Consider the following 57,671-nt stretch of genomic DNA (forward strand, 5'->3'; position numbering starts at 1 on the left):
GCGGCAGCGTCACCCGACAAAACCATAACCGTAGGTCGGATAAGCGCAGCGTCACCCGACAAAACCATAACCGTAGGTCGGATAAGCGCAGCGTCACCCTACAAAATCTTAACCGTAGGTCGGATAAGCGAAGCGTCACCCGACAAAACCATAACCGTAGGTCGGATAAGCGCAGCGTCACCCGACAAAACCATAACCGTAGGTCGGATAAGCACAGCGTCACCCGACAAAACCATAACCGTAGGTCGGATAAGCGCAGCGTCATCCGACAAAACCATAACCGTAGGTCGGATAAGCGCAGCGTCACCCGACAAAACCATAACCGTAGGTCGGATAAGCGCAGCGTCATCCGACAGCCCCGACAAACCCAAGTATCATTCTCAGGAAGCTGGTAATCAGTGGCTAAAAGTTTTATCTCGCTCAAAGGCGTAAAAGGTTGGCACCATTCCATTGCCGGGAAAATTACCCAGTTTTTGCTGGCGGGTATCCTTATTGCCTTTGGGGCGGGAGCCTGTGCAGGCTGGGGGCTGATTGACAGCTTCTCTTACCAGCAATGGGTACACCAGGCTGAAGCGAATGCCCAGATAATGACCTACATCGTGCGTAACGTGTATACCAATGTCGCGGTGGGGACCAGCTCTACGGGGCAAATAACCCGCATTGTTTCTGAACACAAATTGGGTGACCCCGACTCGGTAATCCAAACCGGCTACAACCCTGTCGATGTGCTGGCTCTGGCATCAGTGCAAACCCGTAACCCGACCTGGCTGTTCCTTTACACGCCTGAAAAAGGCTTCCAGGGCATCAGCAACAACTCAGAATCGCAAGACGCCAGTATCCGCTTCAAGGGACACCGCGCCACTGATGTGCTGGTTAACTACTATATTGGTTTTGCCACCATCAACGGCAAAGAGTGCTTTATCAGTGCCGTCCCTATTCTTGCGCCTTCAGGCGAAATCCTTGGCAGTTTGATCAGCAGCATTGGCAACAAAAGCCAGCTGTACGCGGCTTATGACGCGATGCTCAAAAAAACGCTGGTGATTCTGGCGCTGATTTTGCTCGGCACGCTGGCCCTGGTGACGCTGTTTATGCGCCGTCTGTTCCGCCCGGTACCGCTGTTGATTAACTCTTTGACGCGCATTGCTCATGAGCAAACCGACCACATAACCCCTTACTTAGATCAGGATGACGAAATCGGCCGGTTAGCAGCAGCGATTGAAAAACTCCGTATTGCGATGGTGGAGCGTGATTACCTGCAACGCATGCAGGATATGTCGCAAAAAATGGAGTACATGGCGCACCATGATTCACTGACCGGTTTCCCGAACCGCGCTTCCTTTAGCCAGGCGCTGGATAAATGTATCCGTGAAATGAATCAGAACGGGCAGCTATTCAACCTGTTGCTGATTGATCTGGATAACTTCAAACCGGTGAACGATACCTTCGGCCACTCGGCGGGTGATGAAGTGCTGATCGGCGTGGCACAGCGTCTTTCTTTGCTGTTAGGCCCAATGGATTTTGCCGCACGCTTAGGCGGTGACGAATTTGCGATTTTGCAGAGCGTGAAAGCAGACAATTGCCAGGAAGCGGGCGCGCTATCGCAAAAAATTGTCCGCGCGTTGAGTATTCCATTCACCTACGGCACCAACACATTCGCCATTAGCTGTAGCGTCGGCATTGTTACCGCCCCCGATCAGGGCAACAGCGCGACCACGCTGATGATTAACGCCGACCTCGCCTTGTATGCCTCAAAGCATAGTGGCCGTGGCTGCTACCACTTCTTTGAAGATGGCATGATGATGAAGCACACCAATAGCGTGTTTGTGAATCAGGAAATCATCAACGGCATTGATAACAATGAGTTTGTGCTGCACTACCAGCCGATTATCGATCTGGAAAATGAAACCGTTTGTGGCTACGAATCACTGATCCGCTGGAACCATCCGACCAAGGGGATGATTTACCCGGACTACTTTATTAATATCGCCGAAGAGTCCGGTTTAATTATCCGTCTTGGCGAATGGATTATTCGCCAGTCCTGTATGGCGGCGGCTAAGTGGCCAGAATCCACCAAAGTGGCGGTTAACATTTCGGCGTATCAATTACATGGCCCAGGCTTAATCGATATTATTATTGATGCCCTAAAACAGAGCGGCCTGGCGGCTAATCGCCTGGAAATTGAAGTCACTGAATCAGAAAAACTCGATCAGTCGATTGCCCTGCCGGTATTTAAGAAAATCCGTGAGATGGGTATTTCCATTGCAATGGATGATTTAGGCACCGGATATGCGGCGCTGGATTACCTGCTTATTTATCCGTTTACGCGTATTAAAATTGCCCGCACGCTGATTATGAAACTCGAGAAAGAGAGTGCCAGCCAATATCTGGTGGTGATGCTGATTCAGTTTGCGCAAAAATATGGCATGAGCGTGACGGCAGAAGGGGTGGAAACCGAGCAACAACGGACTATTTTGCGGCGTATTTCTTGCCAGAATGTGCAGGGCTACTATTACAGCCGACCGTTACCAGAAAAAGATCTGCAACCGACTTTTGGTAACCGAGTCATCGATGGGGAAATTTGCAATGCAGTCTAAGTCTTTGCTTTGCCATTTCTTTCTCGGGCTGCTGCTGCTGAGTAGCCCGTTGTGTCGGGCGCACAACCTGCATAGCAAGAAAACGCTCGAAAAAATAACCGAAACCAACACCATCTCGCTCGGCTACCAGGATGACGCCTTCCCCTTTTCCTATGTCGAAAACAAACAGCCAGCAGGCTATTCCATCGAGATTTGTAATAAAGTCGTTGAGGCGATTAAAACTAAACTGAAATTAAAAGATCTGAAAGTTCGCTGGATAAAAAGCAGCACCGCCTCACAGTTTGTGTTAATCAAAAACCATGCCACCGATATTATGTGTATTCCGGCTTTTTACTCTGAGGTGCGCCACCAGAAAGCTGAGTTTTCCATCCCTTACTTCTTCTCCAGCACCCGCTTTATTACACGTAAAAATAACCACACCGACACCATCGAAGATTTAGCCGGGCATAGCATTCTGGTCAAAAGTGGCACTATCTATGTTGAGCAATTGCATAATATAAACAGAACCAACGATCTCAACTTAAATATTGAACTGGATAACAATAACCGCGCCGCCTTTGAAGAAGTGCAAAGCGGTGAATTACCGGCGCTGGTTTCCAGTTCAGCGATCCTGAAAGGCATGCTGGCACTTTCCCCGGAGCCGGACTCATTAGAAATATCTGATGAAACGTTAAGCCCGCCGATCCCCGCAGGTTTATTACTGCCGCTCGATGACAATGAATTCAAAAGTTTCCTCGATGAAACGTTGCTGTCATTGATTACCAGTAAGGATTTTACCGCACTCTATCAGCGCTGGTTCCTGTCACCGATCCCGCCGAAAGCCATAAATCTTAATATTCCGATGTCGGCCGATCTCAAAGCACTGACCACAACAACGGCTAAGTATGTGTACTAATATGAAAAAGACATTTTCCAGCAGGCTTAAATTGTTGTTCCGAACGGTTTCGTGGTTGCCATTAATGTGTGTTCCCCATTATCTGGCAGCCGCCCCCACTTCCGTCACTCTTGAACATATCAAAGCAAGCCACATCATTAATATCGGCTATCGCCAGCTGGAGCCTTTTTCGTTTCGGGATAATAGCGGCGAAGTATCCGGCTACACCATTTCACTGTGTAATAAAGTCGCTGATGAAATAAAACATTCTCTGGGGCTGAAAAAGCTCGACATTCATTATATTCCCACATTGTTTACCGAGCGTGTTTCAGCACTTAACTCCAGTAAAATAGATTTTGATTGCAGTGTGAATACCGATGCACCTGAAAGACAAAAGAGTGTGTCGTTTTCCATTGATTATTACACGGCCAATATGCGTATTGTTTCGCTACGCCAAAACAATATTCAGACGCTTAATGACTTAAAAGGCCATACCGTTAGCGTGCCACGGGGCTCTAAAGATCTGTTAGAGTTGAATCGGGTAAATCGTGAGAAACATCTTAGTCTGTCGATTATTACCTCAGATACGGTGGCCGATGCTTTCGATATGGTGGCGCAGAAGCGCACGGCAGCAGTCGTGCTGGATGATATCCTGGCTTATCCATTCATCAACCAAAGCGAGAAGCCTGAAGCATTCACGGTTTCGCATGAGATTGTCGGTGAAAAGATGAAATACGCCATCATGATGCGCAAAGAAGATCCGCTGTTTGTGGCGTTTGTCGACAAAACGCTGGAGCACATTTTCGATTCACCACTGAATACTCAGTTGACCAATAAGTGGTTGACGCAAAAAGTGGTGTTAAAAAATTAAGCCTGGGAAATGGTGGATGTCGCTTACGCTAATCCACCCTACGAAAATATTCATCGCGGTGTTGTTGATATTTGCGGGCAGCACGTTACGTGCCGCCTGGGATTTCACCACCATTCAACAGCGCGCGGATAACCTCTATGGCCCTGCCAGCCCTGAGGGTGGTAAACGTATTGATGCCTGGCAGCAATTGCTTATGCAGCAACGCAATAAAAGTGAGTCTGAACAATTAACCGCGGTGAATCTCTTTTTTAACCAAAAGCTGCATTACCGCGAAGATAGCGATATCTGGAATAATATTGATTATTGGGCCACGCCGATAGAATCGCTGCGTAAAGGGGAAGCAGATTGCGAAGATTATGCAATCGCTAAATATTTCACATTACGCCAGTTAGGTGTTTCAGGCGAAAAACTACGGATTACTTACGTTAAAGCCATCCGTCTTAATCGCGCGCATATGGTATTAACCTGGTATGAAACACCTAATGCGATCCCTGTGGTTTTAGACAGTTTGACGAATAATATTTTACCCGCAACACAACGTGCAGATTTATTACCGGTTTACTCTTTTAATGATAGCGGACTGTGGTTACCTGGCAGTCAAAATAATAAACGTGTCGGGGATAGTAAGCACCTTTCTCGCTGGCAAGATGTATTGAAAAAAATGCGCGAAGAAGGATTCCCGATTGATGAATAGGATAAGCCTGTGTCACTTTTCAAACAGCTTCTGATAGCTATCTTTGTTTTTATGCTGATTATTTTCAGCGGCAGTTTTGTGGTTAATCTCGAAAGTTCGCGGGATCAATATACTAATCAGCTGCTGTCTCATGCTCAGGATGCCGCCACCGCATTAGGCCTGTCGCTGACCCCGCATGTTGACGATCCGGCGATGATTGAGCTGATGGTCAGTTCGATTTTTGATAGCGGCTACTACAATACGATTCGCATTGTTGACCAGAGCAACGGCAAAACCATTCTGGAGCGCAGCACTTCTACGTCTATCCCGGATGTGCCGCACTGGTTTGTCGGCCTGGTCGATGTGAAACCACAAGCGGGTGAAGCGACGATTATGCGCGGCTGGCAACAGGCGGCGCGCGTCGAAGTGGTCAGCAATCCGGTGTTTGCCATCAAACGTTTATGGGACAGCACGCTGGCAAATTTGCTGTGGATGCTGGCGTGTTGCGCCGTGTGTATTCTGGCAGGTGCCATGCTGTTGCGCCGCCAGTTACGCCCACTCAATTATATGGTGGAGCAATCACAAGCGATTACCCGCCGCGAATATCTGACGCAGCTCGATTTGCCGAAAACCCCAGAGCTGCGCCGTGTCGTCGAAGCGATGAACCTGATGGTCACCAAGCTTAAATCGCTGTTTGAGGATCAAGCTGAACACAGCGAACGTCTGCACAATGAAGCCTATCTCGACAGCCAAACCGGTGTTGCCAACCGCCGGGCGTTCGACCTGCAAATGCAGTCGCGTTTGAGCGATGAAGAAACCGCGCCGGGTTATTTGTTGCTGCTGCGTATTCAGGATCTCAGTGGCCTGAACCAGCGTTTTGGCGGCCCGCATACTGATAATTTGCTGAAGCATGTCGCCGATATGATGAGCGTGGTGAAAAGCCAGCACGCCAAGGCGGATAGTATTCTGGCGCGTATCCGTGGCGGTGAATTCGCGCTGCTGTGCCCGGGCGTGACGCACGCCGAGATGCTGAATTTGCAGCATGCCCTCACCCAGCAGCTTTCGGCATTTTATGCCACCGGCATGTCGGACATTAACCCGGTGGCGCATACCGGAATGGTGCCTTTTAATTCCGGCGATACGCCGCAGTCGCTGTTCGTGCAGGCTGACCGCGTATTAATCGAAGCCGAAACGCGCACCACACACCAGACAAACGATGTGCCCGCCATCGACAATGCCGCGACAGAAGATCAGCATTTGTGGTTTACCCGTCTTGATAATGCGCTGAGCCAACGGCAGTTCCAGTTATTCTTCCAGCCGGTAGTGGACTGTAAAAATCCGAAGAAAGTGATTCATTACAAAGTGTTGTCACGTATGGTGGATGAAGACGGCAATAGCATTACTGCCGGGCGTTTCCTGCCGTGGGTGCATCGTTTTGGCTGGAGCCATCGTCTTGATCAGGTGATGCTGGCGCTGACGTTGAAGCAGCTGAAAAGTTACCCGGGTTCGCTGGCGCTGAGTTTGTCGGGGCATTCGCTGGCCAATGAAGCCACGATTAAGCAGTTGCTGAACCCGTTGAAGGTCAATTCCGCATTAGCCAACCGGTTAATTCTGGAACTCGACGAAAACCAGTTGCCGGAGCCTGCGCAGATGGAAGTGTTTGTGAAGTCGCTGAATCAGTTTGGTTGTGGGCTGGGTTTGCAACACTTCGGTAGCCGCTTCGATATGATTGGCCATTTCTCGCAGTGGGGGCTGGCGTATCTGAAAATCGATTCCAGCTATATTCGCCATATTGATATTGAGAGCGATAAGCGCTTGTTTATTGATGTGTTGCACAGTGCCACCAACAATATCGATTTGCCGTTAATTGCCGAGCGTGTAGAAACCGCAGGCGAGTTGCGCGTGTTGCAAGAGGTGGGGATTTACGGCGCGATGGGCCAGTTGTTGGGGGAGCCTGCGCCGTTTTAATTTGGGTAAATGCCCTCACCCCGGCCCTCTCCCACAGGAGAGGGAGAAGACCGTCTTATCTCCTGGCTAGCAGGCTGTCTCTTAGTCATATCTCGCTCTGGCAATCTTGTCAGGGCGAGATCTGTTAGCCTCGCAGGTTTTCCGTTCACCCGTGCGTTCAGTTATCTCTTTAATTCCTGCAAACGGTGAACGTATCAAGGGGTTAACGCCAACCCCTTGATAATCCAGGCGCCCGGCAAATCAATCGCCGCTAAAGCGGTAAACACCGTTTTTCACCCAACATTCGGGGTCGTTCGCGATTCGTTCCAGACGATCGCTCTCTCACGTGGTTCCCGACCACGTGACCCCAACTGAAGGGTGAAAAACGGTGCGATGGAAGCCGGGAACAAGGTCAAAACCGGCCTGGTTTTTGACTTTGACCTTGAATTTCTGGTCCGGCTTAAATCGCCTGGTGAACGGAACCTTCTCCGAATTGGCAGGAACTGTTCTTCAAAGTTGTGACTAAGAGACAGCGCCCGCACCGTTCAATCCCCTCTCCCTCAGGGAGAGGGTTAGGGTGAGGGTGGTTTAATCACTAGAAAATTCCGTTATCGTCGCTATTCAATAAATCTTCCAGCCCACCTAATCCCTGGCGCGCCTGCGCACGGTTCATCAACTTCACCTGCGCCATCTCTGGCAAATCGGTAATGGTGATCACCCCTTTCTGAATCAACAGAAAAATCAGGTCATCCAGAACACGTACCATTTCCAGGTCGCTTTTTTGCAGTAGTTCACGATGCTGAACGTCATTCATTTTTAATACCTTAAATTGCCGGTGATTTCACCGCCCGGTGAAGGGCGGTGACTATCAATTAGTGAGTAATATGCTCAGGTTTTGCGATGAGGTGATCCAGCGAGTAGTGCGATGAGCCATGTGAATCCTGCCCCATATCCCCCGCGCTGTGCACCGAATGCGTTGGGTTTGCCGCATCGCCTTTGCCACCATGAGGTTCAGCGCCGCCTTTAATCAGCTGCGCAATGTCGCTCACTTCGTGCAGTTCATGAGCCAGCGAGCTGAGATCGTGTTTACTGTCGTGGCGGTCATCTTTTCCGGTAAAGACTTTAGGATCTTGCCCGCCTTGCAGGCCTTTACCGTCTGGATGCAGCGCAAAGGTAAGCGGTTCGTGGCTGTCATCAAACAGGTTGCTTAAACCATGATCATGCGCCGCCGCGTGATGGGCTTTGTCTGCAACGTCCGTTCGCTGGTCGCCGGAGTGGCGCGGTGGCTCTACCGTGACATCCACCGTCTGGTAGATTGGGGTTTGGTTGCCGCTGGCATCGTGCGCCGTCACCACGACCGTCACGTTGTTATGCCCGGCCGCAAACTCCGAGGTATGCACCGGAAGGTCATACTTCATTTCACCGTTTTCTAAGTAAATGTTGGTGTGGTGCGGCTTGCCGTTGATCATTGCCGTCACCTGGTCGCCATCCTGCACTTCACCGGTGATGTGGCCGGTAATATGGGTGAAGGTGTGACGGGCTTCGCGATCGCCATCAATGTGGTTATCACCGGTGACTTTATCTAGGGCGATCACCGCGTCGGCGTGGGTGTCGAGCTCAATATGGTGAGTATCAGTCGAGGTCGCCACGTTACCAGGCTTATCTTGCCCGGTGAGCGTGACATCAATCTTGTTATCCCCCTCTTTTAAGAGGTGGTTATCCACCGGAATTTCAAAGGTTTTCAGGCCATCATGCAGGGTATACACGCCTGGCAGTTGTGTGCCATTAAGCGTTAACGTCACGGTGTCGCCGTTCTGCGCATCGCCCGTGATTGTGCCTGTGACCAGGGTGGTAGGGTTGCTATGCTCCGCAGCATTCACCTTGTCGTCACCGGCAAGAGTGTCGATATGGATGCTGTTGGCCGCTTGCTGGTCGATGGTGATGTCGTTGGTTTTGACGACCGTTAAGGTATTGCCGACGTCATCTTCACCAGTCACTCGGTAGGTAATCGTCTGATCGGCAAGCAACTCTGAGGTAGCCACATCCAGTTTGAAGATGAACCCACCATGCCCATCACTGTGCAGCGCCGCAGGCAGTTCGTGGCCATTAACGGTAAGAATAACTTTGTCATTCTCTTTCACATCACCAGTGACTTTGCCGCTAATTTCCGTGGTGGCTTTGCCACTTTCGACAAGGTTAAGGATGTTATCTTGCGTGACGTTATCGAAGGTCAGCGTCACCACGGCGTGGTCGTCAATGCTGACCGCTTTGCTTGCACTCTGGCTAAAGTCATTACCGGCGTCGTCTTTGCCGGATACCGTCACCGTGATATCCGGGTGGTTTTGTAACTCCACTTTTAAATCGTCAGTTTTGACATCCAGCGAGTAGCCCAACTGCCCGTTCATATTCGGCAGTTCGATCACTTTAGTGTCATACGGGATGCCATTAAGTATCACCGTCACTTTGTCATCCACTGCGGCATCCCCACCGACAGTGCCGCTGATCCCGGTAAATTCTGCGCCCAGATCTTTGGCGCTGAGGATATTGTCACCAGAAACGGTATTAATGGTGAGGGTCGCGGCAGCAGCGAGGTCGGTTGAATAATGCTGTGTGGCGTGACCGACAGTGATGTTGTGAGCATCATCATGGCCGGTCACTTGCGCTGTGATGGTGTCGCCTTTCTTCAAATCATCAGTTAAGACATCAAGCGAATATTTCAGGTTGTCATCAATCTCAACGTCTTTATATTCCACGCCATTCACGTTCAACGTGACATGCTCATGCGGCTTCACATCGCCGGAAACATAGCCGCTGATGGTGGTTTTTGGCTGCTGGGTTTCAGCCAGGTTGAGGATGTTATCGTCAGTGACCTTGTCGATAAAGATATTGGCTGAAACGTCCGTATCCACGGTGATGGTTTTATCGTCGCTCACCGTCAAAGTGTTGCCCTGGTGATCATGCGCGGTGACGCTAACGGAGACCTGCGGGTCCTGGCGCAGATCGGCAATGCTGACTTTCTGGTTGAATCTCAACTCCCCGTTACTGTCGGTATGCACCTGGGTGGTCACCTGGTGACCGTTAATCATCAGCGTCACATTGCTGCCGTCATGGATGCCATCACCTTTGACGGTACCGGTGACGGTAGTCACCCCATTTTGGGCTTCGACAATGTTGATAATGTCGTCGCCCGCAATGGTATCGAGGTGAATTTCGGCCGTCACATCGGTATCAACCTGCACAGTTTTATGTGCATCCACTTTCATCGTCTTACCGTCTTCATTGTGCGCGTTGACGCTAACCGAAATATCCGGGTGATCCATCAAATATTGGGTATCGACTGCAATCTCATAGCCCAATTCACCAGGCAAATTAGGGCGTTCTTTAATCTCAACCTCAATATTTTGCGTGCCAATATGCAGCATGACGTGATCGCCAGGCTGCACATCGCCACTGACGGTGCCACGGATCACCGTTTTACCTGCCTCAGATTCGATTTGGTTGACAACATCGTTACCAGCAATCGGGCTGATGGTGATTTCCGCATGAGGTTTATCGTGATGCTCCGGCGTGTTATCCGGCGGCGTGGTATTGCCATTATTGTTAACGAAAGCAGGAAGATGCGCCTGGATATGATCAACTGCCGTCGTCGTGTTGCCGAACTTATCGGTGCTGGTGACTTCGATCTGGATATCTGGATGAGCGTAGACAATGGATGGAGAAACCGCATAGTTAAACCCTAAACCACCGCCCTTGAGTTTAATCACTTCGGTGTCAAAGGTCTTATCACCAATGGTTATCAGAACATGGTCATGCTCCTGCACATCCAGGCCTGTGACACGCCCCGTCACGTAATAATGGTCAGGTCCGTTTTCGTTATCACCATCGGCTCTATCGTCCGTAATGTGGACATCGGCACGCGTATCAACCACCACATCGTGGTCGGCTTCAGCCAGCACGGTGTTACCCACCTCATCGTAGCCGGTGACTGAGGCATGTATTGTCGGGTTCTCTTTAGAAATCAGATCATCGGTGCTGACTTCAATGCTGTAACCGAGGCCCTTAGTCCCGAGATCGATAACATCGCCGTAGTAGTGCACCCCGTTAACATCAAGAGTGACCTGATCCCCCAGATGAACGTCACCCGTCACCTGACCGGTGATGGTGGTGTGCGGCTGGTGCGCTTCGGCATTATTAATCACATCGTCGTCAGTCACCTTGTCAATGGTGATGGTGGCAACTGCCTGGTCATCGTGTTTGACGTCGTGATCGGCATGTACCGTGATGGTGTTTCCGGCGTTGTCCACAGTGCTGACGAAGGCTTCGATATGCCCGTCGGCCACCAAACCGGAGGTTTTCACCTCAACGGAATAACCGAGGCCGCCATTGAGATACTTCTGCGGTTCAACTTTGACGGTGTATTCATGGCCATTGACGAAAACATGTACCACATCGCCTTGATGGACTTCGCCACCCACGCTGCCGTAAACGGTGGTGGTCGGGTATTTTTGATCCAGTTGGTTAAGAGTATCGTCGCCAGAAACCGTGTTGATGGTCAGCGAAGCATCGGCATGATCGTCGATATTTATTGGCCGATATGCGGTGGCAGTAGCAACGTTGTGTGCATCATCTTCCACCGTGATGCTGGCGTGAATATTCGGGTCCTGATGAAGATCGGTGGTTTCTACCAGGATGTTGTAAACCATGTCGCCATTAGCATCCTGCTCAACTTTTCCTGGGTAATCATGGCCGTTGATCTTCAATACCACTTCGTCGCCCGGCTTCATTTCACCGCTCAGCGTGCCGCTCACCAGCGTGTAGTGATGGTTGAGCTCTTCACCATTTAAGGTGTCATCTCCCGAAACCTTATCAATGGTGATCACCGCTTCAACTTTGGTATCAACCTCCACTGTCCTGTCCGCCTGCGCGGTAGCCACGTTATTGGCGTTATCAGTGGCGGTGACAGAAGCGGTAAAGTGCGGATCAACCATCAGGTCGTGGGTGCTGACCTCTTTGGTCCACACCAGGTTGCCATTGCCGTCTTTGGTCACTTTCGCCGTCAGCTCATTGCCGTTAATCACCAGGTGGACATAATCCCCTTCTTTAACATCGCCGCCGACAGTGCCGGATACCGTGGTGAATTCGTGAGTTGATTCATCAGCGTTGATCTTATCGTCGCCGGCTACCGGATCGATGTTAATCGTCGCTTCCGCTTGCAGATCAATATCGACCTGGTAGGTCACGTCGATGTGATTTTCGTTACCGGCAGCATCGTGCGCCACTACATGAACCGTTGGGTAAGGGTCGGCCAGCAGATCTTTGGTGACCACATCCAGGCTGTAGCCCAACGCCCCGTTTTGATGGGGCAGCTGGATGACCGTGGTTTCATAGCTGATGTTATTGACGGTGATGAAGACTTTATCGCCAACATTAATTTCGCCGGTAATGGTGCCCGTGATGTGTGTGTGCTGCTGTTTTGATTCGAGGTGGTTAATAACGTTATCGCCGGTCACCAGATCAATGGTCGCATTGCCTACGGCGTGGTTATCAATATGGACGGTGTGAGTGGTGGTTTTGGTGACTTCGTTATCCAAAATGTCGTGGGAGGTGATCGTGGCTTTAAAGGTCACATCGGTATCAATCTTGCCGTAATTATCACTGAACGAGCCGCTATCAACCTCAATTTTGAAGCCAATTTTTCCGTTATCCAGAGCAATGACTTTGCCTGGATAGGGAATGCCATGAACCTCGATAACAATCTTATCACCGACTGCGGCATCGCCATCCACCCAACCCGTGATCATCACTTTGGGCTGCGCCAGTTCGTCGTGATTAAGCACGTTATCAACCGTCACTTTATCAATATGAATGCTGGCTGCCGCTTTAGTGTCGACCGCAATATCGTGCGTGTGCGTGGTAGTGACATAGTTGTCGAGCGCATCGTGGCTGGTGACAGACACTTCTACATTGACGAGCCCATCATGAAGCGTGCCCGCAGGCAGCGGAACTTCGTAATACAGATGGCCGCCAGCGTCGGTTTTCACCTCACCTGAATATTCCACACCTGCTACCCGCACCACGACCGGATCGCCATCTTTGGCATCCACGCCGGTGACGTCGCCGCGAATAATGACAGGCTGTTGAGATTCCGCTTTGCTAACCCAGTCTTCGCCCGCCACGGTATCGATGGTGAAATCGTTTACCGCAAAGTTATCAATATGCAGTGTGTGCGTGGTGGTAACGACAATTTCGTTATGCGCAAGATCATGGGAAGTAATTGTCGCTTTGAACGTGAGGTTTTCATCGATCTTGCCGTTATTATCAGCGAACTGCGCCGACGGTACGGCAATATGGTAGCTCAGGTCATTTTCGAGGTAGCCGGTGAATTTCATACCGTTAACTTCAATGACCACTTCATCTCCCGGCTTCGCATCACCACCGCCAACGCCACTGATGATGTGCTCTTTCTCATCCAGTTCAGCGTGGTTGAGGATATTGTCTGCGGTGACATCGTCAATGGTCAGCGTGGCGCTGGCGTGGTTATCAATATAAACCGTGTGATCGGTGGTCTGAATGGTCACGTTGCCCGCGGCATCGTGGGAGGTCACTTTGGCGTGCACATTGACGCTGTCGTCCACTTCACCTTTGTTATTGCTGAAAATTCGCGAATCAACCGGAATGCGGTAACCCAATGTACCATTGCCGATATCAAACACTTCCCCGGTAAAATGATTGCCATTAATGTCAATATCAACGCGATCGTTAACCGCCGCATCACCATCCACCACACCGTGCACCCACCACTTCGGCGCGCTCAGTTCATTGTGGTTGAGGATGTTATCGTCAGTCAGATCCTCAATGGTGATGGTGGCATTGGCGTGGTTGTCGATCTGAACTTTATATTCCGTGGTTTCCACCACTTCGTTACCCGCCGCGTCGTGTGCTTTGACGCTGGCAATCACTTTGACAAAGCCGTCCACTTCACCTTTGTTATCGCTGAATACGCGCGGGTTGACCGGGATGTTATAGCCCAGTTGATCATTGCCGATGGCAATCACTTCGCCACGGAAATGCGTGCCGTTAATCACCAGATCAACCACATCACCTTCACGGGCATCACCGCCGACCACGCCATGAATAAACTGGGTTTTCGCTGCCAGCTCATCATGATTGAGGATGTTATCTTTAGTGACCGCGTCAATGGTGATGGTGGCGTTAGCGTGGTTATCAATATAAACCGTGTGTTCGGTGGTCTGAATGGTCACGTTACCCACATCATCGTGGGATTTAATGGTGGCATGGACTTTAACTTTGCTGTCGATTTCCCCCTGATTACGGCTAAACGCCGCAGAGTCGACTTGAATGTTATAGCCTAATTCCCCATTACCGAAATCCACCACGGTACCGGTGAAATGGTTGCCGCGAATATCAAGGTCGACCACATCTCCCACTCGCGCATCGCCGCCGACATTGCCGTGAACAAACTGTTTCGCCGCATTCAGTTCATCGTGATTAAGCACGTTGTCTTTAGTGACATCATCAATGGTGATCGTGGCGTTAGCGTGGTTGTCGATTTGAACTTTATGTTGTGTTTTTTCAATCACTTCGTTATCAACGGCATCGTGCGAAATAACGCTAACGCTGACTTTCACAAAGCCGTCCACTTCACCCTTGTTATTGCTAAAGTCGTGTGGCTCGACCGCTATCTGGTAACCGAGTTGATTCGGGCTGATGTAGATGACTTTTCCGCTGTAATGCTTACCGTTAATTTCCAGATCAATGGCATCACCTTCGCGGGCATCGCCCCCGACGGTGCCGTGAACCCACTGCTTTGCGGCGTCCAGTTCACTGTGATTAAGAACGTTGTCTTTGGTGACGCTATCAATGGTGACGGTGGCTTCAGCCTGGGTGTCGAGCACCAGGTTCTTGTGTTCGATTGCCGTGGCTTCGTTACCCGCCGCATCATGGCTGGTTACCTGAACCTGAATGTCGTTATTGCCTTCTTGTAGCAGATTGCTCGGTACCGGGATTTCATAGCGCAACTGGCCGTTATCGTTGACCACCACGCCGTGGAAATCACGGTCACCGACGGTCACCGTTACCGGGTCGCCTGCTTGCGCATCACCGCCCACAACACCGGTCACCATCGTCGGCATACGCGATTCGTTGCGGTTGACGATGTCATCGTTGGCAATGGTTTCGATAGTAATCGAATTATGAATATCGAAATCGAGATCAACATGGTGATCGCTCGACGCCTGAGTGGTGTTTCCGGCTTCATCAGTTGAGGTGACGGTGGCGTGAATATTTGGGTCAGTCAGCAAGTCTGGGGTTAATACGTCGATGCGATAACCCAGTGCGCCATTCCCGAGGTCGATAACCACGTCGCTATATTCGTGGCCATTCACCAACAGGGTAATTTTATCGCCTGGTTTGGCATCCCCGCCGACGGTGCCGTGAACGGAGGTTTTCGCTTCATGGGATTCAGCGATATTAATCACGTTATCAGCGGTAACATCATCAATGGTGATGGTGTCGTGCAGGTCGACGATATCAATCAGCGCATCGGTAGTGCTTTGCGCGGTGCGACCGGAGATATCCGTAGCCGTGGCGATAACGTTAATTTCGCCTTCCGCAAGAGCGGTTAAATCGGGGTCCGCCGTCCAGTGCCCGTCTTTAACATCCACCTCAAACGTCAATGTGTTTTTTTGGCTATCAGTGAAAGTCAGCGTGACATGTTTCTGGTTACTGGTGCCGCTAATGTGGGCGTGGTTTATTTCATTTTTGTTAACGTAACCGTCGTTGCCCGCGAATTCGTCGATGTGAACCTGCGGAGGTAGAACCGGAGGTGAGCCAGCGTTTAAGCCGCCTTCAGGTAAGTTATGTTCCCAGGTCGGCGCGCCCAGCCCCTGAGTATTAAAACCGGCTGTTGGATCAACAACCTGCGCGGTTAAATCTAATTGCACCAGAGTATGGCCGCCACCACCGCCTTCAATTTGCACGGGCGCTTGGTTACCCGCGGCGGTCGCTTCTAATGATTGTGTTGGGTCAGCACCGTCGGCAATAGCTTTTTGCAAGGCGGCGACATCTTGCGTGTCATGTGCGGCGCTGCTTACCGCATTCAGGCCATGCTCTGTCCAGTGGCTATTACGCCCAAGATCCAGCGTTTTACCATCCGGTAAAGCGACGCTAACCGCTCCGCTGGCACCCGTGACAATTTCCTCACCACTGTAGATTCTGTCACCTTCTTTCAAGAGACGCTGTGAGCCATCGGCTTCGATGACATAAACCTGACCAATGACTGCTTTGATTACACCGAGTAAATTGCTCACCGTACCCTCTCGAATTATTTTGGATTTTATTAGTATTGTTTTTCGATAATTTAAATAATTAATAACATTATTCTTTCATTCACTAAATATCGCCAAATATAGCCATAAATGCCCATTAATGGACATTGCTCATTTGGCGCTAATTTATAAATGTAGAAAAAAACACAGTTATTAGAATTCTATTATCGTGCGCTTGACTGAGTTCTAAATATAATCAAAAATGACACAAAGTGAAACATCACATTACAGAACATTAAATTTCATTTCGAATGAAAGTCTGTTTAATTCCTGACAGATAAACACCGCGTGTTAATTGATATGATGTTTCGTGTTAAAAACAGAAATGGAATTCCCCAAAATAATTCGAGTTGCATGAAGGCGGCAAGCGAGGGAATCCCGATGAGCTTACTAAGGTAAGTGATTCGGGTGAGTGAACGCAGCCAACGCATATGCAGCTCGAAGAATGAAGGGGATATAAAGCGTGATATAGGGATATCGTTAACGCATGTAATAAGGCTTCATAAAATGAAGAAGTTTTTTGTTTTTATCCTGGGTTGTTTATCTGTACATTCTGTTAATGCAGAAAGCTTACCGAATACCGTCAAGCAAGCGTTATCCACTCATCCAGAAGTGAACGCTTCGGTAAATAGCCGCTATTCGGCGGAACAAGATTTACGTGCGGCACGCGGCGGTTATCTCCCTTCTTTAAATTTAAATGCCGAAGCGGGTCAAAAGAACCTCGATGACGCGACGACGCGTGCCGGTGGTGATAATAACGGGATGAATCTTTCCCCGAATGATGCCACCGTCAGTCTTGACCAGAATGTCTTCGACGGCTTTGCCACCACCAGTGAAGTGGGCCGCCAGAAAGCCACCGTTGATTCGCGCGCCTTTAGCGTGATGAATATTAGCGAAACCACGGCATTAGAAGTGGTTCAGGCTTATCTCGATGTGTTGCAACGCGAAGAATATGTTCATTTGGCGCAAGACGATTTAGCCAACCATGAACGTATCTACGACCAGATTCGTTTGCGCACCGATCAAGGCGTGGGGCGTTCTGGCGACTTAATGCAGGCAGAGGCTCGTCTGGCACAGGCTCAAAACAATTTACTGACTGAGCAGACCAACCTTGAAGATGCCAAAACATCGTTTACCAGCGTGACTGGCAGAGAGCCAGAAAACCTGAGCTTGCCTGAGAATATTGCGGCTGAGCTGCCGAAATCCCTGAAGGACGCTAAACAGGTGATGGAAGCCAACAACCCGCTGTTGAAATCGGCTAACGCCGATATTGAAGCCGCCCATCAGCAATATGAAGCTTCAAAATCAACGTTTTATCCGCGTGTTGATGTTTCCCTTGCCCATAGCGTGAGTAACGATACCGATACCACGCGTGCCCATGCCGAAGAGTGGCAAGCGATGGTGAAACTGCATTACAACCTGTACCAGGGCGGTAGCGATAAAGCCACGATGGATTCCCGAGCTTATTTGCAAAAACAAGCACAGGACGTGAGAAATAACACGCTGCGCCAAATGAATCAGGAAATTGGCCTGGCATGGACGGCATTAAAAAATGCCCGCGACCAATTACCGGCAGCGGCAGAATATGCCGACCGCAGTGTAAAAGTACGTACCGCTTATCAGGATCAATTCAGCCTCGGCGAACGAACACTGCTGGATTTATTAGACAGTGAAAACGAAGTGTTCTCATCTAAACGCCGCCTGGTTGAATTACGTTATCTGGAAATATCGTCCGGCTACCGTATTTCCGCGCGCATGGGTGAATTATTAAAAGACCTGAAAGTTAATCCAACGCCAGCAGCTCAGCCAATTGATTCGGCGAGTAATAATACGTTGCCAGAACTTAATTAATTTCGCGTTCAATGGTGGATGACGCTGCGCTTATCCACCCTACAAAGGCAATTTCGCCGTATTTGTAGGTCGGATAAGCGCAGCGTCATCCGACAAAAATTATTTCGTTCATCCGACAAAACTCATCAATGAATTTACAAGTTGAACCCATGAATACAATGACAGAGGCTCCTCCACTGGAGGAGTCGCATTATCATGATCCGCGCAGCCGCCATGACGATCCCCTACTCGATTGCCTGCTGGTGCTTTGCACTTTGCATGGTAAATCGGCAAGCCGTTCAACTTTAAGCAGTGGCTTGCCGCTGGAGAACGACCGCCTGACGCTGACCATTTTGCCGCGTGCTGCGGCACGTGCCGGGTTAAAAGCGCGCATCATTAAACGCGCGCTTAATAAAATCCCGGCCATGTCGTTACCGGCGATTCTGATGCTGCGCGAGGGTGGAGCTGCGGTATTGCTCGGCTGGAACGCCGACGGTTCCGCGCGTGTGATGCCAAGCGAAAGCGAAGGTGGTGAAATTCGCGTTGATGCGTCAATCCTTGAAGAAAGCTACACCGGACAGGTGATTTTTGCCCATCCGCGCCATGAGTTTGATTTGCAGTCTGAATCCTTCTTGCCGCGCACCAAATCCTGGTTCAAAGATACGCTGATGCTGTCGCGTTACCTGTATATGGATGCGGTGCTCGCCAGTTTGCTGATCAACCTGATCGCGTTGGGCACGCCGCTGTTCACCATGAACGTGTATGACCGCGTGGTGCCGAACCATGCCACGGTGACGTTATGGGTGTTGGCGGTCGGTATTTGCCTGGCGTTCGTGTTTGATTTGATCTTAAAAATGCTGCGCGGTATTTGCCTCGATATTGCCGGGAAAAAGAGCGACCTGATTATCTCTGCCACGCTTTTTGAGCGCATTACCGGCATGGAGATGAAAGCCCGCCCGGCGCGTGTCGGTAGCTTTGCACAGAATATTCATGAATTTCAGTCGCTGCGCGATTTCCTCTCTTCGCTGACGCTGACCACGCTTATCGACTTGCCGTTTACGCTGGTGCTGTTGCTGGTGATCGCGATTATCGGCGGCTCGCTGGCGTGGATCCCGCTGCTCACCTTCCCTATCGCGCTGCTGATCAGTTGGGCGTTGCAGAAACCGGTGAATGCCGCCGTTGCCAAAACCATGAGCCTGGCCAGCGAACGCCAGGCATTGCTGATTGAAACACTCAGCGGCCTTGATGCGATTAAAGTGAACAACGCCCAGAGCGAGCGCCAGTACCAGTGGGAACAGACGCTTGGCAGCTTAAGCCGCCTGGAATTGCGCGTCAAAACGCTGTCGAGTTTTGCCAGTAACCTGACCGGTTGGTTCCAGCAAATGTCCGGCGTGCTGATGATTATTGTTGGCGTGTATATGATTATTGGCGGCAAGTTGAGTATGGGTGGCCTGATTGCCTGCTACATGCTGAATGGCCGCGCGCTGATGCCAATGGGGCAACTCACCGGTTTAATTGCCCGTTATCAGCAGGCGCGACTGACCATCAACAGCACAGAAAAAATGATGTCGATGCCGCAAGAACGCCGCGAGCATGAGCATCCGCTGAAACGCGAAAACTTCCGTGGCAGCATTGAGTTTAAAGACGTCGATTTCAGTTATCCCGAGCAGAAAAACCCGTCGCTGCACAAGATAAACCTGACCATTCAACCGGGCGAACGCGTCGGTATTATTGGCCGTAGCGGTTCCGGCAAAAGCTCCATCAGCAAGCTCATCATCAACCTTTACCAGCCTTCCAGCGGCAATATTTTGATTGATGATGTCGACGCCCGCCAACTGGACGTTAACGACCTGCGCCATAGCATTGGCTACGTTCCTCAAGATATTCAGCTATTTAATGGCACGCTGCGCGATAACCTGGTCACTGGTGCGCGTTATGTCGATGACGAAACCATGCTGCGCGCCGCTGAGATTGCGGGCGTGAGCGAGTTCGCACGCATTCACCCTGATGGCTACAACCTGCAAGTGGGTGAGCGCGGGATGCAGTTATCCGGCGGGCAGCGCCAGGCGGTGGCGCTGGCACGAGCATTGTTACTCGAGCCGCCAGTTTTGTTGCTCGATGAGCCGACCAGTTCAATGGACAACACCAGTGAAGACAAGATTAAACAGGCGCTGGTGCCGTTTGTTGCCGATAAAACCTTGTTACTGGTGACTCACCGGGCGTCGATGCTGACGCTGGTTGATCGCCTGATAATTGTAGATAAAGGACGCATTATTGCCGATGGCCCGAAAGCCATTGTGATGGATGCGCTGAAGAAGGGGCAAATCAATGCGTCTCGCTGAGTTAATTTCCCGTTATCGTGAGCCGCTGCGCCGCTATTTTCAGGGGCGCGATGAAAATCAGGCTGATAACATTAATGAGGTAAGTCATGCACTTATTGATGATTCCCCGCGTGTTATCCGCTTGACGCTATGGACGATTCTGGCATTAGTGGTGCTGGCATTCATTTGGGCGGGTTTCGCCAGGCTGGACGAAGTGACGCGTGGCGAAGGCAAGGCCATCCCTTCTTCTCGTCTGCAAAAAATCCAAAACTTAGAAGGCGGTATTGTTACGGAACTGTTTGTTCATGAAGGGCAAATCGTTGAAGCCGGAACACCGCTGCTGCACCTGGATGATACGCGATTTGCGTCAAACGTCGGCGAAACCGAAGCGGACAAGCTCGGCTTACAGGCGAAGATTGACCGTCTGACCGCAGAAGCGGAGGACAAAGACTTTGTGATTTCAGATGACATCGTCAAGCTCGCCCCGCAAGTGGCGCGTGGCGAAGTTGATTTGTTTAACAGCCGTCACCGTCAGTTCCAGAATGAGATTGAAGGTCTGCAAGAGCAACTAGTGCAGAAACAACAGGAACTGCGCGACCTCAAGTCGAAACAGGATCAGTACAAACACAGTCTCGGTTTGCTGCAACAAGAGATCAAAATGTCTGAGCCGTTGCTGGCGTCTGGCGCGATTTCTAAAGTCGAGATCCTGCGTTTACGCCGCACCGAAGTAGAAACTAAAGGGATGCTGGACTCTATTACGCTTTCCCTGCCGAAGTCTGCGTCGGAAGCGAAAGAGATTGAGAACAAGATTGGTGAAAGCCGTAACCGCTTCCAGAGCGATGCGTTATCGCAACTCAATGAAGCGCGCACCAACCTGAGTAAAGCCGAAGCAACGGGCAAAGCACTGGAAGACCGGGTGAACCGCACCATGGTGGTTTCACCGGTGCGCGGTATTGTGCAGCAGGTGATGGTGAATACCATTGGCGGGGTTATCCAGCCAGGCAGTGATTTGGTTGAGATTGTTCCGCTTGATGACAAGTTGCTGATTGAAGTGAAAATTCAGCCGCGCGATATCGCGTTCCTGCACCCAGGACAGCATGCGGTGGTGAAATTCACCGCTTACGATTACACCACGTATGGCGGCCTGAACGGTGAGCTGGTGCAAATTAGCCCGGATACCGTCACTGATAAGCAAGGCCACAGTTACTACGTTGCGCGCCTGCGAACCGATAAGAATTACCTTGGGAGCAAAGAGCACCCGATGTTGATTATTCCGGGGATGGTGGCGACGGTTGATATTCTGACGGGTAAGAAGTCGATTCTGAGTTATCTGCTGAAGCCGATTATTCGGGCAAAGGCTGAGGCATTACGGGAAAGATAATAAAAAAACCGCAACGGGTAACGTTGCGGTTTTTTACCAGAATCGTAGGTCGGGAAGGTGTTGCGCCCCCGACATTACGAATTAAAATTACAAGACGCCAACTTCCCACGATTCAAAGACAATTTCTCCTCGTTCACTAACTCCTGCAAAACCTTATGAATCGCGCTGCGCGAGATATGGTTGCGGCTCAGGATAAAGGTATATACCGAGGTTTTTTCGCGGATCTCAGGTTCAAGAGACCAAATATGCTTCACATGTTCCGTCACAATTTCGCGGATAGTTTTATGAGAACGCATATTTTCACGCTGGAAGTAGCGCTGAAGATGGCTGGTTAAAATATCAAACGCGTGAATCCATAAGCTCTTTTTCGTCAGCAGCTCATTGGCATTCGCGGTGCTCATGACCCACATTTCACAGTCAGAATCACATCGTAAATAATGCGACGCCACTTCACTACGCATCTGCGCCAGACCAAGTATTGCTGGAGCTGCGAGGCTTATCGTGACGAGATCATTTTCGACTCGGTATACGGAGACTGTTCCTTTCTCCAGGAAAAATAAATTGCCGTCCTTTCTTAGCTCAATGCGCTGACGTTTTTTTCGCAACGAAAAATACGCATTTTCCGATCTTTTTAATTCATCGCCAATGAGCATGACCGATTCATCTACGTTAAGGCTGGACATCAATTTCTCTTACTTAGATTGTGGATATAGATTATCTCCATTCACTGAGTGAAGGAGACTGCCCTTAAGCAATTTGATAACTCATTACTCTTCACTTATATCAATATAGGATATAAGGGCAAACCTGCACTTAATAAGCCAACGTTTTTAAGGCCGCTGCCAGGCGACTTTAAATGATCAAACTTATAGTTTACCTGGTAAAATAATACGCAATAACTCACCCATTGTTATAAACAGAGGTATTTAGCGGTGAGTAAAGGCGAGTAAAACACTCAGGTATTATATTCTAGCGGCACAATCGAGTGCATTGACCGTGAAGAACATCTTCCAGGTGTCAACTTTTATGCCGTTATGTGTCTGAGTATATTTATCTGCGGGTTTAACGTAATGTTTTTCATCTTTGCGGCGGGATCTTTCTCTTTGCAATTAAAAAAGAAAACCTAAAAATATGTAACATATTGATTTAAAGCTAGTTTTAATGTTCGTTATGTGTGTGTTATTTGTTAGTAGTATTGTGAATAGCTGAAATAAAGCGCAACACGGTGCAGGTCAGATGAAACATAAGGTTATTCCCTGCACCAATATGCTTATAATGACACGTGTAAATACCAGCCTGAGTTAACGAGCATGCCCGAAGCAGATAATCTGTTTTATCTCATTGAAAATAAAATACTATTCATCCCTGCAAAGCAGTCTCTGGTGCATATGGATAGCCACGAACAGATAAAACTCAAGCCAACTGCTGCGTTATGCCTTTTGTTGCTGCTCAGAAACCATGGTGCCATTGTCACGCAGAATGAGTTGCTCGCGTTCGCATGGGGAGAAAGCCACAGGCAGGTGAGTTTTAACGCGTTTTATCAAAGCATTCTTTCTTTGCGAAAAACTTTTGCGCAAATGAATGTTGAGAAACAAATAATCACCACTGTTCCACGTAAGGGTCTTATCATCCAGCGAGAAATAAGCGTGGAAGAACAGCAGGACCCAGTGCCAGAAGCACAACCGGAACCATCACCCTCAGAAACCATTACTGAATCGCTACCTTATAAAGCGACAAATGATAAGCGTTCTATTTTAAATCTGACGGAATGGTGGATGATTATCGCCACCGTGATAATCATCGGCATCATTATCTATCCCCGCGTATTCAACGAACAATATTTTTCCGGCTATGTTTCGCCAATGAAATATGATGGACAATGCCATTACTTTTTCAATGGAGATTCCAGTAATCATCTCCGCCATAAGGAATTCATCCAGGAACATCCTGATATGTGCCAGGACGATAACTACCTCTATATCACTGCGTATCCAGAAACAAAAAATATTTCAGTCATTCTATGCACCACCAGTATGGAGTTATCACGCGGTAATTCCTGCCAATCCGTCTATTATCCTCGGTACGATAGTCAATGAAGATATTCACCGCGATCTCCTCACTCCGAACCCAGACGCGCGTCATTTTTTTAGTCTGCGTCGCGATTGTAACCGGCCTGGCGGTGTATCTTTATCAACCGCCCAATGACGCACGACACAATCTCGTCTGCCGTGCGACGTTACAGATAAACAGAGATAAGGCTTCTTTCCGTGGGATTATCGATTTTAAATCCGGCGACGGCAAAGGCATTGCCCACATTAACGGCATCATTAATGTAAGTGCCCAGGAGGAGTATACCGTCCAGCGAACCATCCTCTTTACCCATGCGGATTATGGGCTCAGCCCTGTCTGGGTATCTCGCCAGATAATCGTATCAAACCGCGAAACCGCGCCTTCAGGGGTACTCCAGCAATTCCTCCCTGACTTTTATCTCAAAAGTGCTGGCGTGACAGATATCGATATCTTTACCCTGAACAAAGATGCCGATCTCATCACCCGCGAAGGTATTCCCTATTTATACTGCCAGAAGTACATGTTGCCTGAGGACGAGTAAGATTTGCCCAGGATAATATTGCCCCCTGGTGCCAAGGTGATATTTATCCTACCTAAGTACAAAGCTATTACATAACGCTATTACGCTGCGGGATAATTCAGTTTATAATAAATAAGCATGCCTCCTGAGAGTGAATTTTAAGTTAAATATGTTATTTAATTATGATATTTCATTAGTTTTACTCGCTATAATTATTTCGGGCATAGCTTTTTATGTCTCTTTTTGGCTATGTAAAGCAGGCGCGCGTAAAAAACATTATTGCTGGCCTTTATTTAGTGGCCCAACAATGGGCTGCGGGATATGGGTTTTGCACTATATGGTGATACAGGCACATCATCATAGCCACGTTATTAATTATAACATTCAAAAAACACTGGCCTCATTGCTGATCGCTATAGTCGGTTGCTCGCTGGGGTTTGTGTGTTTTTTATTCAAAAGACTGCGTGGGCAACACTATCTTCTGCCTGCTTTAATCTTTTCTGCGACAGCCGCTTCTATGCACTATTTGGGGATGGCCGCTATCATCAATGCAGCCGATTGGTACGTCAGCAATACTAAAATCATCCTGTCATTGATTGCGATTTTTATCACATCGTTAGTCATGTTGCGCCTGACCCATCTCATGTTGGTCATTACCAACAAAAATGATATTTATGCCAACTTCTATCGACTAAGTGCCACTCTTACGTTGTGTTGTGGTGTCGCCATCATGCACTTTTTAGGGTCATGTGACATCAACATGGGCTCTATTCCAATGTCATCAATGCCTAAAGATGACTATGTCGAAAATACCATCGCCATGACATTGATCGTACTTGTCGCGCTGGTATTTCTGCTGGCAATATTTATTTGGTTTGTTAATTTTAAAGAACATTTAAGTAATGAACTACTCAAGCGCGAGTTAATTAAAAAGAACTTGCAGCTTAAACAAATGACACAGCATGATTCATTAACGCAATTGCCCAATCGGTTGTATCTGCAAAAACACTTGAATACCCTTTTCACCAACCAGACAGACCTGTTGTTTATCATGTTTATCGACCTGGATGGGTTTAAACGCGTCAACGACGTCTGGGGTCATGCGGTGGGGGATGAACTGCTGGTGAAAATTTCACAAACCCTCAAAGAAAATATCAGTCGCGAAGGCTTTGTCGCCAGAATTGGCGGTGACGAATTTATTGTCGTCGTTTGTCAAAAAGATAAACAAGTGGTTATTCAACTGGCGAAGAAGTTGCTTGCGCGGATTGCTGATAACTATGAGCTTTCAGCCACTAGCGTAGATTTTATCTCTGCCAGCATTGGCATCTCCATTTACCCGGAGCATGGTAATGATGTCGCCACTTTGCTTAAAAAAGCGGATGTCGCGATGTATTACATCAAAAATCGAGGAAAAAATAGCATCACATTTTATGATGAAATAGAGATGACATTGCCGAGTTAATCGGCGCTTAAAAACGAAGAGCAGTAAAGAATTAGCACAACCGAGTAGCAAAATACTCATTCTTAAGCAATGGATGCTTGTGAATCACTCCAAAACCTGGATTTAGTGAAGAAAAGCTAACATTGATGATGAAACTTTCTACAGCATATAACAGATATAAAGATAAATGGTGGGCGTTGCCCCTGGTGCTACCGTTTATGCTCTACCCCATCACCCAGTATTTGAGCACCTATGGCACGGTGGATGGCTTTGAAATCCCGTTCTTTTATCTGAACATGGCTCTCACCACCATCCTGACGGTGATTTATGGTTTTAAGGCACTGCCCGGGATCATTCTGTGTATCTTTTACCGCGTTTACCCGGACCGTGGTTTAGAGCCCGCGTTAATGTCGATACTGCACTATTTTACCTCAGTAGCGATCTGCTGCGCGGGGTACTATTACTTTACTGGCAAAAGAGGCCGCGCAAGTTTTGGGCGATATAACCTGACGTGGCAACGCATTTTTTGGCTGGTAGTGGTTAACGCTACGCTATTTCTTAATTATTTTCATGCCGAGCTCTATTTAGGGTTATTCGGGATGAATCCGTCCATGGTGTATGTCAGCCCTTTCACGACCCGAACATTAATCAACTATCAGGGAATGTTAGTGGGGAATATCATTGGTTTGCCGATGCTATATCTGGTCATTCGGTCGATTAGAACCCCTGCCTACACATTGAAATATCTGAAAAAAATTCGTCATCAGGTGGCCAACGATTTGCGGTTGCCGGAACTGACATGCTTAGTCGGTTCATTGGCGGTACTCACGATACTGATGATTGCCCCACTCAGCCATTCATTGCCGCTGATGAATTCTATTTATACGCTGACATTATTACTGCCGCTGATGATATGGGGTACGTTGCGTCTGGGCCATGCGGCTATCTCGATTGTGTGGTGGGTGCTGCTGATTGTGTTATGCAGCCATATTCAAAGATTCATCCCACATGATGCTTACTACACATTACATCTTGCGGTTGCCACGTCCTGTTTCTCTGCCTTTTCAATAACCATTACCCTGATGGCAATCAATATTTCTCGTCAGCGAGTCTTGAATTTAAAGACTCAGCGCTTGATGTATATTGACCCAGTTGTGCATTTACCCAATTTGCTGGCACTGGAAGCGGATTTAAAACAAAACACGGTCTCAGTCTTATGCCAATTGTATATGCCTGACCTTGAGTTGTTAGGGCGAAATTATGGTTTGCTCATGCAGGTGCAATATAAACAACAGTTAGCACGCTACTTAGAACCCGTTCTGGATAAGGATGAGCTTATTTATATGAGTTCAGGCCATGATTTAGTGATGCGAATTTGCCCTCTACATGCTGAGAAACGCATTGCGGAAATCTATAGCAAAGCCAAAGATTTTCGTTTTATCCGCGATGGCGTAAAACTGTATCCGCAAATCGGTTGTAGCTACTGCATAATTAATTACCCCGTGGGACACCTGTATTTATTAATCGGTGAACTACGAACACTGGCCGAAATTTCACTTACCACTAATCTGCCTGTCGACCTGAGAAAGCAAAGTAGCCGCCAGGTGCAAAACCAGGTGAAAACCAAAGTCGACATGATGAACCAGTTGCAGCGGGCGCTGGAGTTGGACCGTTTTGTATTAATGGTGCAACCGATTGAAAGTAAAAAGGGAGATTGCTATCACGAAGTCCTGTTGAGGATGCGTGGCAATAACGACGAGCTAATTTTCCCCAATACCTTCCTGCCACTGGCGAATGAGTTTGGCATGTCATCGAGTATTGATTTATGGGTTTTACATAACACCATGAAATTTATGGATGAGACTCGTCACTCACGGCCAAACCATCGCTACGCCATTAACCTGACACCGGCATCAATTTGCCGCACTGATATGGCAAACCATATTGAGAGGTTGATGATTAAGCATGGTATTTCACCCGCGCAACTGGTGCTGGAAGTCACCGAGGCCGATGAGTTAACCAATAATTTGCAGGCAGAGAAAACACTGGATGCTTTACAACGCCTGGGTTGTAAAATTGCAATTGACGATTTTGGAACCGGTTATGCCAGCTACGCTCGGTTAAAAACCATGCGCGCGGATATTCTCAAAATAGACGGGAGCTTTATTCACAATATTAATTCCAGTGAAATGGACTACAAAATTGTGCAGTCAATTTGCGAGCTAGCCCGCATTAAGAACATGACTCTGGTGGCCGAATTTGTTGAAACAGAAGACATTCGCACAACGCTTTATCGCATGGGCATTGATTATGTCCAGGGCTACTTAATTGGCAAACCTGCGCCAATAGAAAGCTTGCCCGCAACGGCGATACCCGGCTTACCAGATACCGCAGTGGGATAACGAATTATTTTCCCGCGTCGACCCACTCACGCAAAAAATCGATAAACACACGCACTTTCTCGGGGACGTGGCGGGTATTGGGGTAAAGGGCATAGATACTCTGGCGCGGAAACTGGTGGTCCGGCAACAAGGCCATCAGTTCACCGAGCTTAAGAGACGAGCGCACCAACCATTCTGGTAACAGCGCAACTCCCGAGCCTTGCGTGGCGAAGGCAAGCAGCGCGCCTGCGCTGTCTGCGACAATCGCAGGAGGGTTCTCGACCTTAAATAAAACCGCCTGCTGCTCCGGGGTCACCACCTGCCAACTCAGCGGTGAGCTAAGCCTGCTGTGGGCAAGCCAGGACGCATGCGCTAACTGTGCCAAATTTGCTATCGGGTGTTCGGCGAGATAAACAGGTGAGGCAACAGGATAAATAGCAAAACTGTCGATGGGAGCCGCCCGGAGGCTGGAATCCGCAAGCTGCCCCAGGCGAATGGCGACGTCAAAACGTTCGGCAATTAAATCAGCGTGATAAGAAGAGGATACGTGTTGAATACGCAACTGTGGATGCAGGCGAGAGAAAGCAGCAAGTGCAGGAACCACTACCTTAGCACCGTATTCCGGCGTGCTGGTGATCCGCAGTACACCGCTTAACCCGCCATGATCCTGCTGGACGTTATCAAGCAGGTTTTCCGCCTCCTCCAACAAACGCTGACAACGCAGGAAAAAGCGCTCTCCGACGTCGGTCAATGACAGCCGGCGGGTGCTGCGAGCCAGCAAAGACACACCGAGCTCAGCTTCTAACTGTTTGATATTAAAACTCACTGCTGCCTTGGTTTGCCCAAGCGCCGTGGCTGCAGCAGTAAAACTCCCCGCCTCTACCACCGCCACAAATATCGTTAGCCTTTGCAGATTAAGCATCTCGAACTCTGTCACTGTCAAAATAATTTTGACAGTGTAATCCTCTGGCGGTGATTTATCCTCCCTTTGTGCGTCGCTACACTCCTCCCCTCTAATCGGAGGTGGTATGCCCTATCGCACTAAAGTCGCCGTTGTCTACCTGCTCGGTTTTTTCGTCGATTTAATCAATATGTTTATCGCAAACGTCGCGTATCCCGCCATCGGCCACGGGTTGGGGGCATCGGTCAGCGAGCTGACCTGGGTGAGCAACGCCTATATTCTCGTGCTGACGCTGGTGATTCCTCTCAGTGCCTGGCTGGCAGAAAAAGTGGGCGGGCATCGGGTGTTTCTGCTTTCGCTTGGAATATTTCTGGTTGCGACGCTGGGCGCGGGCTGTGCACAAAGTATAGGGCAGCTAATCGGCTGGCGGCTGTTACAGGGCATGGGTGGTGGCCTGCTCATCCCCGTGGGGCAGACTCTCGCCTACCAGCTTTACCGCCCCCACGAAAGAGCAGGTCTGTCGGCGGCAATTATGCTCGTTGGCCTGCTTGCTCCGGCGATTTCTCCCGCACTCGGTGGGCTGATTGTCGATACGCTTTCCTGGCGCTGGGTCTTTTTTGCCAACCTGCCGCTGGCGTTGCTTGCTCTACTGCTTGCCGCACTCTGGCTGCGCAGAGAATCCAGCACACAGACGCGGACGCCGCTTGATGCCATCGGCCTGCTCAGCGGTTGTAGCGCCCTGCTGCTAATTCTGCTCGGGTTAACCCGGCTTGCCGAGAGCGACGGGCTGGCTTCCGGTTTGGTTATGCTTGCCGGTGGCCTGGTGATGCTGGCAGGTTATGTGCGCCACAGCCTGCGGCATTCCCATCCATTGCTTAATCTGCGGCTGGTACTGAACCCGCTTTTGCGCAACGCCATGATGATTTACCAGGCCATTCCTGGCATCTTTATTGGCGTAAATCTGGTCGCAATGCTGTATTTGCAGAACCAGCTTGGCATGAATGCCGCGCATGTCGGCAGCCTGATGATCCCCTGGTCGCTGGCGTCGTTTATGGCGATAACGTTTACCGGAAAACAGTTCAACCGCTTTGGCCCGCGCCCTCTGCTGATTACCGGCTGCATTATGCAAGGATTAGGGATTCTGGTGCTGTCCCAAGTGGGGAGCGCACAACAGTATCCATTGCTGCTGTTGGCGTTTGCGATGATGGGATTTGGTGGGAGCCTATGCAGCAGCACTGCGCAAAGCTGCGCCTTCCTGCAAGTGAACGATGCGCAGCTTGCCCAGGCCAGCGCCTTGTGGAATATCAATCGCCAGCTCAGCTTCTGCCTGGGTATAGCACTATTAAGCTTGCTGCTTAATAAGTTGCAGGAAAATATGCCTGCAACGTTAGCCTGGCATTGGTGCTTTTACCTGGCAGCCGCCAGTGCGCTGATCCCTGCGGTGCTCTGTCTGCGTATCCCCAACCGCGCCATCGTGCGCCAACTTAACGCTCAAAAGGAATAAAGATGAACCCGTATATCAGAGAAGTCATTGATGCCCACGTCGCAATCGAAAACTGGCTGGGCAAAGGTGAAGGTGACGTGGAAGCGCTGCTGGCACGCTTCGCCCCGTCGTTTTCCATGATCACCACTAGCGGTGTAAAGCTGGATTTTGCGATGCTGAGTGCCTTTTTCCGCGGGCAAAGTGCGGCGAAACCGGGGCTAAAAATTGTCGTCGAAGAAATTAAGATCGTTGAAGACTGGCTGACTGGGGCGCTGGTTAGCTACAGCGAAAGGCAAACCCTGCCAGGGCAAGAGCCCACGCTGCGCTACTCTACCGTCGTCTTTACCGATATGAAGTGGAAATTGTTGCATGAGACTGCGGTTGTTTAGGTAATACATAGTGACAGAACTGGAGGTTTTCGAACGGTGACGCAAGGGGAGATTCTGGAGCGGGTGAAGGGAATCGAACCCTCGTATGCAGCTTGGGAAGCTGCCGTTCTACCATTGAACTACACCCGCTTTGAAGTGCGTAGGCATTATAGACGCTCAGCTTGTACTGGCAAGCGCATTTTTAGTTTATGTGATGGATTATTAAGCGATTGTTTTTATTTTCGGCACCAGGAACAGCAATGCTCAAGGCTTACCTCCCCTGCTTTTTATTGAATATTGAATGCCCTCTCCTGCGTTATACGGGAATGGCTGAAATTTTTAGCAGCAGAAACGCCATTGCCGTCAGGAAGAACAAACAAGAAACAACACCAAGGATTAAAGAGTAGTTTTTCATATAAATCAGTCCTGTATTGGTGAAAGGGAGCAAAGTCCACCGCTTAATTTTTAATCAGGCTGAATATAATAAATAGCGCTAACTTGTTTAATTTTGACAAAACCGGAATCGGCTATGAAACCCTCTGAAAAATATTGGATTAATTCCAGCCGAAGAAATTATTGGTGATGACGCATGGTGACATTGCGTTGAATAATCAACGCAATTCACCATTAGCAGGGTTTACTGCCTGGCGGCGGCAGATAGCGCTGCGGATCAATTGCGGTCGCGCGATAGCGAATCTGGAAGTGTAAATTTACCGAGTCTGAACCACTACTACCCATGGTGGCTATTTTCTGCCCGGCAGTGACTTTTTGGCTAGTGTTGACCAACGTTGTTTCGTTGTGAGCATAAGCAGTGATGTACTCTTCGTTATGTTTAATCATCACTAAGTTGCCGTAGCCACGAAGTTGGTTGCCCACGTAGACCACCGTTCCGGCGGCTGATGCGTAAATCGGTTGCCCACGCTTCCCGGCAATATCGATACCTTTATTACCGCCATCGCTATTAGAGAACGGCACCGTCACCTTGCCGCTGGTGGGCCAGCGCCAGCATTTTGAGCCAACAGGAGGTGGTGCAACTTTCGCAACACTGCTTGTCGAAGTGGAGCTTGGCTTAGAGGTTTTCGCAACGACGGTTTTTTTCGAGGAAGAAGAACCAGAGCTGCTTTTAATGCGGATTTTTTGCCCAACTTCCAGCGTATAAGGGGCTGAAATACCGTTGAGACGCGCCAGTTCGCCGACACTTGAGCCGGTCATGCGCGAGATTCGATAGAGTGTGTCACCGCGTTTGACGGTGTAAACAGGGCCGTTGTAGCTTCCTGCGGATGCTTTAGTGGTGCCCGCTTTATCTGATGAGCAAGCGACGAGAAACAGGCTGATTAGCAGGACGATGGCATTCGGTGCCCACTTTCTGACTGTGCTTTCCTTGCGCAAACTAATCCTCTTAAAATCATAGCAAAACAAAAAAGTGCCTGAGAGTGGCGTATTTTTATCCCCTCACCCCGGCCCTCTCCCCCAAGGGGCGAGGGAGACGACCATAGTCTGGTCATCTCCCTTGAACGACTTACTTAACCGGACGCAGAGCCGGGAACAGGATAACGTCGCGGATGGTGTGGCTGTTGGTGAACAGCATAACCATACGGTCGATACCAATGCCCAGACCTGCTGTTGGTGGCAAGCCGTGCTCCAGAGCCGTCACGTAGTCTTCGTCGAAGAACATCGCTTCGTCGTCGCCTGCGTCTTTTGCAGAAACCTGGTCTGCAAAGCGCTGAGCCTGGTCTTCTGCATCATTGAGCTCAGAGAAGCCATTACCGATTTCACGGCCGCCGATGAAGAACTCGAAGCGGTCGGTGATTTCTGGGTTCTCGTCGTTACGACGCGCCAGCGGAGAAACTTCTGCCGGGTATTCAGTGATAAAGGTCGGCTGAATCAGATGGCTTTCTGCCACTTCTTCAAAGATCTCAGTCACTACGCGGCCCAGACCCCAGCTCTTCTCGACTTTAATGCCAATGGAAGCGGCGATTTCCAGTGCTTTAGCCATATCGTCCAGATCCGCAATATCGGTTTCCGGACGGTATTTTTTGATAGCTTCGCGCATAGTCAGTTTTGCGAACGGCTGGTCGAAGTCAAACAGCTCTTCGCCATACTTCACCTGTGCAGTACCCAGCACTTCATGCGCCAGTGTACGGAACAGAGATTCAGTCAGTTCGATCAAATCTTTGTAATCCGCGTACGCCATATAGAGTTCCATCATGGTGAACTCTGGGTTATGACGCGGAGAAATACCTTCGTTACGGAAGTTACGGTTGATTTCGAATACGCGCTCGAAGCCACCGACAACCAGACGTTTCAGGTACAGCTCCGGTGCAATACGCAGGTACATGTCGATGTCCAGCGCATTGTGATGAGTGATGAACGGACGCGCAGAAGCCCCGCCTGGGATAACCTGCATCATTGGCGTTTCAACTTCCATAAAGCCACGGTTAACCATGAAGTTACGGACGCCAGCCATGATCTGAGAACGAATTTTAAAGGTCTTGCGGGATTCATCGTTGGAGATCAAATCCAAATAACGCTGACGATAACGCGCTTCTTGATCCTGCAAACCGTGGAACTTATCTGGCAGCGGACGCAATGCTTTGGTCAGCAAACGCAGCTCAGTACAGTGAATTGAGAGCTCACCGGTTTTGGTTTTGAACAGTTTGCCACGAGCGCCGAGGATATCACCGAGGTCCCATTTTTTGAACTGCTCGTTGTAAACGCCTTCTGGCAGATCGTCACGCGCAACGTAAAGCTGGATGCGGCCACCGACGTCCTGCAAAGTGACGAAGGAAGCTTTACCCATGATACGGCGAGTCATCATACGGCCAGCAACGGACACTTCGATGCCCAGGTCTTCCAGCTCTTCGTTTTCTTTAGCGCCGAATTCTGCGTGCAATTGGTCTGAGGTATGATTGCGACGGAAGTCATTTGGGAAAGCAATGCCCTGCTCACGCAGGCCAGCCAGCTTCTCGCGACGGGCTTTCAGTTCATTATTTAAATCGACCGCTTCGGTACCCTGTACTTGTTGTTCAGACATGTTGGTTCCTCATAACCCTGCTTTCAAACTTGCTTCGATAAATTTGTCCAGATCGCCATCCAGTACCGCCTGCGTGTTACGGGTTTCTACACCGGTACGCAAGTCTTTGATACGGGAGTCGTCCAGTACGTAAGAACGAATCTGGCTGCCCCAGCCGATATCCGATTTGTTATCTTCCAGCGACTGCTTCTCAGCATTCTTTTTCTGCATTTCCAGCTCGTATAACTTCGCCTTCATCTGCTTCATTGCCTGATCTTTGTTCTTATGCTGCGAACGGTCGTTCTGGCACTGGGTTACGGTGTTGGTCGGAAGGTGGGTAATACGCACCGCAGATTCTGTACGGTTAACGTGCTGACCACCGGCTCCCGATGCACGGTAAACGTCGATACGCAGATCCGCTGGATTGATTTCGATATCAATATCGTCATCCACTTCTGGATACACGAAAGCGGAACTAAAGGAGGTATGGCGACGGCCACCGGAATCGAACGGGCTTTTACGCACCAGGCGATGCACGCCAGTTTCGGTACGCAACCAGCCAAAGGCATATTCACCCTGAATGCGAATGGTCACCGATTTAATCCCAGCAACTTCACCTTCGGATTCTTCAATGATTTCAGTTTTGAAGCCACGCGCTTCTGCCCAACGCAGATACATTCGCATCAACATGCTGGCCCAGTCTTGCGCTTCGGTGCCACCAGAACCTGCCTGAATGTCGATATAGCAATCAGCACTGTCGTACTCGCCGGAGAACATACGACGGAATTCTAGCTGTGCCAGTTTGGCTTCGAGCTGGTCTATTTCAACAATGGTTTCATTGAAGGTATCTTCGTCGTCGGCTTCGATAGCCAATTCCAGCAGGCCGTTAACATCTTCCAGACCCTGAGTCATTTGATCTAAGGTATCGACAATGGCTTCCAGCGCAGAACGCTCTTTACCTAACGCTTGTGCACGTTCAGGTTCGTTCCACACATCAGGCTGTTCCAGCTCTGCGTTTACTTCTTCCAGGCGCTCTTTCTTGGCATCGTAGTCAAAGATACCCCCTAAGAACGTCGCTGCGCTCTGTGAGGTCCTGGATGCGGTTTTTTACCGGGTTAATTTCAAACATGGTCTGTATTATCTTATGTTGATGACAGAAGACGAAAATGCGGTCGTAGACCGGAAAGTTTACCGGATTTACGGTGCTTTTTATAGTCGCTTATAGCCAGGTCAGCAGGCTAGATTGGCCAAATATGGTCGATTAATAACTGGACACTGCGATTTCCGCGAAACTCGTTTACGTCGAGCTTAAAGGCCAGCTCAACTTCGCGCACACCGTTATCCGGCCAGCACGCGGTATCAACGTTAAAGGCGATGCCGTCGATTAATGGCCCACCGCCGACCGGTTCAACCATCACTTTAAGATGGCGATCGCCCACCAGCCGTTGCTGTAATAGACGGAATTTACCGTCAAACAAAGGTTCCGGGAACATCTGCCCCCACGGCCCGGCATCGCGTAGCATCTCGGCGGTTTCGAGCGTCATTTCTTGCGCGCTGATTGCTCCGTCTGACCAAACCACGCCTTGCAACAACGCAGGATCAAGCCATTCCCCAACCAAATCGCCAAAGCGTTGACGGAATTCTTCGAATTTCGCTTCTTCAAGAGATAACCCAGCCGCCATCGCGTGACCGCCAAATTTCAGCATCATGCCAGGATACAAGGTATCAAGCCGCTCAAGGGCATCGCGCATATGCAGACCTTGCACCGAACGGCCTGAGCCTTTCAAAGTGCCGTCGCCTGCGGGCGCAAACGCGATAACCGGGCGGTTAAACCGTTCCTTAATGCGCGAGGCGAGAATACCGACAACACCCTGATGCCATTCGGGATGGTACATCGCCAGGCCATACGGTAACTCATCATGGCTGTGTTCAAGCTGTTGGCAGAGCGTCAGCGCTTCAACCTGCATGCCCTGCTCAATCTCTTTACGCGTCTGGTTTAACGCGTCCAGTTCATTAGCCAGCATGCGGGCTTCGCCAATGTTTTCACTAAGCAATAACGCCACACCGACGGACATATCGTCCAGACGACCAGCGGCATTCAGGCGTGGCCCAAGGGCAAAGCCCAAATCACTAGCCGCCAGCTTTTGCGGCTCGCGGTTAGCCACTTCCAGCAGAGCTTTAATGCCTGGGCGGCATTTGCCAGCACGAATACGGCTCAGCCCCTGCCAGGTCAGAATACGGTTATTGGTATCAAGCGGCACAACGTCTGCCACGGTACCTAGCGCTACCAGATCCAGCAGTTCTGCTATGTTGGGAATCACCAGGCCTTGTTGTTCAAACCAGCCGCAATCGCGTAAATGCGCACGCAGCGCCAGCATCAGATAAAAGGCAACGCCCACACCGGCGAGGGATTTTGACGGGAACTCGCAATCAACCAGATTCGGGTTGATGATGGCTTCAGCCGCAGGAAGCTCCGGCCCAGGCAAATGGTGGTCGGTGACCACCACCGGAATTCCCAGCGCATGAGCACGCTCAACACCACTATGCGAAGAGATGCCGTTATCGACGGTCAGAATCAGTTGTGCGCCACGCGCATGCGCCTGATCCACCACTTCTGGACTCAAGCCGTAACCATCTTCAAAGCGGTTGGGAACCAGGTAACTAACATTTTGGCAGCCAAGGCTACGCAGCCCCAGCACGCTCAAAGCGGTGCTGGTTGCGCCATCGGCATCAAAGTCACCGACGACGATAATGCGCAAGCCTTCACGGAAAGCGTCGTGCAGTATCTGAACGGCTTTATCCATGCCATTAAGTTGCTGCCACGGCAGCATCCCTTTCACGCTACGTTCCAGGTCTTGCTCGCCGCTTACGCCTCTACTGGCATAAAGGCGCTTTAAAAGTGGATGCAGTTGCTGGGGTAACACCACTGACTCATCGACCGTACGACGGCGAAGTTGTGTTTGCTGTTTCACCCGTTAACTACCCGCCTATATTGGTAAGTTGTTGGTGCGCATCCAACATTTGTTTCATCTCTTTCGGCCCCTGATAACCAGGGATTACAGTACCGTTGCTCAGTACAATCGCAGGGGTTCCCTGAATACCGAACTGTACGCCGAGGTTGTAATGATTGGCGATATTCATGTCACAGGTTGCCCCAGCGACGGCATCACCTTTCATGGCAGTATCGAACGCTTTGTTGCGGTCTTTTGCACACCAGATGGCTTTCATGTCGTTTTCAGTCTGGCTTTGCAGACCCTGGCGCGGGAAGGCCAGGTAACGCACGGTGATCCCCAGTGCGTTATAGTCTTTCATTTCTTCGTGCAGCTTGTGGCAATAGCCACAGGTGATATCGGTAAATACCGTGATGACGTGTTTCTCTTGCGGCGCTTTGTAAACGATCATCTCTTTTTCGAGCGCGTTCAGTTTGCCCACCAGCAATTTGTTGGTGACGTTCACCGGTTGCGCACCGCTGACATCGTACAGTGGCCCCTGGATAACGTGTTTTCCATCTTCAGTGACATACAAAACACCGCTATCGGTTAATACCGTTTTCATGCCCGCTACAGGTGCTGACTGAATATCAGCATTTTGCACGCCTAACTTAGCCAGTGATTGCTTGATTGCAGCATCGTCTGCATGAACAAAACCGGACAAAGAGGCCGCTAATAATGGGAGCAGCCATAAACTCTTTTTCATGATGATTCCTTTATCTTCTACCACTCACGCTCGTGGGTGGTGTTGTTGATGCAGCTGACGTAAACGTTCCGTCGCGACATGCGTATAAATTTGGGTGGTGGACAAATCGCTATGTCCAAGCAGCATCTGTACGACTCGCAGGTCCGCACCATGATTCAGTAAATGCGTGGCAAATGCGTGCCGAAGGACATGGGGTGATAACTTTTCGCTATCGATACCCGCCTGCACTGCGTAATGTTTGATGCGGTGCCAGAATGTCTGACGCGTCATTTGTTGCGCGCGATTGCTGGGGAAGACCACATCAATCGACACGCCATTGAGCAACCATGGTCGCCCATGTTCCAGGTAGTTTTCCAGCCAATAAACAGCCTCTTCACCCATCGGCACCAGGCGTTCTTTATTGCCTTTACCGATGACTCGCACAACTCCCTGACGCAAGCTGACATCACTCATGGTCAGCCCCACTAATTCCGATACGCGCAGGCCAGTAGCATACAATAATTCGAGCATCGCTTTATCACGCAACTCGATAGGCTGGTCAATGCAAGGTGCCTGCAACAAACGATCGACCTGCGCTTCGCTGAGATCTTTTGGCAAACGCTGTGGCAATTTTGGCGATGAAAGCATCACGCTTGGGTCGTCATCACGCAATTTTTCACGGTATAAATACTGAAATAATCGACGAATCGCACTCAGCATTCGCGCCGAACTTGTTGCTTTATAGCCGCCTTCAAGACGTTCAGCAAACAGCGACTGTAAATCGCCGGTTTGCACCTTCAACAAATCAAGATCGTGGCGTTCCAGCCACTCCGCTACCATTTTAAGATCCCGGCGATAGGAGTCCAACGTGTTCTGTGCCAGATTCCTTTCAAGCCAGAGCGCATCAAGAAATTGTTCTATTCGGGCCTGATCTTGTTCCACTACAGCCTCACTTACTTGCCTCACCTTTGGCGAATTGTGTCCATTATGCCTGATGCACAATGGGATCTGGTACACTTGCCATCCTGCACGTTTTTAAAAGAGTTGTTAATGCGATGAACATTGGTCTTTTTTATGGCTCCAGCACTTGTTACACCGAAATGGCTGCCGAAAAAATTCGTGACATCATTGGCCCGGAACTGGTGACACTACACAATCTTAAAGATGATGCTCCAGCCATGATGGAACAGTACGATGTGTTGATTCTCGGCATCCCGACCTGGGATTTCGGTGAATTACAGGAAGACTGGGAGGCCATTTGGGATCAACTGGATAATCTGAATCTCGAAGGTAAGCCGGTAGCGCTTTATGGCATGGGCGACCAGCTCGGCTATGGCGAATGGTTCCTTGATGCGCTCGGTATGCTGCACGATAAACTCGCCCCACGGGGTGCGCAGTTTATTGGTTACTGGCCAACTGAAGGTTATGAATTTACTAGCCCGAAACCTGTCATTGCCGATGGGCAATTGTTTGTTGGCCTGGCACTTGATGAAACCAATCAGTACGATTTAAGCGAAGAGCGAATCCAAAACTGGTGTGAGCAAATTCTCGCTGAAATGGCCGAGAAGTTTGCCTGACAGCGACTCAAACTTCCCCATTCCCGCTTGCCTGTTGTTGCAGCATCAGGCGGCGTAAATCACGCCACTCGCCAGTATCCATACTGTCGGCTGATAACCATAAGTGTTGACTGCGCTTGCGCCCCACGCGGCGTAAACGCAGCATCATGCCGCTGCGTAATACCCATGGCGCACCAACCATTTCCCACTCCTGGTTTTGCCACCGCAGGTGGTAGTCGGTCAGGAGTTTCATTTCGCCCTGGCAAGCATGAATCCGGCGCTGGCTACGAACGCTGTCAAATACCACCAGCGAAAGCAACAGCATCCAAATTAGCGTGTAGCTCATCGGCCACGGCATCAGCAGCACAAAGAGTGCCACTAAACCGTGAACCAAAAGGGACAGCCATTGTGCACGCCACGAGACCCGAAGATCAGATTGCCACAGGACCACGTTCTTTATTCCGTGTCTGAATCAGTGTCACCATCCGTTGCAGCTCTGTATCTGCTGGTTTGCCATGATTCATTAACCAGTTAAACAGGTCAGGATCATCACTTTCCAGCAAACGGACAAATAATTGCTTATCCTCAGTGCTTAACGAGTCATATTCATATTCGAAGAATGGCATAATCGAAATATCAAGCTCACGCATTCCCCGGCGGCACGCCCAATGAATTCGGGCTTTGTTATTGATATCCATGTGCTCTTTCCTGGTTCTCTGACAAAGAAGGTACAAATCTTAGTGTAACGTGTTTTCATGGCACGTATTAACTGAATGTTACCGTTTGCGCGCTTTATCGTGAGAAATTTTTATTGTGCGTTGCAGTTGCATTAACCTTGCGAGAAATCCCGTAAGTGCACAATTCACCTTATCAAACTGCTTGCATTGGCAAATGGCTCTTTTACCATTGAGCCAATTCATATGCTCAAAACCCAGGGACATCATTATGGCTTTCACTCCATTTCCTCCACGTCAGCCAACGGCTGCAGCCCGCCTGCCGCTAACACTCATGACGCTTGATGATTGGGCACTGGCAAGCGTGACGGGTAACGACGCAGAAACCTACCTGCAAGGCCAGGTCACCACTGATGTTGCACAACTGGCAGCAAACCAGCACACGCTTTGCGCGCATTGTGACGCAAAAGGGAAAATGTGGAGCAACCTGCGCCTGTTCCATCGTGGCGAAGGTTATGCGCTGATTGAACGTCGTAATCTGCGTGACGCGCAGCTTGTCGAACTCAAAAAGTATGCTGTGTTTTCCAAAGTGACCATCACACCTGATGATGAAAGTGTGCTTCTGGGCGTTGCAGGGTTCCAGGCTCGTGCGGCACTCGCCAATGTTTTCACAACCTTGCCGGACGCGGAAAACCCAGTGGTTCAGGAAGGCGCGACAACACTGCTATGGTTTAACCTGCCCGCCGAGCGTTTTATGCTGGTCACCGATGAAGCCACCGCGCAGGCACTGGCAGATAAATTGCTGGGCGAAGCACAACGCAATGACAGCCAACAATGGCTGGCTTTAGAGATTGAAGCGGGTATTCCGGTTATTGAACCGGTTAACAGCGCACAGTTTATTCCGCAGGCAACCAACCTTCAGGCGCTGGGTGGTATCAGCTTCAAAAAAGGTTGTTATACCGGTCAGGAAATGGTGGCTCGCGCGAAGTTTCGTGGCGCTAACAAACGTGCTCTGTGGTTCCTGGCCGGGAAAGCCAGCCGCTTACCAGAAGCAGGTGAAGATCTGGAACTGAAAATGGGTGACAACTGGCGCCGCACCGGCACCGTACTCGCCGCCAGCCAACTGGATGATGGCCGCGTGTTAGTACAAGTCGTGATGAACAACGATTTAGAAGCCGACAGTGTGTTGCGAGTGCGTGATGATAACAGCAGCCACCTTGTTATCGAACGGCTGCCTTATTCGTTAGAAGATGAATAAAATACCCGTCATACTTCAAGTTGCAGGTGCGTTGACTGCACCCGCGCGCCCCAGTCACATAGTTAGCTATGCTCCTGGGGACTTACGGCCTGGTCGCCTGCCTGCATCTTGAATTATTTAGGGTATTGTTTGTTTGATACATACCCACGATTAACGGATATACAGATAGATCGCCAGGAAGTGGCAAACGCTGCCGCCCAGCACAAAACCATGCCAGATAGCGTGGTTGAACGGAATACGTTTACAGACGTAGAAAATGACGCCTAACGAGTAAATCACGCCGCCTGCAGCCAATAACGTTACGCTGCCCGGAGCGAGTTTAATCACCATCTGGTAAATCACCACCAGCGATAACCAGCCCATCAGTAAATAGGTCATTAACGATAAGACTTTAAATCTATGCGCGATGGTCAGCTTAAAAAGAATGCCGGCGAGTGCCAGCCCCCAAATAACGACCATCAACCCACGCGCCAAAGGCGAATCCAGCCCAACAAGTAAAAATGGCGTGTAAGTCCCGGCTATCAATAAGTAAATAGCACAGTGGTCAAATTTCTTGAGCCAGCGCTTGGCGCGTTGATGGGGAATGGCGTGATACAACGTGGATGCGAGAAACAGCAAGATCATGCTGCCGCCGTACAGGCTATAACTGGTTATTGCGGTTACACTCGCGTTGGATTCCACCGCCTGTACCAGTAACAAAACCAGCCCAACAATCCCAAAAACCAGTCCGATACCGTGGCTAATGCTGTTGGCGACTTCCTCCGCCAGTGAATATCCTTTAGTGATCAATGGTTTGTCAGCCATTTGGCTACTCCAGGTGAAACAATAGATGGAAAATTCATCTCGACCAGAATAGCTGAGAACGATTCCAGCGAACACATGTACGCTAAAATAAATCTGTCAGATGTGATAACAATTACCGATACAATCCACTACACCGATACAATCTTGTTACTGACACTTAATCCTTTGGAACATTCAGGAAGAGATACCATGTTTACTCATGCGGCAATTGCTAATCTCAACGGACTAGAAATGATGGTCTACAACTATGTCATTAAAAACCGTGACAAAGTGATGTACATGACTATCCGCGAGTTAGCCGATGCGACCGGCGTTTCTACCACTACCGTGCTGCGTTTTTGCCGCAAGTTAAATTGCGATGGTTATTCCGAGTTTCGCGTTCGTTTTAAATTATATCTTGAACAAAATGATGAACAATTGGTTAATTTTGGCCCGAGCGAAATTATCAGCTTTTTTAAAAGTACTAACAATGAAGAGTTTGATAATTTAATTGACCAGGCGGTAAATATTATTTGTTCATCCGAACGTATTATATTTGTCGGAGCCGGAACCTCTGGCGCATTAGCTAAATATGGTGCACGTTTCTTTTCTAATGTCGGTAAATTTAGTAACCACATTGATGACCCTTATTTTCCGGTTACCAACGATATGGCTAAAAATGCACTGGCGATTGTCCTCTCTGTCTCCGGTGAAACTGAAGAGATCCTGCGCTTCGCCAGCCAGTTCAGTCTGCATAACTGCAAGGTGTTCTCCATCACCAGCCACGAAAACTCTTCACTGGCAAAACTTGCCGACTTTAATATCTCCTGGCATATTCCGCTTACCCGTGTTGGTGGCGTTTATGACATCACCACGCAAATCCCGGTTATTTATATTTTAGAAACCATTGGCCGTAAATTGGCTAAAAAAATGGCGTAAAAAAACAGCCTGTTTTATCTATGTAACAAATCACATTAACCGTGATTTGTTATATCGTGACAATTAATTCTCATTTGTTAGACTCCAGAACAGAGCGTATTAATACACTGCCATTTTGTGATGTATCCCACATTATTTCTGGCACTGACAGTGAGATTAACAAATATGAAAAAATTGACCTTACCAAAAGACTTTTTATGGGGCGGTGCGGTTGCTGCACATCAGGTAGAAGGTGGCTGGAACAAAGAAGGTAAAGGCCCAAGTATTTGTGATGTGCTGACCGGTGGCGCACACGGCGTACCGCGTGAAATCACTCAAGAAATGGTGCCAGGCAAATATTATCCCAACCATGAAGCCATCGATTTCCACGGTCATTACAAAGAAGACATCGCACTGTTTGCTGAAATGGGCTTCAAATGTTTCCGCACCTCAATCGCCTGGACGCGCATTTTCCCGAAAGGTGATGAACTGCAACCCAATGAAGAAGGGCTGAAGTTCTACGACGACATGTTCGACGAGCTGCTGAAGTACAACATTGAGCCGGTCATCACCCTCTCCCACTTTGAAATGCCACATTATCTGGTCACCGAATACGGTGGCTGGACTAACCGTAAAGTCGTTGATTTCTTTGTTCGTTTTGCCGAAGTGGTATTTGAACGCTACAAGAGCAAAGTGAAATACTGGATGACCTTTAACGAGATCAACAACCAGCGTAACTGGCGCGCACCGTTATTCGGCTACTGCTGTTCTGGCGTGGTTTACACCGAGCACGATAACCCTGAAGAAGTGATGTACCAGGTTCTGCACCACCAGTTTGTTGCCAGTGCTCTGGCGGTGAAGATTGGCCATCGCATTAATCCTGAAATGCAGATTGGCTGCATGCTGGCGATGGTGCCGCTGTATCCGTTCTCCTGCAAACCAGAAGATCAGATGTACGCGCAGGAATCCATGCGTGAGCGTTATGTCTTTACAGACGTGCAATTGCGTGGCTACTACCCATCTTATGTGTTGAACGAGTGGGAACGCCGCGAGTTCAACATCAAAATGGAAGCGGGCGACGAGCAAATCCTGCGTGAAGGCGTGTGTGATTACCTCGGTTTCAGCTATTACATGACCAACGCGGTGAAAGCTGACGGCGGCACCGGTGATGCATTATCTGGCTTCCAGGGCAGCGTGCCGAATCCGTTCGTGAAAGCGTCCGATTGGGGCTGGCAGATTGACCCTGTTGGCCTGCGCTACGCACTTTGCGAATTGTATGAGCGCTATCAGAAACCGCTGTTTATCGTTGAAAACGGCTTCGGTGCTTACGACAAAGTGGAAGAAGATGGCTCAATCAATGATGACTACCGCATTGATTACCTAAAAGCACACGTTGCCGAGATGATGAAAGCGGTCACTTACGATGGTGTGGATCTGATGGGTTACACCCCGTGGGGCTGCATCGATTGCGTTTCCTTCACCACCGGTCAATACAACAAACGCTACGGCTTTATCTATGTGAACAAACACGACGATGGCACCGGCGATATGTCTCGTTCGCGCAAGAAGAGCTTTAACTGGTACAAAGAAGTGATTGCCAGTAACGGTGAAAAACTCTGATTGATTTGCTCGCCTGAACGCCCCGTTTACGGGGCGTTTGAGTAATAATAAACATCATTCCAAAGCTAGCGAGTGTAACGTCAACTGTTACGTTCACCATTATCAGCCTCATAAATATTTTCTGGGGTGAGATTTACGACTGGTAAAATATTTTAAATATATTCAATAATACTACTGGGTAGCATGTGTAATTGTAGTATATTGCGTAGCCCTAACTTTCTAACCATACTCCTCTTATAATAAGACAACCGTTTAGGTGTAATCTTAGAATAATCATGCATATCATTACATTCTTCTTTGGATAACACAGAAACCAGAATTTTCTTTTCAATCATTCTTAATCCATGTTTTAATTTTATTGTCGTTGGCACATCCCTTTTGTTATAAGAAAAAATCAACTCTTCCAGGCGGAATCTGGCTGGTAAATAATTAAAACCAAATAATTTATGCAAACTCCAATGCTTGTTATCATTTACAACAATAATTCTTACAGATATACCTTCCAAATAAATCAATAAATCTAGATTAAAACCATCACAATTACAGCAAATGATAAAAACATCATCATTAGTTAATGAATTAGAATTAACAAGACTTAACACTTGCTGCTCAGAAATTTTTTTCACACTGGAGTCAGCAAGAATTTTTAAGGCGTAACTCACACCGACAAACAAGTAATAATCATCGGTCACCATGTATATATTCATGATGTAATTCCACCCATCTATAAACAAAAAATAGTAGAGAGTATTTTCATAGAATTGTTTAACATTGAAAACACTGGTATTTAAATCTTCATACTGAAATGCAGGAAATAAAAAATGGCATACAGAAACAAACCACCAGCATTAAATCATTCAATTACCGTTTTTTTAACGGAGTCATCATTTTCAACCAAATAAAATGAATATATATGACCTGGTTTTTTAGGCATATTTTTCGTAATACCAGGGGTAATAAAAATATCTTGAGACAAACCACAGTCACCCCCATTTTTTTTACACTCACTAAATCCCTGCAACCGAATACTACTATTGCCACCGTTTAAAATATTGATAAAACCACCATCATTAGTAATTATTGTGTTATATACACCCTTAACTGGTTTAATTATATATAAAACACCATAGCCTGACAGAAGCTGGAATCCACTCCGGCCTAGTGTTTTATGATAATCGTTTGCTTCATCTTTATTTAAACCAAAGCGATCTTCATCTTTAGGCAAGGTGGGAGAAAAACGCACACGGAAATAGCGCTCTTTATCACGAGGCCCTACGTACAACGCACGGCTGACTTGAAAACTACCAGAAGGAATAATCATACGTGCCGGGCTGATGTGTAAACCGTTTTCTCGCACACCATCAACAGCGCTGCGATTGTGCTCTTGGCCAATTTTATCATATTCAACTTCACGAACCTCCGTTCTCACGAAGGCAGTCATGTCCCCCAAATTGTAGACCTGCTTTTGTAAAGTAGTACGGTCATGGTCAACTACCTCCACTAAGTCGTTGATTTGTACTTGCGGCGCAGCCACAATAGTAAAATTGAATAATAAAAGAGATAGCAAAACTGACACTTTCATTGGCATCATTAACATAGCCCTATTTAATAAATTATTATGTTGATTCAAAAATCAAAGATAGAACACCGGTGTAATCACCAGTGACCCATCCTGTTGCAGGTTTAATAGGGATGAGATTAATCTTACCACTTTTTTCTCCATTAGTAGGTCCCGAAGTAAGTTGGCACTCCACAGTTGAATTGGTATTTTCTACATACATTGCGCAATAGTCATCAACTAAAAATTCAACCCTATAATATATTTCAGAAACACCCGATGTTATCGCAGTTTTGTCACCTGTTTTGAGCGTAACTTTAATACCTCCTAGGGTATTTTTCATAATAATAGGTAATCCCAAAATCGGTTTAAGGTTTTTACGTTGAGCATCCCATACAAACCGCTGTAAATTAGAACTCCAGCCATCTTGGCTTAATACATAAAACTCAACATTAGGAACATTAATTTCCATTTGGATAGTATTGGTTATCTTATCATCAGCGGTAACTGATGCAATACCACAAAAAATAGCTGAAAGAGTGACTATAATACGCATCATCGTATTCAATTTATCACCCGTTCAAATGTAATATCAGCAGTTCCACTGTAATGTGCACCTTGATTACGCACAACGTCTTGTGCATTAATGCCTGTAACCGAAAATGATAAATTAGCTCGCGAGTTTTGCAGAGGAACAGAAAGTGATGTAAAAACAACCTCACTGCTTTTACCTGCCCCTAATAAAACTTTATTAAAGTCAGGACTACCTACCTGCCCATTAGCATTTATGAGTGACGCATTTGGTACAGTTAGTGCAATATCAACGGGAACAGTGTGTTCATTACCATTATTGTTGGTCCTGACTGCACAGGTTGTACCTACGGTATAAGTACATCCACCAATATAAACAGACACCAGGCCTGAAGCACTCAGGTTAAATGGAAGAGCTCCCTGTAATAAATTCACACTTTCAGGAAAGAGTAGAGCTCTTTTCCAACCCTGTTGTGGCTCTAATGAAACTGTATTTGAGGGGAATGAAACATTCAACGCATGGTTAACATTGACAACAATAGGGATATTACTTATCGCACCACTCCCATTACTGAATGTCGGGTTAATTTCTCCTGACATCAAGAAGTCTGTTCCTTCTCTTAGACTTAACGTAGCTGTATAAGTCCCACTAGGGATAAGTAATGGATTCGCGCCAACAAATGAAGGCCTGATTAGTATGGACAAAGTATCTATTAACCAGTTGGCACCTAAATAGCTTGCATTACCATTTGTGTTTCTAGTCCTGCTCGTACAGCCACTTTGGCTATTCTGTCTCCATGATGAAGCATTCCAGTACAAAGCATTCGAGCTCCCGGTACGAGTACATCCGGCTCCAGAACCTAAACCGGGAGTCAATGCATTATTTTGACAATAGTTACAATATAGGCCTCTTATCGTCCCCCCCATTCCGGATAAAGTTAAATTAATAGGATATGCCACACCGTACGAACTAACGATATCAACGACTTTTACTTCATTGGCTGAATATTGGTAATATAATGATTTATCGTCTTGCCAGTTAAAATTGTACCTGCCATTTAACTCATAGGATACTTCTTTGTTATTTTTACATTGCGCCCGCATATCCCCAAAATATGTAACAGTACATATCCCACTGATATTTGTCACCCCAAAACCATTTATTATAAAATCATCACTGGCAAGTGGCGGGTAGTTAAATACTAAAGGAGCTGCAGCCATTCCCTGACCAGTCCATAGCATCATAATAGTAATAAAGACCCACAATAATTTAGACCTAAAAAGAATCATTATTTATTTATCCTTGGTTATCCGTTGCGACCTAATTCACTTTTTGGAGCCATTGCTACCGTCTGCTGACAACGTAAATCTCCTACAAACAAAACATCCCCTTCACGTCGATAATCCTGAATGTCAATCTCAATGTGACACCCCGGAGCTTTGATGTGCTCAATATCCAGTACAGGGATACGCTGGCTAAGTTCCATACTGAAAAAACCATCTGCCTCACTGTAGCTACGGCTGGCATGATTTATTACCGTGGCCCCAGCAAGCGGTGTACCATCATTAGCTAATATGCGGCCTAAGATACTAACCGTGCTGCTCACTTCGATTTTCTGATAATCAACAGCCCCTTTATTTAAATGATAGTTACGACGAGGTGGATTGATTAATGCACCAGGGGCATCCTTACCCGGGAAATAGTATTGTTGAGTACCTTCAACAAATGGGCGCGCCTCTACAAGATTACGCCCCGGCTTCAATAATGTGCTAGAACCCTGATTGTCCTCCGCCTGAAGCGTTTGCCCTGGAATATCAGAAACAACATCGACAATCATCATTGAATCACCTAACAAGTTTTTACCAGACATTGCAACGCCACCGGATCCCATAGCAATGGTATTACTGAGATTAAAACCAGTGCTGAGACTATTTTCAGGTGTCATTTGAACAAATGAAGTACCGCCTGCTAGAGGTGTAGTAAACGTAGTTGAACCACTCAGTCCCAGGCCATTTTTATCACCAGTAATATTCATGCCCAAACTGTTTAACATCTCATGATCAAAGTTCTGGTTAAGACCCGCAGTGAGGCTGTAATCACTAACATTCCCACTTTTTGCATTATTTGAATTAAGCCCTAAGTTATAGGTTCGCTTATTTTCTTCTATATTCCATGTCAGAGAGAGTTGAATTCCGCTATCTCTATTGTTGGACTCCCCACCCGGACGATCAAAACCAGACACCCTCCAGGTAGCTCTATTCCCCATAATTTTACTCATTACGGTTAACCCTAAGTCAACCCTATACCCATCACTATTATATTTATTATTACAGTAATTATTATAGTTGTTGTGATTGTTGTTTCTGTAATTATCACTGATTCTATAGCTGTCATTATAATTATCATTACAACTATTTTTGTAGTTATTACTGGTGCTATTGTACCCAAGAATTAAGGTAGAAAATATACCGTCTCCAAGTGTTTTATCCCATGATAGCGACTTGTTATACGTTTTACTTTGGGACTTATTAAGTACGTTTTCATTTCTATTGTAGCTTAGCGTAATTGAACCAAAACCGACTGTGTCACCAAATCGCAATTGGCTATTTAGTAGATTACTTCCAGTAGTTTCATGCGAATATGTACTATAAAAATTACCCCATTCATTCAGTGTATAGTCTACAGTTCCACCTAAACTAGTTTCCGGACCTCTTTGTTGAGTCATCATTCCGACTTGTAGGTCCGGAAGCAGGAGATATTCCCCCTCAGCACCGAAGACAACTTCACCACTGGTATCCACATACTTACCTAATGATGACGTAGAACGACTATTGTTGGTCATGCTGCCAGCAAATATATTATAGTTAAATTTTCGTTCAAAATTACGCCATTTCAAAGGCTTATAGATCGTTTCTTGAGTACGGGATGATTCCACGCCACCCCGAATAATGCGCACTTCAACTGGATAAATCCCGCCAGGTAATGTGGTGGTATCTAATGTTTGCAACCCTGGTTGAACCAGCACGGTTCGTAGAAGTGAACCATTACGATAAATTTCAACTACGGACTCACTATCAGGGGTTACGTAAATGGGGTATAGACTTGCGCTCTGTTGTTTTCGGACATCAAGCAGAGTATCTGAAGTGCCAAACATAGCACCAATAATAGGTAAGGGTAAGTTACTAACTGGTGAAATACGATTATACAATCCCTCACTCATAGGGGTAAATAACCCCATACGTATAGCATGTCCGTCATCTAGTTCGCGACTGCCATAGACCTGGGGGACAGTATAATTTTTCTCATTACTGTTATATTGCGAATACTGTAAGCTACCTGTCAGCGCCCACTTCCCAACGCTTCCACTAAAATCACCATTATAATATAAATTATTACCAACTCCTTCTGTGAATGAGCCGTTCAAATTATTTCTGAAAATCAGTCCAAATGGACCAGATTCAGGAATTTTATAATAGCTGGACTGATTAACATCTTGTCCAGCATCTTTAGTAACCAATGTTAACTGAGCTGTTTTGAGACGAAAGTCTAATGCGACCAATCCATCAGGACATTTTTTATCAGGAGTACAGTCACCTATCTCCGTTGGTTTTCCTAGAGACTCTAGCCATTGATCCCGAACTGATCCACTAACAAGACTTCCGACAGTATCGGTAAAAGACAATAATTGAACGGTGCCTGTTTTTTGGAGACGAATCAGAGCATCACCCATCCATTTCCCATTTATTTCTACGCGGGCACTCAGAGGAACATCAAAAATGAAAGGAAGAAACTCTTCTGGGGCATCTGCCGATTGTTGTAATAATTCATTATTAGGCGATTCTGCAGCATAATTGACTGAACTATATAACAAAGACAATATAATAATCAATTTGCCTTTCACGAAAATCACCTTATATAATCATGTAATAAGCATTGGCAAACAAAAAAACACCATTAATGATAATAAGCTAATGGTGTTTTTTTAATATTAAGAGGCTTCTACAGTAATAACTGTATTACCCATATAATTACCTGTTTGCTTACCGCTTGTTGCTGCTGGAGAGAATGACAAGGTAGCTGCTTTCGACTGAGCAGATGTTGTTGATGCGACAACATCTTGCGCGGTATCGTTAAGCGCTACACCGTCCAGTGAAACACTAACAGCAATTGATTCTGAACCATTAATGAGTGTCGCTGAGGTCACTTTTGCTTTCAGTGATTTGTTTGCAGGAACAGTTAAGGTGACATTACGGTTTTGTGGCAAAAATGATGCGCCAGGAATAACACTACCGAAGCTAATAGTTTGTGAGTTGTTCCAGGTTCCATCAGTATAGTCGGCTGAAATACCCGGTTGTGTAACATCAATTAACTCGGCCTCTAAAGGAACAGTAAGTGTAGTAGCTGCATTTGAGTAAGCAGAGAAACCAGCAAGCATAGCTAAAGTGAAGAGTGATGCAATTTTCATAATAATACCTAATAGTAAATTTAAATTTTGTATATAAAATATCTATGGAGCTCTATAGCGTTAATTAAACATTAAGGTAATTTTATTTTTCTTGAGTTCCCTCCCTCAACTAAAGTGAATGAATGAGTTGAGTCTTTCTCTTTTAAGAAGACCCTGCTTTGACCTGGGTACACATTTAAATCCTCGCCAAAACCATGGCATTTTTTAGTTACGTTAGAACATGTATTTGTATAACGCAGTATTGCGACAGTATTTCCGCTATTAACCACTTTAAATTCATTAGCACCATCATTAATACGAGTGCTATATATAGAGGTGTTAGGCCTGACAACTACTAAAGTTCCATAGCCTATAGATAGCCCCATTCCTGCTTTAAGGGTATTTGTATCATTATCTTTTATTTGATCAGGACTCAACCCGAAGTTATTATTTTCATTTGGCTGTACTGGCATATAACGTACTCTGAAGTAACGTTCATACTCACGAGTCCCAGTAAATACAATACGACTAACCTGAAAGCTATCCCCTGGAATAATCAATCGGGACGGACTAGCCATAAATGAGATGTTTTTTTTATCTCTGTCTGGTTTTAGCTCGGACTCTTCACCCTTATAATTTATATTTACTTCAACAACTTCAATTTGTACAAAAGCGGTGCTATCCCCAGCATTATATATCTTTTTCTGCAGGGTATTTTTATTGCTTTCAAGCGTATCATTTAACTGACCAATATTGATATTCACAGCAGAAAAAGATTCTGCCGTGAATACAAGTAATGAGAGCAATAAGTAACAAATTTTATTTCGCATGATTTGAGTGCCTTTAATAAAAGTCAATCGTACTACTACAAACAATAAGCAACCTAAACAGTGAAAATTGCAAATATCTCCGCCTGATTTCTAGTGGGAATACTAACTAAATAAAAATATTAAAAAATGAATTGGTGTGATATTTTTTAACTTAAAAAACAGTATGTTAGAAATTCATTAGCCTTTAATGTGTTATTCATATTTCATGAATGCATTATTTAGTCAAAACTTGCACCGATATTGCCAAATTACTAAGTCTATGAATATTTGTAGACACTGAGAAAATCATACGTAAAAAGTTCTAAATGTAGCTATGCGTAATGACTAGCCATGGAAGCCAGTACCAATAATTCCGCAAACAGGCCAGATACCACAGTTATTTTTGGAGGACTAAAATTGGATACCAATGAAAAGTTTTACCGTGAGGTAAGAAATTGTCTGAAGATGATGTTTCATTCCAGACATTTCAAGGCTGAAGCTACTGACTAAAAAAAGAAAGATAAAGTCGCTGTACAAATTTCCTATATCCGGGAGATTTCGCGATGCATTCTCTACATGCTATCTGGACTATCGTTGTCGATGAGTCACCACCCTATATCCTGAAGATCAGGTGTTTTACAATGTTCTGCACACTCTAAAATAAAGTTAAAAAACACATCTATTTTTAATTTAAAAAACCAAAATAACCATTTAAAAAAATACGACTTATCGTAGGTTCTGGAGTTGTATAGATGACATATTTAAATTCATCGCCAATTATATTCCCTGAATAAACACTTCGATAATAGAATGCTCTTAGCGCTCTTTGGGATTCACTATTTTTACTGTCAGGAATTATATCCCTTTGGGTCACTAACATGAAATACCTCCCTCGCCAATAGCCCATAATTCCTTGTTGAGTATAGCTTTCTTTGGTAATTTCATGCGTGACAGACATTGTCACTAGCCCGTATTCGCACCGCCCATAGAGACTACCTAACCGTGGATTAAGTATGATGAAACTGGCATTACATCCAAACCCATTAACAAAAGGGATTGCCAGAATCGTACTCACGATGATTAACAAAATAATAAGGTATTTTTTCTTATTTAACTTCAACATATCGAAATCCATTCCTTTGTGAGTTAACATAGATGTAATTACCTGATGGTAATTGAATAGGGATTTCAGTTTCAATTAATGGTCCAAAGCCACAAAATTTATAATCTTTGATTTTTTGACATGACATAACCTTCACCTGAGTGCTATATAAAACCATAAAAAACAGAGTTATTAATATTAAAAAACCAGAAAATACACAATAGGGAATAAATATCGTCATTTTATTTAATACAGGCGTAACTTTAATTTCTCGCTCTTTATTGACAATTAACTCCATAGGGTCATTTTGAATTTGGAGAGGATTGTTTTCCATAGGAGTTTCATTACTTACATCTGTACTTGCTGCGTAAAATGAAACTAAATTATCATTATCTCTATTATCAATAATACTAACACCTACAATACATTTTACCCATCGCGAGTTCCATGAGAACCCTTTTCGATGATGCGTAATAATTACACATTCTCCAGTTATAGGTAAAAATACACTCCTTATTTTTTTTATGGCTACGTTTAATGAATTTAGGGTAACAAATTTATTTGGCCACGCAATATCTAACAACCTGTCTCTATCTATAATTTCACATGATGCCTCTAGTAGTGTAACCAATATGATTCCTTCAGCCACACTAAGTCGCGCAACGCATTTTTCATGATAAAATAACTCACCCGTCGGTAAGTTGAATTTGAAAAGTAAGTTTTTTTCCATAGTGAGTATAGTCATATATTTGAACGTCGAATGTGATGTCGATGGTAACTACGAATTATTACAGACTGCTAACCATAGCATGCAGTTAATAATCTCAGTAACGTGTAGAAACTTCATTCATAAATCATGTAACAATTTTTATAACTACAACTTAATTAAACGATACTTCATTTTCTACTGCAATTATCATTATGAGAAACTAAGAACAGCCACCTTTTAAAAATAATTCGCCCTCACACAGTATATTTTCGTCACAAAAAAGATACCCAACAGACTCAATTAATATATACCCCTGATCAATATATATATTATACAAAATTAATTAACACTCTCCCGATTTTCGTTATCTTAATTTACATATAATAAAACATGACACCCAAACATACTTATAGTAACAAAACACGATTAGCTACAACACTTAGAAACAAGCAGCAATCGAATAGACATTTCCATGATAGTTCATTGCAATTATGAATAAATGAAAATATAAAAATAAATACCCTTATTAAACAGCGACATAGATAATTCATAATTATAGTACTTATGAATTTATTGGAAAGTTTGGTTTTACCGTTATATGTACCTGTTGCCAGCCATATGTAAATTATTTTTCCCGAGTGTTTGTGCGCAATATCGCCTGCCGCCTTCGCTCTCTAGTCGGGGCATAGGTGAATGTTAAGTAGGTAATGTATAACTACTTGACGTGAGATCTCGCTTGTTTAATTTTATTATGTCACTCCCCTTTCACTTATGTGATATACATAAGATGATGAAAAAGAGGTAGCTTTTCCACCATATCAGTGGCACTCATGACCATAATGACAAAGCTAATATCCACAGGATATTGACAATACCTAAGTATTATTTGTGTCTTACAAATATATAGCCAAGACTGCATATCCTTCACTTTTTCTAGTTAGGGTATCGAAGACAGGAAAATTTTATCGTTCTGCTGATGTCAGAAAAATAACTGTGGGGTGAAAGGGGTTGACCAAGTGATGAATGAAGTATGACAAGTGATGGGTTGTTTTAACCTAACCGCCTTCTTGATGAAGACGGTTTTTTCTCAATACATATTAGAACGATGCGCGCTTATAGGATGTGTAGCTGGCTTTCCAGTATGTTTTATCGATGTTATTTAACAGCGTCTCTTCACTCATTGTTGGAGCAACCCCTTCCAGTTGCGCGACACGAGCAACTTCAAATGCAATAGTCCGAGATATCTCTTCAATCTTTTCCACCGGCGGTAACAATCCACCTATTCCCGTAGAGGCTAATGGCGAATGTGCCGCAAGCGTCTTACTTGCTACGATCAGCATGCCTTCGGTGATCCGGGATGCTTTTCCAGCCAATACGCCCAGCCCGAGTCCCGGGAATATATAGGCATTATTACACTGTGCAATTTCGTACTCCTGTCCCAGGAAAGAAATGGGTGCAAAAGGACTGCCCGTTGCAACCAGTGCCAGTCCTTGCGTCCATTCAATCAAATCCTTGGGTTGAGCTTCAGCACGAGATGTAGGATTGGAAAGCGGCATAATGATAGGTCGTGGGCAATGTCGGTGCATTTCTTTGACAATTTCTTCACTAAATAAGCCTGGCTGCCCGGATACGCCAATCATCACTGTCGGATGGGCATGACGCACTACATCCTTCAATGAGATATTTGTTGTCTCTACATCCCAGTGGCGAATCGTATCCCTTGCAGTTACCAGACCCTGCTGGAAATCGAGAAGATTAGGCATCTCGTCTGTCAGCAGGCCAAAACGGTCAACCATATAGATATTATTGCGCGCCTGAGTTTCCGTCAGACCATCGTCCATCATCAGCGTTATAATTTTTTCAGCAATACCGCAGCCTGCCGAACCTCCACCCAAAAAGACCACTCGCTGATCGCGTAGACGACTCCCGGCAGTTTTAACTGCAGCCATGAGCGTTCCTGCAGTGACGGCTGCCGTCCCCTGAATATCGTCATTAAAACAGCACAACGTGTCGCGGTAGCGGTTCAGCAATTTTGTGGCATTCTTTTGTGCAAAATCTTCAAATTGCAGCAATACATTGGGCCAACGGTTCCTGACTGCATCTACAAACATATCCATGAACTCAATATATTGATCATCGGTAATACGCGGGTGGCGCCATCCCATATACAGTGGATCATCCAAGTGTCGGGTATTGTTAGTACCGACATCCAGCATAATAGGCAACGTTGATGCAGGATGAATACCTCCACAAGCGGTGTATAAAGAGAGCTTACCGATTGGAATCCCCATCCCTCCAACTCCCTGGTCACCTAAACCCAGGATACGTTCGCCATCAGTGACAACAATGACGCGGATATCGTTACGCGAGAAGCTTTGCAGCATTTCATCAATATGATGGCGATTTGGCCAAGAGATGAATAATCCACGTCCTCGGCGATAAATATCAGAAAAATGTTCACAAGCCTCACCCACTGTTGGGGTATAGATAATAGGCAAGGTGTCTTTCATATGCGTTCGCAAAAGATTATAAAACAGCGTCTCGTTGGTATCCTGAATATTTCTCAAATAAATATGACGGGAAATATCTTTTTTAAACTGGCAGAACTGATCCCAGGCGCGCTCGGTCTGCTCTTGAATAGTTTCAACTTTATGAGGCAGTAACCCATGAAGATTAAAGGCTTGTCGTTCGGTATCTGTGAAAGCAAGCCCTTTATTTAACAATGGGTTTTCTAGTAAGACAGAGCCATTATATGGTGTATAAAGTGTTTCTTTGACTAACATTTACCCACTCCTGAACATATCTTTCTTTAAAAAAATGAAATTATTATCTGCAACTAAATAGCAGAGCTAGAGAATGACAATATGTAAGTTACGAAATTAGATAAATCATTATTCCCTCGGTGACAATACCAATGGCTGTGCCAATCAAAATTGAAGATGATGCTGTTTCAATATAAGTATCACTACGGAGTGCAAACATTCCTGCAGCAATAGCGGATGGCGTTGCACCGATGATAATGACCTGCTGCATTAAAGTATGACTCAATCCAAAAGCCAGACCGGCGACAGCCATTAGCCCCGGCTGGATGAGATTCTTAATACTAATATTGGTAAATGTCTGGAGATTAAGCGCCGGGCGCTCGCCATAAAATAAAAGACCCAGAGCGAAAAGAGAGAGGCCGCCTGCGATTTTGCCCACCATTTCTATTGGTGCGCTCAGCAGATGCGGTAATTGCACGCCCATCAGGCTCAATAGCACGCCAGAGATGGGGATCCAGACAATGGGGTTTCTTACCGCTTTGATGAGATTTTGCAGGACAAGCTTAAAGGGGTTGATATCTTCAAGACTGTTTTCACCCTTTTTATCCCCCATGCGAATCAGGATAATCGTCAGTGGAATCATAAATACACTGGTGATTAGATTGCCTATCAGCACACCTAAAAAGCCTTCTGGTCCGATTAACACCGCCAGCACCGGGGCACCAAAATAGGCCATATCAGGGAAAGCACAGACCAGTGACTGAACCGCACTGGTCTTAATATCATGGCGGAAAACATAGCGTGAGATGAGCAGTGTGATGAAGTAGGAGCCCATCAAACCAATCATCAGAACGGCCATAAATGAAAAGTTCTTTATTTTATCCGGGTCGGTATTCAACGCGCCGATAAAAAGATGGAACGGCAGAGCAAAACGGATAACCACCGTGGCTAAAACTGAGGCATCCTCACGGCGCGTGTAACCTAACTTCCCACTTAACCATCCGAGCAACATGATAAATACCAATGGGAACAGAGATTGTAATAGTAGTGATGACATGGAATCTCCAGAATGCATAATGGTACAGATAGCGCACAATCTATTTCTGGAGGTAATTTAACGATCACCTAATCCCAGTAGGGTGATTGAAATCACACTTACCCCTGTTTAAATACTTTCACGCCGGCTACTTTAGTTACAAATATAAATACCCGCATTGTGAATAGTCTTGTGCGTTCATTCAGTAACTTTACTTACA

41 protein-coding genes, 1 tRNA gene and 1 pseudogene are annotated in these 57,671 nt (G+C 47.0%); 18 read left to right on the top strand and 25 right to left on the bottom strand.

From position 1 onward, the window contains the following. The first annotated feature begins 398 nt into the window (after positions 1-398). The 5 genes from EC843_RS10025 to lapD are packed head-to-tail and all read left to right on the top strand — an operon-like array spanning position 399 to position 6,980. A complete protein-coding gene (locus EC843_RS10025) occupies positions 399-2,594 on the top strand; it encodes an EAL domain-containing protein (RefSeq protein ID WP_064543703.1) in 2,196 nt (731 codons plus the stop codon). Further along, entirely contained in the window at positions 2,584-3,489 is a 906-nt protein-coding gene (locus EC843_RS10030) for an amino acid ABC transporter substrate-binding protein (RefSeq protein ID WP_133522179.1), read from the top strand. Before EC843_RS10025 ends, EC843_RS10030 begins: the two co-directional genes overlap by 11 nt. A gap of 1 nt (position 3,490) precedes the next feature. Continuing rightward, entirely contained in the window at positions 3,491-4,339 is an 849-nt protein-coding gene (locus EC843_RS10035) for an amino acid ABC transporter substrate-binding protein (RefSeq protein ID WP_064543700.1), read from the top strand. 16 nt (positions 4,340-4,355) lie between these two features. Further along, on the top strand, positions 4,356-5,033 hold the full coding sequence (gene lapG / locus EC843_RS10040; RefSeq protein WP_133522181.1) for a cysteine protease LapG: 678 nt from the start codon (positions 4,356-4,358) through the stop codon (positions 5,031-5,033). Between the two features lie 9 nt (positions 5,034-5,042). Then, a complete protein-coding gene (gene lapD, locus EC843_RS10045; protein WP_121814965.1) occupies positions 5,043-6,980 on the top strand; it encodes a cyclic di-GMP receptor LapD in 1,938 nt (645 codons plus the stop codon). A gap of 574 nt (positions 6,981-7,554) precedes the next feature. Here the strand turns inward: lapD and EC843_RS10050 are convergent. After that, positions 7,555-7,746: pseudogene (locus EC843_RS10050) on the bottom strand (hypothetical protein); the annotation flags it as partial. Between the two features lie 85 nt (positions 7,747-7,831). After that, entirely contained in the window at positions 7,832-16,288 is an 8,457-nt protein-coding gene (locus tag EC843_RS10055) for a retention module-containing protein (protein WP_133522182.1), read from the bottom strand. Between the two features lie 525 nt (positions 16,289-16,813). Between EC843_RS10055 and EC843_RS10060 the strand changes: the two genes are divergently transcribed. The 3 genes from EC843_RS10060 (at position 16,814) to EC843_RS10070 (ending at position 21,838) form a co-directional block, all read left to right on the top strand. Next, positions 16,814-18,157 carry a TolC family outer membrane protein gene (locus EC843_RS10060; RefSeq protein ID WP_133522183.1) on the top strand — a complete coding sequence of 448 codons (1,344 nt, stop codon included), beginning with the start codon at positions 16,814-16,816 and terminating at the stop codon, positions 18,155-18,157. Positions 18,158-18,306: 149 nt separating this feature from the next. After that, complete coding sequence (locus EC843_RS10065; RefSeq protein WP_243739143.1) at positions 18,307-20,478, top strand: type I secretion system permease/ATPase; 2,172 nt, start codon at positions 18,307-18,309, stop codon at positions 20,476-20,478. Continuing rightward, a complete protein-coding gene (locus EC843_RS10070; RefSeq protein WP_064543685.1) occupies positions 20,465-21,838 on the top strand; it encodes an HlyD family type I secretion periplasmic adaptor subunit in 1,374 nt (457 codons plus the stop codon). The genes EC843_RS10065 and EC843_RS10070 overlap by 14 nt, the downstream gene beginning before the upstream one ends. A gap of 74 nt (positions 21,839-21,912) precedes the next feature. On the opposite strand, the gene EC843_RS10075 is transcribed toward EC843_RS10070, so the two are convergent. Next, positions 21,913-22,521, bottom strand: coding sequence for a helix-turn-helix domain-containing protein (locus EC843_RS10075; protein WP_064543683.1), 609 nt, complete (start codon positions 22,519-22,521; stop codon positions 21,913-21,915). A gap of 627 nt (positions 22,522-23,148) precedes the next feature. Here EC843_RS10075 and EC843_RS10080 point away from each other — a divergent pair. From EC843_RS10080 to EC843_RS10095, 4 genes are all read left to right on the top strand, one after another. Beyond that, positions 23,149-23,934 (top strand): winged helix-turn-helix domain-containing protein, encoded by a 786-nt coding sequence (locus tag EC843_RS10080; RefSeq protein WP_064543681.1) that lies wholly within the window; start codon positions 23,149-23,151, stop codon positions 23,932-23,934. Then, the gene (locus EC843_RS10085) at positions 23,931-24,449 is read left to right on the top strand and encodes a hypothetical protein (RefSeq protein WP_064543679.1); all 519 of its coding nucleotides are present in this window, start codon (positions 23,931-23,933) and stop codon (positions 24,447-24,449) included. The genes EC843_RS10080 and EC843_RS10085 overlap by 4 nt, the downstream gene beginning before the upstream one ends. 148 nt (positions 24,450-24,597) lie before the next feature. After that, entirely contained in the window at positions 24,598-25,890 is a 1,293-nt protein-coding gene (locus EC843_RS10090) for a diguanylate cyclase (protein WP_133522185.1), read from the top strand. 128 nt (positions 25,891-26,018) lie between these two features. Continuing rightward, complete coding sequence (locus EC843_RS10095) at positions 26,019-28,271, top strand: EAL domain-containing protein (RefSeq protein ID WP_279535811.1); 2,253 nt, start codon at positions 26,019-26,021, stop codon at positions 28,269-28,271. A gap of 4 nt (positions 28,272-28,275) precedes the next feature. Here the strand turns inward: EC843_RS10095 and EC843_RS10100 are convergent, their stop codons facing one another. Beyond that, positions 28,276-29,172, bottom strand: a complete 897-nt coding sequence (locus tag EC843_RS10100; protein WP_121814958.1) for a LysR family transcriptional regulator — start codon at positions 29,170-29,172, stop codon at positions 28,276-28,278. Between the two features lie 106 nt (positions 29,173-29,278). On the opposite strand from EC843_RS10100, the gene EC843_RS10105 reads away from it, so the two are divergent. Both EC843_RS10105 and EC843_RS10110 read left to right on the top strand, forming a co-directional pair. Beyond that, positions 29,279-30,655, top strand: a complete 1,377-nt coding sequence (locus EC843_RS10105; RefSeq protein WP_133522187.1) for an MFS transporter — start codon at positions 29,279-29,281, stop codon at positions 30,653-30,655. A 2-nt stretch (positions 30,656-30,657) separates the two neighbouring features. After that, positions 30,658-31,023 (top strand): DUF4440 domain-containing protein, encoded by a 366-nt coding sequence (locus EC843_RS10110; RefSeq protein WP_133522188.1) that lies wholly within the window; start codon positions 30,658-30,660, stop codon positions 31,021-31,023. 55 nt (positions 31,024-31,078) lie between these two features. On the opposite strand, the gene EC843_RS10115 is transcribed toward EC843_RS10110, so the two are convergent. From EC843_RS10115 to xerD, 7 genes are all read right to left on the bottom strand, one after another. Beyond that, positions 31,079-31,152 (bottom strand) — tRNA-Gly (locus EC843_RS10115). A 477-nt stretch (positions 31,153-31,629) separates the two neighbouring features. After that, a complete protein-coding gene (actS, locus tag EC843_RS10120; protein WP_133522189.1) occupies positions 31,630-32,391 on the bottom strand; it encodes an amidase activator ActS in 762 nt (253 codons plus the stop codon). Positions 32,392-32,521: 130 nt separating this feature from the next. Beyond that, positions 32,522-34,036 carry a lysine--tRNA ligase gene (gene lysS / locus EC843_RS10125; protein WP_064543668.1) on the bottom strand — a complete coding sequence of 505 codons (1,515 nt, stop codon included), beginning with the start codon at positions 34,034-34,036 and terminating at the stop codon, positions 32,522-32,524. A 9-nt stretch (positions 34,037-34,045) separates the two neighbouring features. After that, positions 34,046-35,144, bottom strand: a protein-coding gene (prfB, locus tag EC843_RS10130) for a peptide chain release factor 2 (protein ID WP_133522190.1) whose coding sequence is annotated in 2 segments (ribosomal slippage) — positions 34,046-35,068 and positions 35,070-35,144 — 1,098 coding nt in all. Because the reading frame shifts where the segments join, the coding sequence is not laid out codon by codon here. A 109-nt stretch (positions 35,145-35,253) separates the two neighbouring features. Then, positions 35,254-36,987 (bottom strand): single-stranded-DNA-specific exonuclease RecJ, encoded by a 1,734-nt coding sequence (recJ, locus tag EC843_RS10135; protein WP_133522191.1) that lies wholly within the window; start codon positions 36,985-36,987, stop codon positions 35,254-35,256. Between the two features lie 7 nt (positions 36,988-36,994). Then, complete coding sequence (dsbC, locus tag EC843_RS10140; protein ID WP_064543661.1) at positions 36,995-37,711, bottom strand: bifunctional protein-disulfide isomerase/oxidoreductase DsbC; 717 nt, start codon at positions 37,709-37,711, stop codon at positions 36,995-36,997. A 24-nt stretch (positions 37,712-37,735) separates the two neighbouring features. Then, entirely contained in the window at positions 37,736-38,632 is an 897-nt protein-coding gene (xerD, locus tag EC843_RS10145; RefSeq protein ID WP_074388528.1) for a site-specific tyrosine recombinase XerD, read from the bottom strand. A 113-nt stretch (positions 38,633-38,745) separates the two neighbouring features. On the opposite strand from xerD, the gene fldB reads away from it, so the two are divergent. Further along, positions 38,746-39,267 (top strand): flavodoxin FldB, encoded by a 522-nt coding sequence (fldB, locus tag EC843_RS10150; RefSeq protein ID WP_064543777.1) that lies wholly within the window; start codon positions 38,746-38,748, stop codon positions 39,265-39,267. A gap of 7 nt (positions 39,268-39,274) precedes the next feature. Here fldB and EC843_RS10155 read toward each other — a convergent pair whose 3' ends face one another. Both EC843_RS10155 and sdhE read right to left on the bottom strand, forming a co-directional pair. After that, complete coding sequence (locus EC843_RS10155) at positions 39,275-39,697, bottom strand: protein YgfX (protein ID WP_064543659.1); 423 nt, start codon at positions 39,695-39,697, stop codon at positions 39,275-39,277. Continuing rightward, positions 39,678-39,944, bottom strand: a complete 267-nt coding sequence (gene sdhE, locus EC843_RS10160) for an FAD assembly factor SdhE (RefSeq protein WP_064513590.1) — start codon at positions 39,942-39,944, stop codon at positions 39,678-39,680. The genes EC843_RS10155 and sdhE overlap by 20 nt, the downstream gene beginning before the upstream one ends. Before the next feature lie 247 nt (positions 39,945-40,191). Here sdhE and ygfZ point away from each other — a divergent pair, with 247 nt between their 5' ends. Continuing rightward, positions 40,192-41,178 (top strand): tRNA-modifying protein YgfZ, encoded by a 987-nt coding sequence (gene ygfZ, locus EC843_RS10165; protein ID WP_133522192.1) that lies wholly within the window; start codon positions 40,192-40,194, stop codon positions 41,176-41,178. A gap of 150 nt (positions 41,179-41,328) precedes the next feature. Here the strand turns inward: ygfZ and EC843_RS10170 are convergent, their stop codons facing one another. Further along, positions 41,329-41,982 (bottom strand): hemolysin III family protein, encoded by a 654-nt coding sequence (locus EC843_RS10170; RefSeq protein ID WP_064543654.1) that lies wholly within the window; start codon positions 41,980-41,982, stop codon positions 41,329-41,331. A gap of 189 nt (positions 41,983-42,171) precedes the next feature. Here EC843_RS10170 and EC843_RS10175 point away from each other — a divergent pair, with 189 nt between their 5' ends. Both EC843_RS10175 and EC843_RS10180 read left to right on the top strand, forming a co-directional pair. Then, a complete protein-coding gene (locus tag EC843_RS10175) occupies positions 42,172-42,900 on the top strand; it encodes a MurR/RpiR family transcriptional regulator (RefSeq protein ID WP_064543652.1) in 729 nt (242 codons plus the stop codon). Positions 42,901-43,065: 165 nt separating this feature from the next. After that, on the top strand, positions 43,066-44,499 hold the full coding sequence (locus EC843_RS10180; protein ID WP_121814930.1) for a 6-phospho-beta-glucosidase: 1,434 nt from the start codon (positions 43,066-43,068) through the stop codon (positions 44,497-44,499). A 152-nt stretch (positions 44,500-44,651) separates the two neighbouring features. On the opposite strand, the gene EC843_RS10185 is transcribed toward EC843_RS10180, so the two are convergent. The 11 genes from EC843_RS10185 to EC843_RS10235 all read right to left on the bottom strand — a co-directional run bounded on the left by EC843_RS10185 (position 44,652) and on the right by EC843_RS10235 (position 57,472). Further along, entirely contained in the window at positions 44,652-45,194 is a 543-nt protein-coding gene (locus EC843_RS10185; protein ID WP_133522193.1) for a hypothetical protein, read from the bottom strand. Positions 45,195-45,352: 158 nt separating this feature from the next. Beyond that, positions 45,353-46,090 (bottom strand): hypothetical protein, encoded by a 738-nt coding sequence (locus tag EC843_RS10190; RefSeq protein WP_133522194.1) that lies wholly within the window; start codon positions 46,088-46,090, stop codon positions 45,353-45,355. A 25-nt stretch (positions 46,091-46,115) separates the two neighbouring features. Further along, the gene (locus EC843_RS10195) at positions 46,116-46,625 is read right to left on the bottom strand and encodes a hypothetical protein (protein WP_133522195.1); all 510 of its coding nucleotides are present in this window, start codon (positions 46,623-46,625) and stop codon (positions 46,116-46,118) included. Continuing rightward, a complete protein-coding gene (locus EC843_RS10200; RefSeq protein ID WP_133522196.1) occupies positions 46,622-47,809 on the bottom strand; it encodes a hypothetical protein in 1,188 nt (395 codons plus the stop codon). The genes EC843_RS10195 and EC843_RS10200 overlap by 4 nt, the downstream gene beginning before the upstream one ends. Positions 47,810-47,895: 86 nt before the next feature. Beyond that, entirely contained in the window at positions 47,896-50,490 is a 2,595-nt protein-coding gene (locus tag EC843_RS10205; protein ID WP_133522197.1) for a CS1-pili formation C-terminal domain-containing protein, read from the bottom strand. An 87-nt stretch (positions 50,491-50,577) separates the two neighbouring features. Then, positions 50,578-51,054 carry a CS1 type fimbrial major subunit gene (locus tag EC843_RS10210; protein ID WP_133522198.1) on the bottom strand — a complete coding sequence of 159 codons (477 nt, stop codon included), beginning with the start codon at positions 51,052-51,054 and terminating at the stop codon, positions 50,578-50,580. A 71-nt stretch (positions 51,055-51,125) separates the two neighbouring features. Next, positions 51,126-51,863, bottom strand: a complete 738-nt coding sequence (locus tag EC843_RS10215) for a hypothetical protein (protein ID WP_133522199.1) — start codon at positions 51,861-51,863, stop codon at positions 51,126-51,128. 664 nt (positions 51,864-52,527) lie between these two features. Beyond that, positions 52,528-52,965: a hypothetical protein gene (locus EC843_RS10220; RefSeq protein WP_133522200.1), complete on the bottom strand. Its 438-nt coding sequence runs from the start codon at positions 52,963-52,965 to the stop codon at positions 52,528-52,530. After that, positions 52,949-53,689 (bottom strand): winged helix-turn-helix domain-containing protein, encoded by a 741-nt coding sequence (locus EC843_RS10225; protein ID WP_133522201.1) that lies wholly within the window; start codon positions 53,687-53,689, stop codon positions 52,949-52,951. Before EC843_RS10225 ends, EC843_RS10220 begins: the two co-directional genes overlap by 17 nt. A gap of 1,061 nt (positions 53,690-54,750) precedes the next feature. Next, complete coding sequence (locus EC843_RS10230) at positions 54,751-56,436, bottom strand: NAD-dependent malic enzyme (RefSeq protein ID WP_133522202.1); 1,686 nt, start codon at positions 56,434-56,436, stop codon at positions 54,751-54,753. An 88-nt stretch (positions 56,437-56,524) separates the two neighbouring features. Next, complete coding sequence (locus tag EC843_RS10235) at positions 56,525-57,472, bottom strand: AEC family transporter (RefSeq protein ID WP_133522203.1); 948 nt, start codon at positions 57,470-57,472, stop codon at positions 56,525-56,527. Between the last annotated feature and the right edge of the window lie 199 nt (positions 57,473-57,671).

This window comes from Buttiauxella sp. JUb87, assembly GCF_004361975.1.
GTDB lineage: Bacteria > Pseudomonadota > Gammaproteobacteria > Enterobacterales > Enterobacteriaceae > Buttiauxella > Buttiauxella ferragutiae.

Bases quoted from the DNA above. Each gene is read 5' to 3' on its own strand.
- EC843_RS10190 (WP_133522194.1), bottom strand. From the start codon at position 46,090: ATGATGCCAATGAAAGTGTCAGTTTTGCTATCTCTTTTATTATTCAAT.
- EC843_RS10035 (WP_064543700.1), top strand. From the start codon at position 3,491: ATGAAAAAGACATTTTCCAGCAGGCTTAAATTGTTGTTCCGAACGGTT.
- EC843_RS10170 (WP_064543654.1), bottom strand. From the start codon at position 41,982: ATGGCTGACAAACCATTGATCACTAAAGGATATTCACTGGCGGAGGAA.
- EC843_RS10065 (WP_243739143.1), top strand. From the start codon at position 18,307: ATGAATACAATGACAGAGGCTCCTCCACTGGAGGAGTCGCATTATCAT.
- EC843_RS10030 (WP_133522179.1), top strand. From the start codon at position 2,584: ATGCAGTCTAAGTCTTTGCTTTGCCATTTCTTTCTCGGGCTGCTGCTG.
- dsbC (WP_064543661.1), bottom strand. From the start codon at position 37,711: ATGAAAAAGAGTTTATGGCTGCTCCCATTATTAGCGGCCTCTTTGTCC.
- EC843_RS10090 (WP_133522185.1), top strand. From the start codon at position 24,598: ATGTTATTTAATTATGATATTTCATTAGTTTTACTCGCTATAATTATT.
- EC843_RS10105 (WP_133522187.1), top strand. From the start codon at position 29,279: ATGCCCTATCGCACTAAAGTCGCCGTTGTCTACCTGCTCGGTTTTTTC.
- sdhE (WP_064513590.1), bottom strand. From the start codon at position 39,944: ATGGATATCAATAACAAAGCCCGAATTCATTGGGCGTGCCGCCGGGGA.
- EC843_RS10110 (WP_133522188.1), top strand. From the start codon at position 30,658: ATGAACCCGTATATCAGAGAAGTCATTGATGCCCACGTCGCAATCGAA.
- EC843_RS10095 (WP_279535811.1), top strand. From the start codon at position 26,019: ATGAAACTTTCTACAGCATATAACAGATATAAAGATAAATGGTGGGCG.
- EC843_RS10180 (WP_121814930.1), top strand. From the start codon at position 43,066: ATGAAAAAATTGACCTTACCAAAAGACTTTTTATGGGGCGGTGCGGTT.
- EC843_RS10225 (WP_133522201.1), bottom strand. From the start codon at position 53,689: ATGACTATACTCACTATGGAAAAAAACTTACTTTTCAAATTCAACTTA.
- EC843_RS10220 (WP_133522200.1), bottom strand. From the start codon at position 52,965: ATGTTGAAGTTAAATAAGAAAAAATACCTTATTATTTTGTTAATCATC.
- fldB (WP_064543777.1), top strand. From the start codon at position 38,746: ATGAACATTGGTCTTTTTTATGGCTCCAGCACTTGTTACACCGAAATG.
- EC843_RS10200 (WP_133522196.1), bottom strand. From the start codon at position 47,809: ATGGCTGCAGCTCCTTTAGTATTTAACTACCCGCCACTTGCCAGTGAT.
- EC843_RS10210 (WP_133522198.1), bottom strand. From the start codon at position 51,054: ATGAAAATTGCATCACTCTTCACTTTAGCTATGCTTGCTGGTTTCTCT.
- EC843_RS10080 (WP_064543681.1), top strand. From the start codon at position 23,149: ATGCCCGAAGCAGATAATCTGTTTTATCTCATTGAAAATAAAATACTA.
- EC843_RS10175 (WP_064543652.1), top strand. From the start codon at position 42,172: ATGTTTACTCATGCGGCAATTGCTAATCTCAACGGACTAGAAATGATG.
- EC843_RS10085 (WP_064543679.1), top strand. From the start codon at position 23,931: ATGAAGATATTCACCGCGATCTCCTCACTCCGAACCCAGACGCGCGTC.
- lysS (WP_064543668.1), bottom strand. From the start codon at position 34,036: ATGTCTGAACAACAAGTACAGGGTACCGAAGCGGTCGATTTAAATAAT.
- EC843_RS10230 (WP_133522202.1), bottom strand. From the start codon at position 56,436: ATGTTAGTCAAAGAAACACTTTATACACCATATAATGGCTCTGTCTTA.
- EC843_RS10215 (WP_133522199.1), bottom strand. From the start codon at position 51,863: ATGCGAAATAAAATTTGTTACTTATTGCTCTCATTACTTGTATTCACG.
- ygfZ (WP_133522192.1), top strand. From the start codon at position 40,192: ATGGCTTTCACTCCATTTCCTCCACGTCAGCCAACGGCTGCAGCCCGC.
- EC843_RS10185 (WP_133522193.1), bottom strand. From the start codon at position 45,194: ATGGTGACCGATGATTATTACTTGTTTGTCGGTGTGAGTTACGCCTTA.
- EC843_RS10075 (WP_064543683.1), bottom strand. From the start codon at position 22,521: ATGTCCAGCCTTAACGTAGATGAATCGGTCATGCTCATTGGCGATGAA.
- lapG (WP_133522181.1), top strand. From the start codon at position 4,356: ATGTCGCTTACGCTAATCCACCCTACGAAAATATTCATCGCGGTGTTG.
- EC843_RS10100 (WP_121814958.1), bottom strand. From the start codon at position 29,172: ATGCTTAATCTGCAAAGGCTAACGATATTTGTGGCGGTGGTAGAGGCG.
- EC843_RS10060 (WP_133522183.1), top strand. From the start codon at position 16,814: ATGAAGAAGTTTTTTGTTTTTATCCTGGGTTGTTTATCTGTACATTCT.
- EC843_RS10070 (WP_064543685.1), top strand. From the start codon at position 20,465: ATGCGTCTCGCTGAGTTAATTTCCCGTTATCGTGAGCCGCTGCGCCGC.
- EC843_RS10235 (WP_133522203.1), bottom strand. From the start codon at position 57,472: ATGTCATCACTACTATTACAATCTCTGTTCCCATTGGTATTTATCATG.